This window comes from Microbacterium sp. MPKO10, from assembly GCF_026107415.2.
In the GTDB taxonomy this organism is placed as follows: domain Bacteria; phylum Actinomycetota; class Actinomycetes; order Actinomycetales; family Microbacteriaceae; genus Paramicrobacterium.
The window spans coordinates 1-57369 of record NZ_JAPCHX010000009.1 but is presented as its reverse complement, the minus strand read 5'-3'; the positions used below and the strand labels follow the sequence as shown (position 1 = coordinate 57369).

Here is a 57369-nt window from a genome sequence, read left to right as displayed (position 1 = left end):
TGTTGACCTGCACCTGCGCAGTCGCGACTCCCCCTGTGTTCAGCATGCGAATCGGGACGGTCGTTAGACCCTCCGTGGCAGGAACGAGGCCTCGTTCGATGGCAAAGGGTCCAACACCGGCGAGAATGTTCCCACAATTCTGCTGACTACTCACGCGCGCCTCATCAACGACGACTTGAAGGAAGAGATATCCGACCCCGTTGTCGTTGCCTGAGATCACCCCCACCTTGCTCGTCAGGGGATGAGCCCCGCCGATGCCGTCGATCTGCCTGATATCAGGAGATCCCATGATGCGCAGTAGAAGCTCATCACGTTCACTGGGATCTTGCGGAAGGTCATCGGCGAGAAAGTACGCTCCCTTCGACGTGCCGCCCCGCATGAGCATGCACCTGATACCCCCGTCTGTCACGACAACACCTTTCTCTCTGCTTCATTGGTGCGAGTTTGCTCGCTGCCGGTCGCGTGTGGCACGGCTCGGGGAGTCCCGCTTGCGCGTTGATCATCCCCGAGCCGTGCCCCTGATCAGCCCGTGTAGCCGAAGATGTCCATCCACAGTTCGGCATCCGACTCGAGGTTGTCCAGTGATTCGTCGAGCGACGCGCGGTGCACGAAGTCAGAATCCGCGGAGGGCAGCTCGACATCGCCGATTGTGGGATTTGGCATGTCCTTGTGCACGGGGTAATCCCCCATTGACGCCGCGAGTTCTTGGCCAGCGGAGGACAACAGCCAGTTCACGAAGACGGTGACAGCGTTTGTCTTGTCGGTTGACGCAGACATCCCCAGATAGAAGGGGTAGGCGGCTGCGCCTTCTTCAGGTGTCGCGATCGTAATCGGCGCGCCGTCAAGCGAGGCGCTGTAAGCGGTCGCAACGGGGATCGTTCCGACAGCAATCTCGCCTCGGGCCAGTGAGTCAGTGAGGGATGCTGAAGAATCGAAGATCCGCGGATCGTTCGCGGCGTACGCTTCGAGCCAGTCTTGACCGAGCGTGTCCAGCTGGAAGCGGGTCAAAGCAGCGGTGCTACCGCCGGCGCCCACCTGCACGATTCCACTCTTACCCGCAAACTCGGGATCGAGAAGGTCGCTCCAGTTCTTCGGTGCGTCCTCGTCTGAAATCACCTGGTTGTTGTAGCCGAAGCTGTAGATTCGGTCGAAGCTGCTGTAGTAGAGACCGTCGTCGTACGTCGCCTCGGGAATGAGCGCAGAGCTGATGTCATCTGTCAGCTCGACAGGTTCAAAGACTCCGGCATCGGCAAATCCGGCGACGAGATCTTCGCCCGAAGTGCGGATCACGTCAGCACCAAGCTTCTTCGCGGCTCGCTCACTGAGAACACGCTCGGAGAGCTTGTTGGGGGCGAGCCTCACGATCTCGATCTCGATTCCCGTGGCCTCGGTGAATGCCTCGGCCACGTCGCTTTCAGATTGCTCGCTTGCTCCCGTGTAAAACACGATCGAGCCCTCTTCTTGCGCCGCTTCGTAAACGTCCGCGCTGGCAATGAGCTCGCCGTCGATGACAAGGTCGCCGTTCTCATTCGTCTCGGCTGAGCCACCAGCTGCTCCTCCGCTGCATCCGGCGAGCAAAAGACTCGCCGCGGCGAGGCCCGCGAGTCCTACGGTCATACGCTTTCTCATATCAATTCCTCTCTGAATTGTTATCGGGTGTTTCGTTGGTCGGCGCCGAATCGGCGAGCAAGGTATGCGAGCACAAAGATCACGACGCAGTACAGAAGACTGGTGGCCGCGCTTCGCTGGAGAATGCCGTTCTCGAAATCGTCGAAGATCACGATGGAGATCAATCGGGTGTCTGTCGTGAATAGGAACAGAGGCACAGTGAGCTCGCGCATGGAGAGCATGAGTAACAGCAGAAACGTGGAGGTCAACGGCACCCGCAGGAGCGGTGCGGTGATTTTCCAGATAGCCCGCACGCGCCCGGCACCGTGCATGACGGCACTGTCTTCGAGATCGCCATGGATCTGCAGGATCGATGAGCTTGCGCCCTGATACCCCTGCGGAAGCTGGGCAGCGACAAACGCGATGACGAGAACGAGGAGCGTGCCGTAGACAGGAAGCGGGATCATGAGCCACGTCCAGAGCAGCCCGAGGCCCAGCACGATCGACGGAACGGCCAGCGGAAGCATGCTGATGTAGCCGAGCCCGTTGCGCCCGGGCACCTTTGTGCGATTGACCAGGTACGAGACGATGAACGAAAGAAGCGTGCCGATTAGCGCAGCGGCAATTGCGACGACAACAGAGTTCACAGTCGCCCGAAGGACAACGTCATCTTCGAGCGCGTCGATAAATACGTCAAACCCGAGCGCATCCGATGTGAATGACCCGAGCACGGTGTTCACGTAGGGGGACTTGTGGATCGTGACGAAAAACAACGCCAACATCGGCAGCACCGTGGAAAGCGCGAAATAAAGACACCCGATTACGAGCGCCGGAACGCGGAACCATCCCAGGTTGACGGGGGTCAGACGGAGCCCCTTGCCCGAGACCGTTGTGTATGTCCGCTTCGACACGATTCGACGCTGAATCGCCGTGACGATCAGCACGATCACAACCAGTGCTATTGCGACCGCTGCGGCCTCATTGCCGCGGGCTGGCGCCGCATTCATCAGACGGTAGATATATGTCGGCAGTGTATCGACGCGACCCGCGTTTCCGATGATCTGAGCCACGGGGAAGTTCTCGACGGTGAGAGTGAAAATGAGAATCGCGGCACCGAGAATCGCCGGGAGTGAAAGCGGAAAGGTAACTTTGCGGAGCACAGTCCGCGGCGATGAGCCATGGACGCGAGCAGCCTCTTCGAGGTCCGGATTCATCAGGCTCAATGATGAGTGGATGAGGAGGAACGCGTACGGCGCATAGTAGAGGCCGAGGATGAAAATCAGTCCCGAGATGTTGTAGATGTCGGCGACTGCAGGAAGGCCGAGGTCGCGGGCAAGGATATTGAGCAATCCGGCGTTCTCTCCGCCGAGAAGTGACCACGCAAGTGCACCGACATACGACGGAAGAAACATCGGCACGAGTCCGACGAAGTAGAGGAATCGCCGGGCAGGAGCGTTTGTGCGTGCCGTCACGAACGCGAGGAATGACCCGATGGCGAGCGCGAGAACTGACGACCCGACTCCGACAATCAGGGAGTTGATGGCCGCACCGCGGACTCCGGGGCCTAAGAGCGTTGAGAAGTTGGCCAGCGTGAGATTGACAAGGTCAATCTGTCCGGGTCGCGGAGTCGATGTGCTGAACGCCGACAGAACGACGAGTGCAATCGGCAGGATGATGAGCACGGCAAGGACGGCATAGAGGATCAGAGGGACCGTGAGGCGGCGGGCACCCGACCGAGCACGCCCAAGTGTCTGCTCTCTGCGCGTGAGCTCCGACTTCTCGAGTGTCATGTCCGTGTCACCCCCATCGCAGCGGTGCTCTCGGGGACGACGTCACCCGCGGCGGCTGTGTCGATGCCAGGGACATCGAGAGGAATCACTTGGATCGCAGCAGAGGGAATACCCAGCGAAACGTCATCACCGGGCCGGAGGCCCGTTGCGTGATGCTTGGTACCAAGCACATTCAGCTCGACCCCACCTTTAACCCTCACGCGGTAGGACGCAGTGGCTCCGTGGAACTCGGTTGTCACAATCTCACCAAGAACAACGTTCTCGCTCGAAGACGCTGCGTCGTCTCCGATGACGATGTCTTCAGCTCGAATACACGCACGTAAGGCGTCTGCGTACTCGAAGCCGTCAACCCGGAGACGCACGTCGCTGTCCACAAGCTGCACCATGCTCGAGTCCAGCGCCGTCACCGGAATATTGTTTGTCACACCGAGGAAGTCCGCGATCGATGCGCTGAGCGGTCGCGCATAGATCTCACTCGGGGTGCCAATCTGCACGATCCGCCCAAACTGCATCATTGCAATCCTGTCGGCGAGCGCGAGCGCTTCCTCTTGATCATGGGTCACATAGATCGACGTCAGACCGAGCCGGGTCTGCAACTCGCGCAGATCGCCACGCAGTCGCTGTCTCAATCGAGCGTCGAGATTTGACAGTGGTTCGTCCAGAAGCATGACGGAGGGCTCCATTGCGAGGCTTCGTGCCAGAGCGACCCGCTGCATCTGTCCCCCGGAGAGCATGCTCGCTCCGCGGTCCGCAAAACCATCGAGGCCAACGATTTCCAAGGTATCGCTGACCTTCCGCTTGATTTCGGCCTTGTTCATGCGCTTCATCTGAAGTGAGAACGCAACGTTCTCGAACACCGTCATGTGTGGCCAGATGGCATACGACTGGAAGACCATGCCGATGTTCCTCTTATGTGGCGGTCGGTTCACTCCGAGCCTGCTGTCGAAGAGTGTGCGATCGCCCACCGAGATCGTTCCGGTGTCCGGGGTCTCGAGTCCGGCAATGCAGCGCATTGTGCTCGTCTTGCCACACCCTGACTGCCCGAGCAGGACGAGTGCTTCTCCCTCGGCAATGTCGAGGTCGAGCGCCTTGACAGCGGTGGTGTCGCCGTAGGTCAAGGTCAGATCGCTCACGCTGATATGACTCATAAGGACTCCACAACGTTGGGGACAATCCGCTGGAATGCCTCCGCCTGCCGAATCTCCTTGTTTCCCGTGACTTTCCGCGCATGATTGCCCCGGTGCTCCGCGCGCTCGGCATAGTACTGCTGCAGGTAAGACTGCGCTTTCATCGCCGACATCGCCTGCTTCTTTTTCTCAAAGACCTTCGTGATGTCGACGAAGACTGAGGGAACAAACCCGCAGAGGTCAGGCTGATGCGGCTCGAAGACAAGGAACTCACTGGGCGGGGCGGTCCGGAACCCGGCCTCCACGACAGCTCCGGCTGTGAGGAGTCGTGCCTTCGCGACCACGGTGTATGCGACTGGATGATCCGGGTTGAACGGATCCTTGTCCGCGTGAGTCAGAACGACGTGCGGAGCATAGTCACGCATCAGCTCCGCGAGGCGGTCTACGCCAGTCTGATCGACGTTGAGCGGGTAGTCACCGAGATCAAGCGATTCGAACGTCGCTCCAACCGCGGCGGCCGCTTCGCTCGCCTCAGCATGGCGATGCTTCTTCACGTTCTCCTCGGTCTGACCCGGGATCTTCCACAGCTCGCCCGATTCGCCCCGCTCGCCGTACGACAATGAGACGACACGTGCCTCTCCGCCTGCCTCAGTGTGCTGCGCGATCGCGCCCGCCGCTCGCCAGACGAAATCTGCGCTGTGCGCTCCGACGACCAGCATTCTCCGTGTACTCATGCGTGGGAACTGTCCTTTCCATTGTTCGGGGCAGACGAGAGTCCGCGCCTCGTGTTTTGTTCTTCGTGAAGCTTCGATAGCCAGGTATGGGCAGCGTGAGTCGTCCAGTTCGGTGACCCGAGCGTGTCAAGATAAGCGGCAGCATCCTCGGTCTCGTGCGCACGACGCTCAGCGTGCTCGCGGGAGCCGGAGATCAGACGCTCGATGAGGGCCTGCGCATCACCGCTGAACTCCGCGGCAATCTGCTGTCGCAGCCAGTCCCCCTGCCCGGCGGCCTCTGCTGCGGTGACGCTTTCAAGAACAACTGAGGCAAGCCCCTTCATGAACACGCTGCGCAGAAGTTTGCGCCCCGCAGCATCCCCCGCGGCTCCGCCGATTGATTCGACTGGCGCCCCGGTAATGGACATGATTTGTGCGAATGCATCCGCACCATCTCCGCTGACCATCAGCGGTGTGAGGACGCCGGCGCGCGGCACGGGGGCAAGTACCGCCACATCTGCGAACCTCACCTGGTGGGTTGCCGCAATCGCCGCCATTGACGCCTTCAGCTCGGGGGACCCTGTGTTCAGATCGGCAAATATCGCGCCGCGCTTCATCACGGCGAGTGCTGTCGATCCGACGTCTTGTGCCGCTCGGGCTCCCACGAGACTGACGACGAGCTCCGCGTTCTCGACCGCCTCGGCCACTGACGGCATCTGCGAGACACCCTCGGCATCGAGACGGGTGAATGGGTCGTAGCCGGTCACTGTGTAACCGGCATCCCTGAGGCCTCGAGCATAGAACCCGCCAGCCTCGCCTAACCCGATGATTGCAACCGTCGTCATCAGTGCTCCTCCCTTGGCGCATCGGCGTCGAAAATGACGGTATTACATTGTCAACAATTTTGCAATCAAAAATGGACACATAATTGATTGATGAGAATGCGTCAACTGTGAGCACTTTTGTTTACAGTTGTTTCAACACTTTCGATCACCAGGGGGTTGAGGATGCCGAAAACCGAGGCGGCACAGCGACATGACGGCACATATGTCACCGACGAACTGCGTCGCGCGATAACGGCGGGAGAGCTGGCGCCGAATCAGCGACTGATCGAAGCCGATCTCACAGAGCAGTACGACGCAAGTCGTGGTGCAGTTCGGCTGGCCCTTGCCAACCTCGCGGCCGAGGGCCTCGTCGAACGCATCCAGAATCGAGGGTCGCGTGTTCGCGCAATCGATCTCGACGAGGCACTCGAGATCGTCGAGCTGCGCGCGGCACTCGAATCGATCTGCGCGGCAAAGGCGGCGGAACGCGCGGACGACACAGGGGTCGCCGCGCTCAAAGCCGTCGGCGAGCGCATGCGGAGAGCTGTCGACGACGGGGATACCGAGACATACTCAGCAGGCAACAAGGAACTGCATGAGCTCATCCTCAGGCTAAGCGGCATGAAGGTGGCACCCGGCGTCGTCAACCGCCTGCGAGCTCAGAATGTGCGCTACCGCATCCGGCTCGCACGGCACCACAATCGCCCAAACGTCTCGCTTCCCGAACATCTCGAGATCATCAACGCCATTAGCGACCACGACGCCCCTCGTGCGGCAACGGCGATGGAAACTCACCTCAAGAGCGTCCTAGAGGCCACACGCACGTACTTCTCCTGACGCTCGCGCGATCAATTCGGCCGGTCGAAAACTGACCGTTGACACTGTCGACAAAAATGTTGACAATGTAGAGAACGATATTGATCGCAAAGGAGCGCCATGTCTGCACACCCGCAGCCCAGCGAATCAGCACGAAAGCTCGTCACCGGCGCGTACGACGTCCACGTGCACGTCGCCCCCGATGTCATGAAACGCCGGACCACCGATTTGGAGCTCGCTGAGCGTTATGCCGAGCTCGGAATGGCCGGTTTCGTACTGAAATCCCATTACGTGCCCACCGCCGAACGAGCATCGCTTGTCAGAGCAGTCCATCCCGACGTGGACGCGCTCGGAGCGATCACCCTGAATGCGTCAGTCGGGGGCATGAACCCTGTCGCGGTCGAGATCGCGGGGCGCGGCGGCGCTCAGTTCGTCTGGCTTCCCACCGTCGACAGCGATAATCAGCGCAGCTGCCTCGCCGAGGAGCCCGACGGCGCGACACCGCCGATGTGGGCACAGTTGCAACAAGATCTGCGCGACGCGGGAATGGCCAGCCCTGTCGTCGACGTTCTCGACGCGAACGGCGCCGTCACAACACCGACGCTGCAGGTGCTCGACGTGATTGCCAAGCACGACATGACACTCGCGACAGGTCACTTACACGGGAACGAGTCGGCACGCGTCGTCGAGGCCGCGCGCGACCGTGGTGTGCGAAGAATCGTCATTACTCATCCCGAATTCACGTCGCAGCGCATTCCCGTTGACAACCAGCGCAGCCTCGTCCCCTTCGGCGCGTTGCTTGAGCGCTGCCTCACCACACCGCTGACCGGCAAGGTCAGTTGGGACGACTGGCTCGGAAATATTCGCGCCGCGGGCCCGGAAAATTCCGTCATCAGCTCAGATCTCGGCCAGCCGTTCAATCCGCCCGTTGAAGATGGACTTGCGATTGCCGCCGACATCCTTTTGGAGAACGGGTTCTCAACAGACGAGGTGCGTCGCATGACTGTGCACAACTCGCGATGGCTGGCTGGAGCCGCTCCCCTGGCTGATGCACCGCAAGATCATGCACAGAGGCAGGAGGCACGGCAATGACCACTGTTCTCGAGATCGAACATCTCACGAAGGAGTTCCAGCGCGACGACGTCGCCACAGTCGCCCTGCGAGACTTCAGCCTGACGATCGAGCGCGGCACATTCGTCACGGTGCTGGGTCGATCAGGATGCGGCAAATCGACGATGCTCAACCTTCTCTCCGGTTTGTCGAAACCCACGTCAGGGCGCGTGCTGCACAACGGCGACGCCCATACGGGCCCCACTCCGGAAATCGGATACCTCACCCAGAGCGACACGCTCATGCCGTGGCGGACGGTTTTGCGCAACGTGGAGATGCCGCTTGAAATCGCGGGACGTGACAAGACTGATCGGACGAGAGTCGCACGCGATCTCATTTCGCGCGTCGGCCTCGATGGCTTTGCTGATAGCTACCCCCGCGAATTGTCAGGCGGCATGAGGCGACGGGCGAGCCTCGCCCGGATGCTTGCCTACGGCGCCGAGACGATCCTTATGGACGAGCCGTTCGGCGCCCTCGACGCCCAGCTGCGGACCGAGCTTCAGGGTGAGCTTCTTCGTCTCTGGTCTCAAACGGGTCAGACCATCATCTTCGTCACGCACGACATTGATGAGGCCTTGCTGCTCGGCGATCGTGTCGTCGTGCTCGGCCCTCTCGGCACAGTGCTGCTCGATCAAGAAATCGATATTCCCCGTCCTCGTGACCCGGACCGCACGACTGTCGATTCACGATTCATCGAACTGCACCTGGAACTCGCCAACGCACTCAAAGAAGGGGCACGGCAATGACCGCCGCGCACACGATCCCTATGACTAATACAACTTCGTCTCCCGCGGCAAGCGGACCGGTGAAAGAGGCACGGAAGCGCACCTGGTGGGGCAAAAATGGACACCAGGCCACCGTATGGATGCTGCGCGTCGCGTTGTTCCTCGCTTTCCTCGTCGTCTGGTACGTCGCGAGCCTGATTGTGCCGAACCCCATGTTCATTTCTGACCCGATCGCGGTGTGGGATCAGCTCGTCGAGTGGATTGTCGATGGCACCATCGTCTTCCACACCTGGATCACCGTCCAAGAGGTCGCACTCGGGTATGTCATCGGCGTGCTGACCGGTGCGGTTGCAGGGTTCATCCTCGCTTCCATCCACCTGATCTACTCCGTCTTCGAGCCCTTCATGATGGCGCTGTACTCGATTCCGAAGGTCGCTCTGGCACCTCTCTTCATCGTGTGGTTCGGAATCGGAATCGATATGAAGATCATTCTCGCGGCTGTCAGCGTGTTCTTCCTCGTTTTTCTCAACACCGCCGCCGGCGTGCGTGAGGTGGAGCGAGGATTGATCGACGCGGTTCGCCTGATGGGTGGAACAAAACGTGATGTTGCATTCAAGGTCGTGCTTCCAGCATCCATGGCCGGCCTGCTCACCGGCCTCAAGGTGTCAATTCCCTATGCGCTCATCGGTGCTGTCATCGGCGAGCTCGTCGCGTCGAACCGCGGTCTCGGATACCTGATCAACGACTCCGCGTCGCAATTCAATACGGCAGGCGTGTTTGCTGCCGTAGCCGTGCTCACGGTGCTCGCGATGCTGCTCAACGGTGTCGTCGCACTCATCTCAGCACGTACCGGCCGGTGGAAGCCCATCGGCGATGCGTAAGGCACGTACTTTCATGACAAAAACTCAGTGAGGAGCTCACAATGAAGAATCGAACGAAGAGACTGTGGCGGTCGATCGCGGCAGCCGCAGCATTGGTCGGACTCGGCCTTTCAACCACGGCGTGCTCCGGTGGCGGAGCTGGCGGAAGCGACGACCCTGAGGTGCTCAACGTCGGGCAGATCAGCGACTCCATCGCCTTCTTCCCGCTCTACGTCGCCGAAGAGAACGGATATTTCGATGACGAAGGCGTCAACCTGGGAGAGCGACCGCGGCTAGGGACAGGGGCGAAGCTTGCCGCTGCCCTGACGTCCGGTTCGATTGACGTTGCGGCTGGCGTGATCACCGACGCCTTCAACCTGCATGAAAACAACGATAAAACCCGGCTGACCGGTTCTCTCGTGACCGAATACTACGTCGACATCATTGTCAGTTCGGATTATGACGGTCCGGGGGCTGACGCTCCGCTCGAGGAGCGCGTCGCCTCTCTCGTTGGCAAAAACATCGGGATCACCGGGCCGGGCTCGGGAACCGAGGCTCTCGTGACGTACCTGTTCGATTCCATTGACAAGGATCCGAGCAAGGACGCCACGCTCGTGAATCTTGGGGGATCGACGACGGGCGCGATTGGAGCGCTCTCTGAGGGTCAGGTGGACGCGCTCGCGTTCTTCCAGCCCGTCGGGCAGATGGCCGAGACCCAAGGTGTCGGTGAGATCTACATTTCGCCTCAACGTGGCGATATCCCGGACATGGCCGGCCAACTCCATGGGACGCTCTTCAGCACAACGACCGCGCTCGATGCGAAGTCGGAGCAAATCGAAGGCTTCAACCGCGCTATCGATTCCGCGCTCAAGTTCATCGCCGACAGCCCCGACGAAGCGGCGGATCTCCTGAAGACCTATCTCAAGGCGACCGACCAGGACACGGTGGATGCTCTCATCAAGCTGCTGCCCGAAGAGATGGCCTCCTCCACCACTATCCCGAAGGATGGATATGAGAAGGCCGTGAATTTCCACGTGAACTCGGGGCTCATCCCCGCCGGCCCTGAGTACGCCGACATGGTCTGGGACGAGGTGGCGGAGTAGACATGGTGTTAAGCGAATCTGACGTCCGCATGAGACTCGCGTCGGTCGCCGTCAGCCAGGTCGGGGATGTCATGGACCGCCTTGGTCTCGTCGACAGCGCAATCACCCCCGCTTGGAAGGGCGCACGATTTGTGGGCCGCGCGGTCACTGTATTGACAGCAGCGGGCGATAACAAGGTGATCCACGATGTGATTCCGACGCTTACTGACGGCGATGTGCTCGTAATCAATGGTCAGGGTGCGACCTCGCGAGCACTCATCGGGGAGCTCATGGCCGAGCGCGGGCAGCGCAAAGGCTGTGTCGCGTATGTCATCGACGGCGCTATCAGAGACGTGGATGAAATCGGCGAACTGCGATTCCCGGTGTATGCGCGAGCAGTCACCCCCGCGGGCCCGTACAGAAATGGTCCTGGAAAGATCGGCGTCCCTGTAGCAATCGGCGGGGTTGTCGTCGCTCCGGGCGACTGGCTTGTCGGTGACAGCGATGGGGTCGCGGTGATCCCTCAGGCGGATGTCGAATCGGTGATCGTCGATGCCGAGCGCAAACGTGAGAAGGAGTCGCAGCAGCAGCTCGACATCCGGGCCGGACTCGTCGACGTGTAATCGTCGCCGTCCGCCACATCGCTTCCTGCTCAGCCGCGGTCGATGTGCGCGTCAGCAACGCCGTCCGCCATGCAGCAGAGTTCCAGCAAGCGCGTACGGAGAGCTATATGTCGCCACGTTACGATCGCGTTGGTCCACACCCGGCACACACGATTGCATAGAGATCATGTCCACATCTCTGTCTGCCGAACCCGCGACCGCCAACGCACCGAAGCTCAAGTCCGTGCGTGCACGCGGAACATGGCAACAGCGCATGACCACCGAGATCGCCATCCGGGACTTCACGTTCCGCACGGACGAGCCTGAGCGCGTGGGCGGCACCAACTCTGCCCCAACGCCCATGGAGTTCGTCGCCGGTGCCCTGAACGGCTGCATCACGGTCGTCGTCGAGACAGTCGCTTCAGAGCTCGGGCTCACGCTTCGCGCCCTCGAGACGTCGTCACACGCACACATGGACGTCCGCGGCTTCGACGGCACAGCCGATGTCTCTCCGCATTTCCAGGACTATGCCCTGACAATCACAATCGACGTGGATGCTGATGAGCCCCAGCGTTCCGAGCTGGTACGCCAGAGCGAGAAGCGGTGCCCGGCGATCAACCTCGTGCGCGACGCGGGAGTGGACCTCACGATCGACTGGGACTTCGGGACAGCCGCATGACCGCGCCCGGACTCTGGACGATCGGGCTCGCCATCGCGTACACGATCGCACTCGTGACGGTTGGCCGTTTTCTCCAGCGTCGCGCAGCAGCATCCCCGCAAGGAAACGCAGGCTTCTTCGTCGGCGGTCGGTCCTTCAGCAAGTGGACTGTCGCCTTCTGCATCACGGGTCTTTTCTCTGGCTCAAGCTTCATCTCCATCATGGAGCTGAGCTACCGCACCGGAGTTTCAGCCGTCTGGTACGGTGTCGCCGAATCCGTCCAGGTGATCCTCATCGCTCTCCTGCTGGTCAAGCCCCTGCGGGAACGGCTCGTCGTCACGGTCACCGGCATCATCGGCGAGCGCTTCGGCCGCCTCGCGCAAGGGATCTCTGGTGTCATCACGGCATTCACGTTCCCGATGTGGTCGGTCGCAACGGCTATCGCGTTCGCCTCCGCACTGCACGCGTTCACCTCACTCTCGATCTACGCCGCCATCACCGTCACAGCAGTTCTCTTGCTCTTCTTCCTCTGGGCCGGCGGCATGCGCGCGGTCGCTTTTACCCAGACAATGAACTGCCTCGTGTTTCTCGCGATGCTGATCGTCGGCATTCTCGCATTCCTCCTCAATCCCGGCGTCGACGGGCTCGCTGAGCTGGCCCAATCGCGTCCCGAAATGGTGGATCCGACAAGCGCCGGTGTCACTCTGATCGCCGCCTGGTTCGGCACGTTCATCGTCAATGTGTTGCTTGCCCAGGCGGCATTCCAGATGAGTCTGTCGTGCCGCACACCCGCCGAGGGCCAAAAGGGTCTTTTCATCGCCGCCGGTCTCGGGCTTCCCCTCATCGTCCTCGGCGTCGTCCTGGGGACGGCTGCCGCAATCGTGGTCCCCAACGAAGCTTTGCCCCTCGTCGCGACGCCGATGTACATCGCAGAAGTGCTGCCTGCACCTCTCACGGGCGTCTTCTTCTTGGGAATCTGGGCGTGCGCCCTCGGTTGGGCTGGCCCGTGCCAGTTCTCGGGCGCCACGAGCCTCGGCCGCGACGTCGGCCGGGCGATCCGCCCCTCAGCCACCGAGGCAGACCTCGTCCGGTATACGCGCTGGTCTCTTGTGCTTCTGACGCTGCTCATGATCGGCTTCGCTTTTTTGCGTACAGAGCAGGCCGCCTGGTGGAACGTTCTCGCGTGGACGCTGCGCAACGGTGCAACGCTCGCTCCTGTTCTCGCCGCGTTCTTCTGGCCGCTTGCGGGGCGTCGCGCGGCGATCCCGGCCATGATCGCCGGGTTCGCGTCAGGGCTCCTCTGGTACAACGCCGGCGGCTGGTCCCCCACGGAGTTCTTCCTCGGCATCCACCCGGTCTGGGTCGGCATGGGAACCAATGTCGTGGTCATGATTGTGATTGCGCTCGCGAGCGGTGGATGGACGTGGACAACGGATGCCGCGTTGCGACGCCGTGGCACGGGTTTCGCGATTGCGACCGTCGTTACTGCGGCCGTCACGATTCCGTCGGCACCGTGGCTGCACGGGCTGGGGCTCTCGGGCCTGGTGTACTTCGCTGTTCTCGCGCTGGCATCGACGACGATCTTCTTCTGGACGACCCCGGCCCAGCGCGAAGATGCGGGTGCTGTGACGGAACACACGCACGCGCACGACCCGGCGTCTCAACCGTCCGTCCCGTAATCGACAGCTCACGCCGTGCCCCGCATGAGTACAGTCCACATGAGCTCAGAGCCAGCATCTGGTTGTGCGTCGCTTTGTGCGGCGCCTCATTAACCGAGACGCCGCGCGAGACTCCCGTTCGGGCACCGCTCAGGCAGTCGATGAGCTCGCCTCTGCACCGGACGACGGAGAGCCCCGAGATGGGCTCAGCCGCGGTCGATGTGCGCGTCGGCAACGCCGTCCGGGTCCCCCGCTAGCGTGATCTTCACCACGCCTGCGATACCGAACTCGTCTGCGCCGATCACCCACGCGTCTGCTGTCTCATGACCACATTCAGCAGCATCCGGGGGAATACCCACACACTCCACGCTCGCGATCGCGTCGGTCGCCGTGATCGTCGTCTCACCCAGGGCTATCGGCCGCACGTAGACCACGTATCCGTCGGCGGTCGGCACCGCGGCACTCGTCACGTCATAGCGAATCGCACCCCGGTGCGTGCCCTCGTCAAAGTCGTCACCGACGGCAATCGACACGGCATGATTCTGCACCTCGAAGGCCGACGAGACAGCAGCGCCGTCGATCGTCGACTCGGGAGCCGCGTACTCTGCTCGCAGATACGGCGGGATCACCGAGCCGTCATCTGACAGCCGGAACCCGTCGTGGACGGTGCCGCCGAATGAGAAATGCGCCTCCGCGCGCATCTCCACCTTCTCGCTCAGCACCACCTGATAGCTGCCATCCTGACCGATCGTCACCTCATTCGCTGCCTGGCGACTGCGAACCGGATCCACGGCCCCCGGCATCACGGCCGACGCAGCTGCCGAGCCAGCCAGCAGAGTCATGGCGACGATCGCGGTCGTAGCCAGCATCCTCATCATCGTCACACCTCCTTGCGGATCACTGATATGGGCTCGGCCGTCACCGTGCTTGGCATTGCGAACGCGATCGCCTCAACAGGACCGGTGGGTTCATCTCGCCAGGCGATGCGTGATTCTGAGGTGCGCGTCGCGAGCTCCTGCAGCCTCGTGCACTCGTCGTTCAGCTCAAACGTCATGTTGTCAGGCATGCACGAGATGGCGTTCCCGTCTCCGACGTCGATGCTGCGGTAACTGACCGTGCGATGGGGGCCGCGTGCGAAGCTGAGTGGCAGAACCATCAGATCGGCGCCGTCGACTCTCACGTGCACGTCATCGAGCACATAGCTGACCTGCACGGCATGACGCCCGGCAGACCACTCTCCCTCCGCCGCGGTGAAGCGGTACGCGACGCTGTCATACATCGGATCGTCGACCTTGGAATCATCCTTGTCGACGGTGAGCTCATCGCCCGGCCCGTCGTCGGTGAGCACCACGCCCGTGACGTCGGACACCGTCGGAAGAACGATCAGCTGCGTGTGGCGGTCTCGCGTCTCCCAGCCGATCCGCGACGCTCCGATATACCACGAGACCGGGTCGGTGCTGCCCTCGGGAGTGTCGAAGACGAGCTTCTCTGTGACGGCAAGCGTGCCATCGGTGTTCGCCGTCGCGGTGACCGTCACCTCTTCTGGAGTGAACGCGGCCTCGCTCACGCGTTCGACATGCGGCGACGTTCCTGCGCGCCCGACAAGCATCCCGACCACCATGACCACCACCGCGATCAGTGCGACGCAGACGAGCGCAACGAGTGTGATGGGCATCCAGCGGCGGCTCATAGCTCACAGTGTATTCGCACGGTCGCGGCGAGGCCATGGGGCCCGTTACACCTCCCCACGAGGAGGCGCGCTCGGACGTGCCACTACCGGAGGGAGGCAGCGAGAACCTCACGCACTGTCCGCGGCTCGCGGCCCAGGATCTCACGCAAGGTCGGTGCGACGCCCGTGAAGAAGCCCTCGCGCGCCGCCTGGTAGATGCCGAGGGTGAAGCGCGCTGCGCCCTCGTTGTCTCCCGAGGCAACGCGCTGCGCGACCCACTCGTCATCGTGAATGTTCTGCCACACCACGGGGGCTCCCGTGAGGTCCGATGCGATGCCGGCGACCTCCGCGAATGTCGGCGCGGCCGCGGCGGTCAGCGTGACAGGGCCGTCGGGAGCGGAACCCGAGACGATGAGCGAGGCCGCCGCTTCAGCGGCATCCTCCCTGGCCGTCCATGAGACCGCGCCGTTGCCCGGAACCTCGACGACTCCGGACGTACGCCACGAGCCGAGCAGCCACTCAAGGGAGTGAGCGTAAAAGCCGTTGCGCAGGGCCGTCCAGGCGAGCCCCGATTCCTGCAGCATCCACTCGGTCGCCGCGTGATCGCGGGCGGGCGCGAATGGGCTTGATGGATGCGCACCCTGATGGCTCGTGTAGAGAACTCGCCCCACCCCTGCGGTGACTGCCGCGTCGATCGCCGCGCGATGCAGGGCGACCGCGTCGGCCGCGGGGTCGCTCGACGAGACGAGAAGCAATTGATCTGCTCCCTCGAATGCCTGGGGGAGCGACGCAGGCTCGGCGTAGTCGGCGCGACGCACCTCGATGCCACGGTCGGCGAATCGCTGCGCCTTCTTCGGGTCACGCACCGCGACGGCAATGGTCTCGGGCGAGTGCGAGTCGCAAAGCTGGTCGACGACGGCTCCGCCAAGTGCGCCCGTTGCTCCGGTCACGACGATCATTGATACTCCTTCACCTATATCGTTGATAACGTCAGAACGTTATCACCGGAATATCATTGATAGCAACAACGCGATATCATCGGATCGTGGATGACATCGCGCACGGCTCCGACCAGGCAGACGCACGAGCGGCGATCATCGATGCGACAGCGCGTCTACTGAATGACAAGGGTGCGGATGCCGTGACGACACGGCGCGTCTCCGCTGAGGCCGGCGTGCAGCCGCCGACGCTCTACCGGCTCTTCGGAGACAAAGACGGCCTGCTTGATGCCGTTGCCGAGCATGTGATGGCCGAGTTCGTCGCCGCCAAATCAGCCGCCGTCGCAGACGCACGTGATCACGACATCGACCCCGTCGACGACCTGCGAGCGGGGTGGGAGATGCAGATCGAGTTCGGACTCAGCAACCCCGTGCTCTTCTCGCTCGTGAATGCTCCCGGGCGCGGCACGGCGTCGCCAGCCGCGCAGGCGGGGCTCGAGATTCTGCAGACGCGGGTGCACCGCGTGGCCGAGGCCGGGCGGCTGCGCGTCAGCGAGCGGCGGGCTGTCGACCTCATCCGCTCCGCGGGGTCGGGCGTCACGTTCACGCTGCTGACGACGCCGCCAGACGATCGTGATCCCGCACTGGTGGCTGCGATGATCGACTCCGTGCTGCGTGAGATTCTCATCGACGCTCCGCAGAGAGCAGACAGCAGCCATCGGGCAACCGCCGTCTCCTTTCGGGCGATTGCCCCTGAGCTCACTGCCCTGAGCGACGCCGAGCGCGGGCTGCTCGTCGACTGGCTCGACCGCGCCATCGACGACGCAGACGCGCCGTCAGACGGAACGTGAGGTTCGCGCCGCCGATCTCGTTGCACGAGCGGCCACCTGTGTTTCTGTGAAGTGACGCGCGCGTGACAAAACTCAGTCCCATTCACGAGGCGCGACGCCTCGCGTGACGACAGGTCAGAGCCTCGTCATCAGCTCAGGCCCGCCGAAGTGCGGGCAGAGACCGCAGAGACACGCAGAAAATCGAGCTTCTCAGCGGCATCCGACCCTGCTGCCACCGTGTACACGACGATGCGCAGGTCGCTCCCGGCGACGCTGAAGACGTCGCAATCGAGCTCAAACTCCTCAACGAGCGGGTGGCGAATCGTCTTACGCTCCGACTGGTGCTCCCCCACCGCACCACTCATCCACAGCTCGCGGAATCTCTCGCTCGACCTCTGCAACTCGTCGATGAGAGCAGTGAGCCCGCGGTCATCAGGGTAACGCCCGTGCACGCGCCGCAGGTCGGCAACGAGCGAATGCGAGAACGCCTCGTCACCGCGGCTCGACACGATGCGCGCGTCTTCGACAGCGCGTGAGTCAATTGAGAAGTGACGTCGCAGCAGGTTCCAGCTGCCATCATCGCTGAGGTTCGGGTCTCCAATCAGCGTCGCCATGATCGGCGTCCACGAAATCAGGGTCCAGGATGCCGTGAAGACAAGCACTGGAAGCTCACTCATGCGCGCTATCATGCGCTGCACGCCTGGCGGAATATGCGTAGGTACGTCGCGAGGTGACGGCGGGAGGAGCCCGGCGACAATGAACAGGTGGTCGCGCTCTTCATCGGTGAGTTGCAGCGCCCGTGCCAGAGAGGAAGCCACCTGCTCAGAGGGTCTGCGCGCACGACCCTGCTCTAAGCGCACAAGGTAGTCAACACTCACTCCGGCAAGTGCCGACAGCTCTTCGCGACGCAGTCCAGGTGAACGTCGCCCGTCTCCAGCTCGAAGACCGACGTCGACAGGTGAGAGCCGATCGCGCCACAGACGAAGCAGAGGTGCGAGGTCGCCATGCGAAGCATCCATTCACCAAGTGTTGCAGTGTGAGCGACAATTTGGGTGGTACTGGCAGTCCCCCTGCCAAGCGATGCCACGACAAACCCGCGCCGAACGCGAAGACTCGAAGCATGACAACGACATTGATTACCGGGGCGAACAAAGGCCTCGGCTACGAAACTGCACGCCGCCTCATCGAGGAAGGGCACACCGTGTGGATGGGCTCGCGCGACGAGCAACGAGGTCGAACTGCAGCGGCAGCGCTGGGAGGGCGCTTCGTGCAGCTCGACGTGACAGACGACACGTCGGTAGCGGATGCGGCGAGAACCATCAGCGGCGAGGGTGGTCTCGATGTTCTCATCAACAATGCAGGCATTCACGGCAGGGTCGCCGACGCGACCGAGCTCACCGCCGCAGACGCACGGGAGGTGTACGAGACGAATGTCGTCGGAGTGGTGCGCATGACGAGCGCGTTCATACCGGTTCTGCGCGATTCCAGCACTCCGACAGTCGTCAACGTGTCGAGTGGAATGGGATCGTTCGCCACGGTGCTCAACCCGGAACGCCTTGAGTCTCAGCTCGTGATGCCCCTGTACCAGTCGTCGAAGGCAGCCGTCACAATGCTCACCGTGCAGTACGCAAAGGCCCTGCCCGAGATGCGCGTGAACGCTGTTGACCCGGGCTACACGAAGACAGATTTCAACGACGGCGGTGGTGCCTTCACCGTGCAGGAAGGCGCTGACCCGATCGTCGACCTAGCGATGCGCGAGGGAAGCGGCCCGACGGGAACCGTCATCGATCGCGAGGGTGTTCTGCCGTTCTAGAGAGCCGTGTACACCGTGCGAAGTCGCCCGCACGGGCGGTCGCGCCCGAGTGTCTCCGCCACGACCCGCTCGTCATAGAGAGGTCGCGGCGCCTCACTGCTGAATCTTGGTGTGGCTCGATGTAGGTTCGAGGCATGGCGAGAACGACGTGGAAAGAACTCTCCGGTGGCAAACGCACGGCGATTGTGCTGCTCATCATCGTGCAACTGGCGTTGACGGGCGCCGCGCACGCTGACATTGCGAAGAGTCGAGAGAGTGAGCTGACAGCATCCAAGCGCACGTGGCGCCTCATCTCGCTGATCGACGTCGTTGGGCCGCTCGCGTACCTTCTCGCCGGCCGCCGCCGGTAGAGGCTTCGCTGGCTGCCGCCAATAGCGGAGCCTTTCGGCCGAGGATGCCGGGAAGAGGAAGAAGTGCCGAGACGAGGATCGGAAATCGGTTTCGGACCCTCGTCTCGGCACATTCTCCTCACGCCAGCACTGGCGTGCCCGAGATCAGCGGGCGGCGTCACCCCAGTGCGTCGACTCTCCGGCGGGCGCGTGCCGCTGCGGCACGTTCCACGGGTTGGCATCCTGAAGCGGCTCCGGCAGCAGCGCCTGCGGGGCGTTCTGATACGAGACCGGGCGCACGAAGCGCGTGATCGCGGCAGTGCCCACCGATGTGTTCGAATCGTTCGTCGTCGCGGGCCACGGGCCGCCGTGCTGCATCGCCGGTGTCACAGCGACGCCGGTGGGCCACCCGTTGAACAGCACACGGCCGGCCACCTCTGACAGCACAGACACAAGCCGGCGCAGCGCCTCTGACGCTTCGCCCTCGCCGTGGTGGACGGTGGCCGTCAGGTTGCCGGGGAACAGTTCCTCGGCAATCGCACCCAGGTCGTCGCCCGCCGAATACTGCACCAGAACGGTGAGCGGCCCGAAGCTCTCGTCAAGCAGACGATCGCGCTGCGCAGCCAACGTCGCCGTGTCGGTCACGACAACGGTCGGCGTGACCCAGCCCTGCCCGTCAGCATCGCGCTCAACAGTGCCCTCAACGATCGCGCGCACACCGTCGGTGGCGAGGATCGTGTCGCGGCGCTCGGCGAAACCGTCGGCCATACGCTCGTTCAGCATGCGATGAGGAACAGAACCGGATGCTGCATCCGCGATGCCCTGCTCAAGCGGCGCCGCATCGGGAACAAACACGAATCCGGGCTTCGTGCACAGCTGCCCCGCCGACCCACCGACGCTCGTCACAAGACCCGCGGCGATCTCACCAGCACGTTCGGACAACGCCTGCTCGGTGACGAACACCGGGTTAACGCTGCCGAGCTCACCGTAGAAGGGAATCGGCTTCGGCCTGGCTGCAGCGATGTCCGCCAGCATCCGCCCGATCTTTGTCGACCCGGTGAACGATCCCGCGGCAATCAGCGGATGCTTCAGAAGGTCAACGCCACGCTGCTGCCCAGAGATCGTCTGGAACACGTTCTTCGGCAGACCGGCCCCCTCGAGAGCATCGACGATGACCCCGGCGGTCAGCGCCGACAGCTCCGGGTGCCCCGAGTGCGTCTTCACCACGAGCGAGCAGCCAGACGCCAGCGCAGCGGCCGTGTCACCGCCGGCCACGGAGAACGCGAACGGGAAGTTGCTCGCCGCAAAGTTCAGCACCGGACCAACAGCCTGAAGGTAGCGGCGGATATCCGGCCGCGGCCCCAAAGCGAACTCCGGATCAGCAGCATCGATACGCACATCGAGATACGAACCATCGACAACCGTGTCGGCAAACACGCGCAGCTGCACAGCCGTGCGCTTCAGCTCGCCCCGCAACCGACCCTCAGCAAGCCCCGTCTCGGCCATGCCGACGGGCACCAGCTCATCAGCATGCGCCTCGAGCGCGTCAGCCGCGGCCACAATCGCACGGGCACGAACGGCAGGCTCGATGCCCTGAAGTGCCCGAAATGCAGCATCCGCGTTCTGTGCGATCTGATCGACAGTGGGTGTCGTTGCTGTGTTGTCGGTGCTCATAAATGTGCCTCCTAGAAGACGAATCCGGTGGGGAAAGGATCGGCGGGGTCAAGCATGTACTGCCCCATGCCCGTGACCCAGGCCCGACCCGTGATTGTCGGGATGACGGCGGGAACTCCCGCGACATCGGTTTCGGCGACGAGCCGCCCCGTGAAGCGGCTGCCGATAAACGACTCGTTGACGAAGTCGGTGTCAAGTGCGAGCTCGCTGCGCGCCCACAGCTCGGCCATACGCGCCGATGTGCCCGTGCCACAGGGTGAGCGGTCGAACCAGCCGGGGTGAATCGCCATCGCGTGCCGCGAGTGCGAGGCGTCAGAGCCGGGCGCGATGAACTCGACGTGGTGGCAGTGATCGAGGCCGGTGATGAATGGATGCTGCGGAGCAGCCTGCTCGTTGATCGCATCCATGATCTTCAGGCCGGCGTCGAGGATCTCCTGCTGGCGCGCACGGTCGAACGGCAGACCGACGTCGTCGAGGTTCACCATGGCGTAATAGTTACCGCCGAACGCCAGCGAATACGGAACGTCGCCGAGGCCGGGCACGCTGATGACAGCATCCAGTCGATCGACGAAGCTCGGCACGTTCTCGATCGTCACCGCGTCGGCGTGACCGTCCGTCACCGCGACACGCGCGATCACGAGGCCGGCTGGGGTGTCGAGGCGGATTGTCGTGACCGGCTCGACAACCTCGACCATGCCCGTCTCGACGAGCACGGTCGCCGTGCCGATCGTGCCGTGCCCGCACATGGGCAGGCAGCCGGAGACCTCGATGTAGACGACACCCCAGTCGCAGTCGTCACGCGTCGGCGGCTGCAGAATCGAGCCGCTCATCGCAGCGTGACCACGCGGCTCGTTCATGAGGAACTCACGGATGTCATCCATGTGCTCCATGAAGTGCAGCCGCTTGTCGTTCATGGTTGCACCGGGGATGACGCCGACGCCGCCGGTCACGACGCGCGTCGGCATCCCCTCGGTGTGCGAGTCGACTGCTGTCAGGACTCGGCGAGATCTCATATGCCGACCTTAGCGGCTCGCGATGTAGTCCAGGGCGCGCTTGGTGTCGCGCGTGACGCCCTCGACCTGCTCGGGTGTCAGCGGACCGCGCGGCGGGCGCGTCTTGCCCCCGAATGTGTTGCCCGCGACGTCCTGCGACAGCTTGATCGCCTGAACGAACTCGGTCTCTGAGTCCCACCAGAACACGGGCCGCAGTTCGCGGTACAGGTCACGAGCCTCGTCGATCTTGCCCTCGTGCGTGAGACTGACGATCTCGACTGCTTCCTTCGGGAACGCGTTCGGGTAGCCAGCGAACCAGCCGACCGCACCCGCGACGAGCGACTCGAACAGCAGGTCGTCTGCCCCGGCGACGACGTCGATGTCACAGGCATCCTGAATGTCCATGACCCGGCGAATGTCTGTCGAAAACTCCTTGACGGCAACGACGTTCTCGAGCTGCGACAGCTCGGCGATGATGTCGGGCGTGAGGTCGACCTTCGTGTCGAAGGGGTTGTTGTAAAGCATCATCGGCAAGCCCACCTCGTTGACCTTGGTGTAGTGCTCGATAACCTCGCGGCGGTTGGCGCGGTAGATCGTCGGGGGCAGGCACAGTACGCCGTCGGCACCGTCTTCCTTCGCGTACTCGGCCCACTGGACAGCCTGGTGCCAGCCCACGCCGTGCACTCCGGCGACGACGATGCCGCGATCGCCGACCGCTTCGACCGCGACCTGGATCACCTTGCGACGCTCGTCATCGGTGAGCGACGAGTACTCGCCGAGCGAGCCGTTGGGGCCGACGCCGCGGCATCCGTTTTCGATCAGAAAGTTGCAGTGCTCAGCGAACTTGTCGTAGTCCACGGCCAGACCCGCTGGCGCGTTCGCGTCATCCTTGAACGGAAGGGTTGTGGCGACGACAACTCCTCCGAGGTCAAACTTCTTACTCATTGAGATTACCTTTCAGTGTTTCTGGGGTGAAGATTTGTGCTGCGATATCGGCGACGCGGGTGTCGGCGCGGTCGAGCGTGTCGTGCTCGCGCTGCGCCGCGCTGCGTCGAGGCTGTTACTGCGGTGGCGGCTCCTCGGGCGATCTCTCATCGGGCTGGGACCCGCCCAGTGCCTGCCCCGCAAGATCGCCGATGCGCACCGGGGAGACGATGGGTCTGCGGTCGGTGGGGACTCCGTCGGCGAAGTTGTCGCCGAGCAGCTCCTCGACGCTGCGCCCGCAGATGCGGCCCTGGCAGATGCCGAGACCTGCGCGTGTCGAGAGTTTGAGAGAGCGAAGTCCGCATGACGCAGTCTGCGAACGGATGCTGTCAAGCTCGCCGCGTGTCACCTCTTCGCATCGGCACACAACGGTGTCATCGCGCAGCCAGTGCGTCCAGCCGCGGCGCGGTGCGTGCACAGCATCCAGGCGCACACCGAAGTCGACGAACCGGTCGCGGGACCGCGCCGCGCGCGAGACGGCTGCGGATCGCGGCCCTCGTGCGGCAAAGTGCCCCGCGATTTCCCCCTCGGCGAGAGCGGCGTCGGCACCGGCGATTCCGGTGAGCTCGCCGACCGCGTACACGCCGCGGGTGCTGGTCCGCTGCCGTGCGTCCACCTCGACGAACCGGTCGGGTCCGATGGAGCAGCCCGCGGCGATCGCCAGCTCGAGGCGCGGTGTGAAGCCGTGGCTGACGCAGACAGCATCCGCCTCGATCTTCGTCTCGGATCCCGCGATCGGTGCCCAGTTCTCATCCACGCGTGCAATCGTGACGGCCTCAACGCGATCGGTGCCGTGCGCTTCGACGACGGCGCGACCGGTGAGATACGGGATGCTGTGACGCACGTGGCTCGCGACGTAGCCGGCGAGCTCAGGCATCTTGCCCACGGCGGCGCCGAGCTTCCACGGTTTTGCACCCCAGCCGCGCGCGAGCGCCGGCAGGGTCGTCGCCTCGTAAACCCCGCGCACGCGGGCACCGGTGAGCGCAAGCGACTGTGCGACGGGCAGCAGGAACGGGCCGGCTCCCGCCACGACGACGCGAGATCCGAGAGCGATGCGCTCTGACTTCGCGATGGCCTGGGCCGCACCCGCCGTGTACACGCCGGGCAGCGTCCAACCGGAAAACGGCAGCGTCCGGTCGTGAGCTCCGGTCGCAAGAATGAGGGCATCCGGCTCGAGCGTCAGCGATTCTCGGCCGCCGGAGTCGACCGGGCCGACGTGAGCGTGCACGCGAGGCGTGCCCTGGTCGCGCTGCTCGAGGAGCCAGACCTGGGCGCTCGTGACGATCGTGCACCGCGGATGCTGCGTGATCTCGCTCGCGAGAGCCTCGAACGTGCTCCACTTGTGGTGCAGCACGTGCTGCTTCGCGGCCCGCGATGTCTCGGGGAGGTGTCGCCAGAACTGCCCGCCGAGCTGGTCGGAGGAGTCCAAAAGCGTCACGTCGGCTCCCGCGCGCAGTGCCGAGCGGGCCGCCGCGAGTCCGGCCGGGCCGGCTCCGATGACGACGATGCTCATGATGCGCCCTCCCCCGCAGCATCCGGTCTTGTCTCTTCCTGCAGCGACACGACGTCACCGTCGCAGGCTCGGCGCTGGCACGCGCGCACGTCGCGTTCGGCGCCCACCGTGAGGATGCAGTCGTAGCAGACGCCGATGCCACAGAACACGCCGCGGGGGCGGGAGTCGCGGCTCGTCGTGCGCCATGAATCGCGGCCGTTCTCGAGGAGAATGCCGGCAATCGTGCTCCCGGCAGGTCCCGTGAGCTCGGCGCCGTCCACAGTGATGCGCACGCGCTCGGGGTCGGTACGTTCGGCGGGGTCGTGCTGAGCGGGCAGGCGGCGGGCGGTCATGCTGCGGCCTCCTCGGTCTCGAGTGCGGCGGCAAGAGACGGGCGGGCGACGCTGAACGCCTCGGCATCGAGACCGGGCGTGCGTCCCGCGTAGATGTCACTCACGAGATCCGCCGTCGACACGGAGAGACCGATTCCGGCACCCTCGTGGCCGGTCGCGTGCCAGAGCCCCTCGAGGCGATGGTCGGGGCCGATGACCGGCAAGTGGTCGGGCATGAACGGGCGGAATCCGCCGTATGCGCGCATGACGCTCGCGTCGCGCAGGAAGGGGAAGACGCGTGTGCTCTTCGCCGCAATCTCGCGGATGACCTCGGCACGGAGGCGCGTGTCAAAACCGATCTGCTCGCGGCTCGAGCCGATCAGCACGGTTCCTGACGCCGTCGATTCGATCACGCTCGAGGTCTGCAGCGCTGCGTCATTCGACTGCGTCGCGCCAAAGTAGTCGCCGTCGTACACCTTGCGGAAGATGCGGTGCGGCATGCGCGTCGTCACGAGCACGACCCCGCGGCGCGGACGCACGGGCAGCGGAGCGCCGAGCCGCTGCGCGACTTCGCCAGCCCAGGGTCCGGCGGCGTTGATCACGGTGGATGCTGTCACAGCACCCGCCGTGGTCTGAACACCGGTGAGCCGACGATGTTCCCCGCGGTCGGCCGTGCCGGGCGAGCTGGGTGTCGCTGCGCTGCCGGGCGCCGATCCGGCGAAGATGCCGCCCAGCACCTCGATCCCGCAGCGCACGTCGGCTCCCGCGCGACGCGCAGAAGCCAGCAGCGCTTCGGTCGCGATGACCGGCTGCACCTGGGAGTCCTGCGGGTACGCGACCGCCGCGGTGATGGCGGGGTTGACGTCGGGCTCGAGTCGGAGCGCCTCGGAAACGTCGATGATCTGCGCGTCGACACCGGCTTCGGCCTGCGAGCGGGCGAAGTCTTCGAGCGGGCGCGCACCAGCATCCGTTGTGGCGACGACGAGGCCGCCCTTGCGCTCAAATTCGATGTTCGGGAAGTCGGGGCCGAGTTCGTCGGCCAGCTCCTCGGAGAGATCCACCCAGCGGCGGTTTGCGTGCAGGGCAAGATCGAGCTCGTGGCCCGGAGCCTTGTCTGAGACCAGCAGGTTGCCTTCGCCCTGTCCACTTGTTCCAGATGCTGCTGCCGAACGCTCGAGGACGACGACGCGTGCGCCGTCGCGGCTGAGCGCGCGAGCGATCGCTGCGCCGACGATGCCAGCGCCGATGACGGCGACGTCGTATCCTGTGGCGCCGTCGTTTCGAGCCCTGTGACCACGGGCAACGGGGCGATCGGCATCGTAGCCAGATGCGGCGCTGCTCATATCGCCCTCCTCCTTGTGAGCCCTGTCATATGTAATATGTCACACATCGCTAGAAATGTGAAGTGTCGTCGTACCGTTTTCCGGGAAAATCTCATTCCGCCCTCGACCGCGGCGGCCTCGCCCTCACCCGCGCCGAGGCGCTCACGTGCCGACCGTCTTCCGCGCCGTACTTACCGCTGCCTCGGTTTCCGTGCCGCTTTCTGCTTTTCGCTCCTCAAAATACTGGCGAGCAATGCAGTGTGTGGCGCGGACAGTGGTGTTGGGTGGCGCCGCGCAGAAGGTCGTGGTGGGTGCCGCGGTCGTAGTGGGCGGCGCAGCGCGAGAGAGTCCGTGAGGCGGTGCCCCACGGCACACCTGCCCTGAACCACGTCATCCAGCAGCATCCTCGGGGTTGCCCGACCACCAGCCGAGCGTGTGGTGGATGTGTCGCGCCATGAGGTCGCGGGCCCCCTCACGGTCGCCCGCCGCCAGAAGATCGAGCAGCTCGACGTGTTCGGCCGCGGAGTCCTGCAGCTTCTGCGTCTTGACCATCGACGCGAGCCCCACGAGCCTTGTGCGCGAGCGCAGATCTGCAACCACATCCACGAGCGGCTCGTTGCCCAGCAACCGTGTCAGCGCCATGTGGAACGCATGATCCGACTGCAGGTACGTGGCGAGGTCTCCCCCGGCGGCTCCGGCGACAATCTCGTCGGCGAGTGCACGCAGTTCGTCAGCGCTCTCGGCGGGGAACCGTCCCGCGAGCTCCTGCATGGCGGGCGGCTCGAGCCACAGGCGCACCTGCACGATGTGCGCGAGCTCCTCTTCGCTCACGCTCGTCACCCGAAACCCCTTGTTGCGCACAGGCTCGACGAATCCGCGTCGCGCCAGACCCAGCATCGCCTCGCGCACCGGCGTCGCCGAGACGCCGAACTTACCGGCGAGAGTCGGCACGGTCAGCAGTTCGCCCGGCGCAAGCTCCCCCGAGATGATCCCCGTTGACAGCATCTGCTGCACGTAGTCGCGCAGGCTCGCCTGCTGGGGTATGGGCTGAATCGCACTCGTGGTCATCTCATTCCATTCCTTCAGGAGTCCGCAGCCGCGAGGTGCTCGGCCGTCCATGATTCGATCCCGTCGGCGCTGATCGGGAGCGACTCAGAGAGCACCTCGGACGCACGTTCCGTGACCAAGATATCGTCTTCGAGCCGTACTCCGATGCCCCGCAGCTCGGGGGGTACGGTTTCGTCGAACGCGTGGAAGTACAGTCCTGGCTCGACGGTCAGCACCATTCCGTCGGCAAGCGGCGCCCCTTGGTACGCCGAGTAGTCGGCACGCGCGCAGTCGTGCACGTCGAGCCCGAGGTGGTGCCCCACCCCGCAGACGATGTACCGGCGGTGGTGCTGACCCCGCTCGCTGAGCGCCTCGTCGACCGACACCGGCAGCAGATCCCAGTCGTGCAGCCCCTGCGCGATCACCTCCATCATCACCGTGTGGAAGTCGCTGAACTGCGCACCGGGTCGCACCGCGGCGAGACCCGCACGGTGTGCCTTCTCGACGAGGTCGTGCACCTGCCGCTGGGCGGGCGAGAACGTTCCCGACACCGGGAGGGTACGGGTCACGTCCGCCGTGTACAGCGTCCGCGCCTCAACCCCCATGTCCAGCAGAAGCGCATCGTCCGGGTTCACGTCCCCATCGCAGCGCACCCAGTGCAGAATCGGCGCGTGATCGCCGCTGCCGACAATCGTCGAGTAGCCGGGCCCGTTGCCGTGCGTGCGCGAGTGCCGCTCGAAGGTGCCCTGCAGCCAGCGCTCTCCCCCACCGGCGACGGCCCGCGGGATCTCCCGTGCGACGGCAGCGAAACCGTTCATCGTGTCGTCGACGGCGCGACGCAGCTGCGTGATCTCCCACGCGTCCTTGATCATGCGCAGCTCTGAGAGCTGACGTTCCAACGAGGCGGATGCTGTCTGGCCAGCCAGCCTGCCGGGCAGCGTCGCCGTGTCGAGCCGCCCCGCGATGTGCAGGTCGCTGAGCCTCTGAAGGTCGCCGTCGAGCTGGCGGCGCCCGCGCACCTCGACCTGCAGCACGGTCGCCCATTCGGCGGGCGACGGAGCGGGGCCGACCCACAGCTCGCCGTGCAGAGCGTTGCCGAAGAAATCGGTGTCGCCCGGGTAGGCGGGCTCCGGAACGTACAGCACAGCGTCGTGTCCGCCGGCGCGCGCGAACAGCACGACGACAGCATCCTCGGCCGTGCACCCGGTGAGCCAGAAGAAGCCGCTGTCCGGGCGGAAGTCGAAGGCGCAGTCGTTGACGCGGATCGGAGCGGTGCCCGAGAACACGACGACGTTCTGGCCCGAGAATTGGGCGCTCAGTCGCTCCCGGTGCTCACCCGATGCGGCGGCGATGCCCGGCTCCACCTGTGGTGTGCGGTCGGGTGACGCCCATCCCTCACCCATGTACCGGGTGAACGCGTCGATCTGCGCCAGTCGCGGCATCCGGGCGTCTTTCCCTGTCGGCATCGATCGTGCGGTCATCGTGCGTCCTCTCTTTCCCCTCTCGGCCCGCCGAACTCGGCGACCATCTCACGCAGCCGCGGCACGACGCGTGCCGAACCGATGCCGTCGTGCTCGAACTCATTCGTCACCCAGGCGCGCGCATTGCCGACGCGGCTCGCGGTGTCCAGCTGCAGGTGCGCGTCGACGTACATGTCGTCGTAGTACACGGCGGCGGCGACGGGCACCTCGTTGTCACGGAGCCGGTCGAGATCGTAGAGCGGGCTCCAGTTCTCACGGCGGGCGAGCAGCTCGACAGCATCCGTGAATGGTCTCAGCAGGCGCGTCTCGGCGAACATCCACGGGTAGATCATCTCGCCGGTGAACAGCAGCGGTCGGGCGTCCTCAGAGAACTCCGGATGCTGCTCGCGCTCACGCTGCGCAGCCCACGCCGTCGCGCCGGTACCGGTGCTGCCGTAGATGCTCTCCTGCATCACCGCGAACAGCGGATTGTCGGCGAACGACGTGCGCGCAAGAACCTGCGCGAGGAACGTGTCGCTCAGTTCGTCCGCGCCCACGTCGCTTGCCGTGGCCGGGGCGAACGCCTCGTCAAGCAGCCAGTGGAGCCGTTCGAATCCGGGTTTCATGCCGAAGTCGATGCCGAGGCTCTGGAAGCGCCGCACGGTGAGCACGTCGCCGTCGGGCAGCAACACATCGCCGACGGTCAGGCGATCGGCGATGCGAGCGACGACGTCGACATCGCCGGGGTACCGCTCCTGAAACTGGCGGTTCTTCGCCGCCGTGCGCGGGTAGGTGCGCCGGTAGACCTCGGCGGCCGATGGGTCGATGCTCGCGAGCCCGCCGGTGACGTGGCATGCGGCGAGGCCCTCGGGCGCCTGTGACAGGTAGGTGAGCGTCAAGAATCCGCCGTAGCTCTGCCCCAGGGTTTCCCAGCGCTTTCCGCCGAACTCCGTGACGCGCAGGTGCTCAAGGTCGCGCACGATGGAGTCGGCGCGGAAGCACGCGAGGTAGTCCGCCTGGTTCTGCGCACCGTCGATCTGTTGGATTCCGCGTGCGTCAACGCGGCTGCTGCGCCCGGTGCCGCGCTGATCGGGAAGGATCACCCGGTGGGTCTTCAGCAGCTCCGCGATCCAGCCTGAACGGTCGGCGGGCCGCGGTGATTTGCCACCCGGCCCGCCCTGCAGATAGACGATGAGCGGCAGGTCGTCGTTCTTCGTGTCTGCGGCCACGAGCTCGCGGGCGAACACCGTGATGCGGCGCTCATTTCCCTCATCGAACCAGTTGAGCGGCACGTCGACCTCGTGGTCGACGACGTGGATGCCGGGCATCGTGTACTGCGCAATGATCACGGGTTCTCCTTCTGCGCGGTCTGCGCGCGCGTCAGGCGCGCGGCCTCCCACTCAGGGTTGATCTGCGGAACGGCGCTCAGCAGCTCACGCGTGTACTCGTGCTGCGGAGCGTCGAAGATGCTGTCTCGGTCGCCGTGCTCCACAATCTTCCCCTTGTTGACGACGGCGACCGTGTCAGCGATGTGGCGCACCACGGCGAGGTCGTGAGCGATGAAGATGTAGCTCAGGTCTCGTTCGCGCTGCAGGTCCTTCAGCAGGTTGATCACGACGGCCTGCACCGACACGTCCAGCGCTGACACGGCTTCGTCGCAGACGACGAGGCTGGGTCCCACGGCGAGCGCGCGGGCGATTCCGACGCGCTGCGCCTGCCCACCCGAGAACTGCCCGGGGTAGCGCTGGCTGTGGTCGGGGTTCAGCCCCACGCGGTCCATGAGGTCGCGCACGAAATCGCGCCGCTTCTTCGGCGGCTTCACACCCTGGTAGTCGAGCGGCGCCATGATGATGCGCTCGACGGTGTGCTTGGGGTTCAGCGATGAGAACGGGTCCTGGAAGACCACCTGCACCTTCGAGCGGAAGTGTGCCAGATCCTTGGCCTTCGCGTGCGTCATGTCGGTGCCGTTGAGCAGCACGTTTCCCGCCGTCGGCTCGAGCAGCTTTGCCGCGATGCGCGCCATCGTGGACTTGCCAGAACCCGACTCGCCCACGATCGCGAGTGTCTCGTGCGGCTGCACCGCGAAGCTCACGTCATCGACAGCGGTGAACGAGCGCTTGCCCGCGAACACCGCTCCGCTGCCCTGGGTGACGAACGTCTTCGTGAGATTCTGCACCTCGAGCAGGGGGGTCTTCGTGTCACTCATGGCTCACTCCCTTGATGTCTCCCACGACGTCCGTGATGCGCGGAACCGCGTCAAGCAGCGCCGTCGTGTATGACGACTGCGGGTTCGAGAAGATCTCTTCGGCGGTGCCGTGCTCCATCGTCTCGCCGCCTTTCATGACGAGCACTTCGTCGGCGACTTCACTCACGACAGCGAGATCGTGCGTGATGAACAGCATCCCCGTGCCCGTCTCCTCCTGGAGCTCCTTCATCAGGTCGAGGATCTGCGCCTGGACGGTGACATCGAGCGCCGTCGTCGGTTCGTCGGCGATCACGAGGTCGGGCTCGAGGCACAGCGCCATCGCGATCATGATGCGCTGGCGCATCCCGCCCGAGAACTGGTGCGGATAGTGATCGACGCGTTGCTCCGGATCGGCGATCTTGACCCGTCGCATGGCATCGACCGCGACCTTCTTCGCGGCTGCCTTCGAGCCGCCGCGGTGGGCGCGATACGCCTCGGCGATCTGCACTCCGACCGTGTAGTACGGGTTGAGCGACGACAGCGGATCCTGGAAGATCATGGCGATCTTGTCACCGCGCACGCGTCGCATCTCGCGATCGCTGCGGTCGAGCAGGTCGTGACCGAAGAAACGGATGCGGCCGGAGGCCTCCCCTCCCTCGGGCAGCAGCCCCATGATCGCGAGCGAGGTCATCGACTTGCCCGACCCGGACTCGCCCACGATGCCGAGCGTCTTGCCCGGATCGATGCGGAACGACGAGTCCTTGACGACATCGACCGGCCCACGAACGGTGGGGAACGTGACTGTGAGGTTCTCGACATCGAGCAGCGTCGAGCCCTTGATCGGAATGGAGACCGTCTTGAGCGATCCGGTCCGTGGCGCGTTCTTCGAACGTTTCTGACGGCTCATTGTGCTTTCACCCTCACTCGCGGGTCGAGGACCGAGTACAGCAGATCGACGACGATGTTCGCCACCACCACGAGGGCGGCTGCCAGCAGCGTGACGGCCATGATGACTGGCTGGTCGTTCTGCGTGATCGAGTCGGCGGTCAGCTTTCCGACACCGTTCAGACCGAACACCGTCTCGGTGATCAGCGCGCCGCCGAGCAGTGCCGCGAAGTCCATGCCGAACAGGGTCAGCGCCGGCGTCAGCGCGGGTCTGAGCGCGTGCTTGCCCATCACGATGTTGGGGTCGAGGCCCTTGGCCCGCGCCGTGCGGATAAAGCCCTGCCCGAGTGTGTCGATCACGTTGGCACGCACGAGGCGCGTGTACATCGCCGCGTACATGAACGCGAGCACAAACCACGGCATGATGTACGCCTGGAACCACTGGAGTGGGTCATCGGCGAACGGCACGGCCGTGGGGAATGGGAGCCACTTCAGCTTGACCACCAAGATGTACTGCAGCGCGAGCGCGACGAAGTAGTTCGGCAGGCTGATGCCGGAGAGCGCGACGACCATGATCCCGCGGTCCCACCAGGTGCCCTTCTTGACGGCACCGATCAGGCCGCCACCGATTCCCGCGAGGAGCCAGAGAACTGCTGCGCCGACGGCGAGTGTGGCACTGACCGGCAGGCGCTGGACGATCATCTCGAACACCGATTGGCTGGTCTGGAAGCTGTAGCCGAGGCACGGGGCCGTGCAGTGCACGGCGTTGACGCCCTCTCCGTACTCACGACCGACGAAGAGACCGGAAATGAAGATCCAGATCTGCTCCCAGAAGGGTTTGTCGAGACCGAGCTTCTCGTGGATGTCTGCGATGCGGTCCGGCGTGCATGTCTTTCCGCAGATCATATAGGCCGGGTCGGGCGAGAGTACGAAGAAGACGGTGTAGGTGAAGACCGTGATGAGAAAGAGAACGATCGCACCAGCGGCGACGCGCTTGAGAATGTAGAACAGCATCAGGCAGCATCCCCCTCATCAAGCTGGCGTTGCAGGTGGTCGCCCACCACGGTGAACGAGAGCACCGTGAAGAAGAGGAACAGACCGGGGATCACGAAGTACATCGGGTCCACGGCGTACCAGGCGACGGAGGACGCGATCATCTGGCCCCAGGAGGGCGTCGGCGGGATGACACCGACACCGAGGAAGGACAGCGCCGCCTCTGTGCCGATGTACTGCGGAACCGAGAGCGTCGAGAGCACGATGATGGTGCCGCGCAGGTTCGGCAGGATTTCTTTGAAGGCGATGCGGGCCGGGCTCGCGCCAGAGGCTCGGGCCGACTCGACGAACTCGCCGTTGCGCAGTGACATCGTCTGGCCGCGGACGACGCGCGCCGTGTACGGCCAGGCGAAGATGCTCAGCACGATCACCAGGAGGAGCGGCCGGTTGCCCGCCGGCAGAGCCGACAGCAGCGCGATCATGAAGATGAGCGCGGGGAAGGCCATGAGGAAGTCCATGAGCCGGGAGACGAGCTGATCGAGCACGCCGCCGAAGAAGCCGGCGAGCATGCCGAAGACCACGCCGAGTGTGGTCGTGACGATTGTCGCCGCGACGGCGATCGTGAGCGACACCTGCGCACCGTAGGCGATGCGCATGAAGATGTCGCGGCCGCTTCCAGGCTCAACGCCGAACCAGTGCTCAGCGCTGACGCCGCCCCACTGGCCGAGGGGAAGCCCGCCGAGCGCGGGGTCGATCGCGTTCTCGTGGTAGGCGTACGGGCTGATGCCGGTGATCTGCTCTAGCAGCGGAGCAGCGAGAGCCAGCACGACGATGAAGATGATCCATCCGAAGCTCACGACGACGGATGGCGTACTTCTCAGCGCGGCGACAACACGTTTGACGGGGTTGGGGGCGCTGCCGCTGTCCAACGTCGACAGCGCCCCTTTCCGTGTGCCGCCCGCGAGTTCACTCGCAGGTGCGGACATCCGACTACTCGTCCACGCTCTTCAGGCCGACAACGGTGTAGTCAATGCCACCGGAGTAACCTTCGTGAAGGTGTGCGTTGGCAATGTTGCTTCCCGTCACGGTCACGGCCTTCTCCCACGTCAGCGGCACGGCCGGAGCCGACTCGAGGATCTGCTTGTCGAGCTCACCCCAGGCCTTGTTTGCCTCGTCGACGTCGGTCATCTTGCGGATCTCCGCCATGCGCTCGTTGACTTCTTCGTTGTCGAACTGCGCGATGTTCGAGTTGCCCTGATCGAAGATCTGGCTTCCCTCGAACAGCGGGGGCAGGAAGGTGGCGCCGGTCGGCCAGTCGGGGCACCAGCCCGCGATGGCAGCATCCGTCTGCTGGCTCGGGGTGCCGATGATCTGCCAGTACTTGGCTGTGTCGACAACGTTCAGCTTGACGTCGATGTTGGCCTTGGCGAGCGACTCCTGAATGGACTCGGCCTGAGCCTGGGTGACGGGTACGGCACGCATGTCAAGGCTGAGCTCGAAGCCATCCTCGTATCCCGCTTCCTTGAGGAGCTCCTTGGCCTTTTCCGGATCGCCCTCGCTGTTCTCGCTCGGGTAGAGATCGAAGTCCTGGTGGCCCTTGACGGTCGGCGGGAGCATGGTGTTGGCGATGTCCGTGAGCGCCGGTCCGCCTGTGGCTGTCTGAACCGACTTCTTGTCGATCGCGTACGAGATCGCCTGGCGAACCTTGAGGTCGTTCAGCGGCTCCTTCGTCGTGTTGAGTGCGAGGTACGTCGTGCAGCCCTTCAGTCCTTCAAGGGTGCGCTCCTGAATCGACGGCTCCTGAATGCGCGAGAGCGACGACGCCAGGATGATGCCCGAAATGGCGTTCTTGTCGTCGCCCTGGTCGGCGATCATGCGCTCGTCGATCGTCGAGTTGTCGAGCCCGAGGGTCCAGACGAACGAGTCGGGATACGCCTTGCGCACCTCGTCACTGTCTGGCTCCCAGTACTCGTTGCGCTCGAGCACGATCGTGCTGCCCGGCTTGTACTCACTCACCACGTAGGGTCCCGATGAGATCGGCTGCTTGTCGATGCTCGTCGTCGTGACGTCACCGTCGACGGGGAACGGCGTGTAGACGGGCTGAGCGACAGCGCTGCCGAAGTCGGCGTACGGCTGGTTCAAGTGGAAGACGATCGTCTTGTCGTCTGGCGTCTCGATCGAGTCGAGGTGTCCGTCTTTATAGACGCCCTCGTAGTCGTCGGCACCCTCAAGGAGGATCTTCGCGTACGGCGATCCCACGGCGATGTCTGGGTCGAGCGACCGCTCGACGCCGAAGCGCACGTCTTCACTCGTGATCTCGGTGCCGTCCTGGAAGAAGATGTCGTCCTTCAGCGTGAAGGTCCATTCAGTGTTGTCTTCGTTGGGCGTTCCGAGATCGGTGGCGAGGTCGGGGACGATTTCGGTGGGGTCGTCCGTGTCGCCGCCGGCGAATGTGGTGAGCTGCCGGTAGATCAGACGGTAGAAGTTGTTGACTCCGCCGTCCCAGCCCTGAGCCGGGTCGAGGTGCGAGAAGTCGGTCGTGGCGAGAACGTGAAGGGTTCCGCCCTTCACTGCTTCACCTGAGCTGCCTCCGCCATCGGCCGAGCCGCCTCCGGAACTACAGCCCGTGAGGGCCAGCGCTGCTGCCAGGCCGAGACCCAGCACGACATTGCGTTTCTTCATCATTCACTCTCCTTGGGGTGCAAGCGTCTCTGCCCGCACTGTGGTGTTTCAGGGGGTTAGACCGTGCGCAGCCAAACACGCATGGCCTGGGCCTCACGGTTCCCCCACTGAAAATAGGGAACGAGTGTGAGGGGGGTTCGGGCCGCATCGGGAGCGACCGAGCCGGGTTGGGCTGACTCACCGGTCAGCTCGGGGTAGAGCTCCGGTTCGTCGATCGGTGCCGTCGGGGCGTCGCCGTGCAGCACGACGCTCGGGCCGGAGCCGACGACGTCACGCTGCTCGGCCGAAAGCGCGCGCACGTCGGCGGGGCTGACCACGATCGTGTCGAGGTCCACCGGGTTGTCCTGCTGCTCGGCGCAGTAGATGAGAGGGCCGCGAGCAACAGCAAGGCTGCCGCGCACAGCATCCACTCGGGGGTCTGCCCCGTGGGCGCGAACACGCATCGGCAGGCTGACGCGGATGCTGCTGCCCGCCGTCACGCCGGCAAGACGCACCCAGTTGCCGGCCTGCGCCGAGCTTGTTTCGCCGTCGAACGCGACGGTGGCACCGTGTGCCCACGCGGGGATGCGCACCGCAAGTGCGCGACCCGCTTCGGGAGCGGCCGTCACGTCGATCTGTACGTCGCCGTCCCAGGGGAATCCTGAGGCGATCGTGAGCTCCAGGCCATCGCGGCGGATCTCGGCGGCGGTCAGATTGGCCAGGTAGAGCGTCTCATCGTCGGTGAACGCCACGTGATCCTGCAGCTCGGCCATCCAGCGCACGATGTTGGGCGGGCAGCACGGGCAGCCGAACCACGCGCGGCGCAGAAGAGGGCCGTCAGCTTCGGCGCCGGAGCGCTGCAGGTGGTCGGGGCGCCGCTGCAGCGGGTTGTCGTAGAAGAACGCGCACCCGTCGTCTGAGAGTCCGACGGCGAACGCGTTGTACTGCACGATCTCGAAGATGTCGGCGAAGCGTGCGTCACCGCTTGTCAGCAGCATCCGCCATGCCCACTGCATGAGGGCGATCGCGGCGCAGGTCTCGTTATAGGCACGTTCGCTGGGCAGTTCGAAGCGGTCGCCGATGGCTTCGTCCGAGTGCCGGCTGCCGAGCCCTCCCGTGATGTAGAGCTTGCTGGCGACCATGTCGTCCCACAGGCGCAGGACGGCCGCGGTGAGGTCGGCGGCTCCGGTCTCGGTCGCCACGTCTGTCGCTCCCGACGCGAGGTACATCATGCGCACCGCGTGACCGGTGACCGAGTCGAGGTTGACAAAGGGGACGAGGTTCTGAAAATACTCGGGCGTGAAGATCGCCGAGTCGACGCGCTGAGTGCCGCGTCGGCGCACCATGAGGTCGGCGAGCTCGAGGTAGTGTTGCGTGCCGGTCTCACGGTAGAGCTCGACGAGCGCCATCTCCACCTCGGGGTGTCCGCCGAAGGCGAGCGGTGCGGTGGTGTCTGGGCCGAACTTCTGCCAGACGAGGTCGCTGAAGCGCACGGCGACATCGAGCAGCCGCGCATCGTCGAGCTGGCGGTGCGCCGCAACGGCCGCCTGGATCAGGTGGCCGAGCGAGTAGAGTTCGTGGCCCCACGAGAGGTTGCTCCAGGGCTCTTTGCCGATCGATTCGGCCTGGTAGTACGTGTTGAGGTAGCCATCGGGGCGCTGCGCCCGCTGAATGAGGTCGATCGCTTCTTCGTAGAACTCCCGCACCGAACTGTCGAGCTGCACCGTGCCCGCGTCGGCGCGTGCGAGCTCGTAGGCGATGCCCTCAAGAGTCTTGTAGACGTCGGTGTCGAGAAAGGGATAGCGTCCCCGATACGGTTCGTCGCTGTCGCCGATGACGGCACGGAAGTTGTCGAGGTTTCCGGCGAGACGCAGCTGCTCGATGCTGTGAACGAGCGTCTGGTCGCGGTTGCGACGCTGCCACTGCCCGAGCAGGCCATCGGTGAGCCCCACCTCGGCAGCTCCAAGTGAACGAAATCGGGATGCTGTCGACGCGACAGCGGGCCGAGCGCTGACGCCGTTCGCCGCTGAAGCGGCTGTTGTCTGATTCGGCACGGTACCTCACTGCGTTGTGGTCTGTAGTGGGTGATATGTTACACGGCACAACGGCGGTCCTGTCAATGCGTCGTGACCAGAATGTGACCGTTCACACACGCTTTCCCGTCATTCCGTGCGGATCCACAACAAAACTGCGCGGAAGGCTACACAAGAGCACATTCTCTGTGTAGAGTCTCGGTCAACCGACGGCGAGCACCCGGGGCTACCCGGCACACGTCTCATCTCGGCCAGAGTTCACTCGACCACCGATGCAGAGGCGCGCGACCGCAGGCGTGTGATCACTGCCGGCTCGACACACGTCGAGTCATACGCCCGACGGGTCACAGACCACCATCGGGCCCCCAACATTCCTGCGCGTACCAGTGATGTGTCACATGTCACGGCGGTGGCGGGCTGTCTCGCGCACGTTATCCGCACAGGAGTTCAGAGGAGAACCCACATGCCACACCTACGAGCGAGGGCGGGAGGTGCGCTGGCAGCAGCTGCGTTGTTGATGCCCGCGCTGCTTCTCGGCACGACCCCGGCGGCAGCCGCCGACGGCGACACCATCACGGTGGCCGCCGACGGCACCGTCGCCACCGATCCCGCATTCGACGGCCCGCAGATCACCGAGATCCGGGTGATCAACGAGCAGAAGTTCCTTGAGATCTACTGGGACCGCTACGTCGATGAGAACGCGGCAGTGAGCGCGGACAACCTCGTGCTCACGAACGGCGACCGCACAATCGACCTGACGCCGAAGCCTGAGTCAGGTCGCACCGACACGGTGTTCTTCGACCAGAAGAACAAGCAGATGGCCGCGACTGAGGCGAACAGCATGGAGCGCCTACCCGATGACCTGCACCTTGCGAGCATCGCCTACACGGGAACCATCGACATGAGCGAGCCGCTCACGCTCTCGGTGACCGGCACCACCATCGTCGACGACGCGGGCAGGCAGGCGAAGACCGCCGTGTACACCGGCATCCCGAAACTCGATTACTACACGCAGTCGGTGACGACAGACACGGGCATCGTGGTCAAGGCCAACCCCCGCGTCGACGCGGACACCCTGACGCTCGCCGCCGAGCAGGTTGACGTCGAGCTGGCGAAGACCGACACCGGCATCGCGTCGCAAATGGCCGATTTCGGGTGCTCGCTCGCCGTCTACGCGTCGCGCGAGAACGCGTATCTCATCCCCGAGCATCGCGGTGGCTACGATCCCGAGATGTATGACGTCGAGGGGTACGGCGGCAGCACGTACAACAACTGCGTGTCGTCGATCTCAGAGCGCAATGTGCTGCGCACGCGTGACAATGCCGATCCGTTTCTTAACACCAGCTACCCGAACGAGAACATCTTGATTCACGAGTTCGGCCACGCAGTGCGCCTCGTCGGCATCGAGACGATGGAAGACACGACGCTGTCTGACGAGTTCTATGCCGCCTACGAGCACGCGTATCTCACCGGCCTTTGGCCGAACACGTACGCCATCTCGAACAGCGACGAGTTCTTCGCCACGCTGTCGGCGATCTGGTTCGACGTGATGGCCGAAAAGCCCGACTGGAGTGATGGCGTCCGCAGCCCGATCAACACCCGCGCCGAGCTCAAGGAGTACGACCCGACGTCGTACGCGTTCTTCGAGAAGATCTACCCATCCGACATGACGCTCCCTGCGCCCTGGGACGAACCGGCACCCGATGAGTACCACGGCGACTACACCGAGCTGCCCGAGCAGACGCCGCGGGTCGCCGCGACCGATGTCTCGTTCGGCTCGGATCAGTTCCGCATCTCAACGCAGACCGTCAGCGGAGACTTCCAGATCGACAGGTTCGCGGGCGACGACGAGCACCCGGATCGCGACGTGTGCGTCTGGTTCACCTGGGGCGACGGCGTCTGGTCGATCGATTACGACGACGGGTCCTACACGATCAGCGCGTCTGACGGCAGCGGTGTGCTCTCGGCGATCTCAGACACCGAGGTGCGTTACGCGGGTGTCGAAGCGGACGAGAACGACGACGCTCAGAAGTGGCGCTTCTCACCCGACACGTCGACGCCGGATGCCCCGTATGACGGGCAGCTCATCAACGCGGCGAACGGGCGCGCACTGGCACTCGACGACCGGGCAGCAACGGGAGTGTCGCTGACGCTCTCTGCCGCGGCAGACGGCACGCGCTGGATGCTGGAAGACACGACACGCACCGAGGCGCAGGGCACAGCAGCGTACATCGCGCCGGTCACTGTGACGCTCACATCGACAGCCGCGGGCGCTGAGGGCGACGCCGCAGCGACAGCATCCACAACCCTTAAGGCAGCCGACACCGATCAGGATGCCGTCACGATCGACGTCGCCCAGCAGGGCTTCACACTGCCGGAGATCGCCGACGTGTTCGGGGCTGACTGGTCGCGCGACGCCTTCGCGTTCGCCGGCTGGAGCCTCGCCGGCGACGACAGCATCCTGCCCGCCGATTGGACCATTCCAGTCGGCACGACAAGCCTGCAGCTCGAGGCGGTATGGGAGTCTGACGCGGTGACGCCTCCGGGCGAGGAGCCCGAAGACTCCGAGGACCCGCCGGCTCCGGGGAGCGACGAAGGATCGGGCGGGACGTCGACCGATCAGGCATCGGATGCCGCGCTGCCCCGCACCGGCGCTGATAGTGCGGGCGTGCTCGCAGCAGCGCTCGTGATCGTGCTGCTGGGAGCCGGGCTACTCGGTGCACATCGGCTGAGTGAGCGCCGCCGCTCGCGACTGTAGATAACGCGAACGGCGCGGGTGCCTCGCGTTACCCGCGCCGTTCGCGACAGCGGTGAATTCTCGATCTGTTCTTTCCCTGCACCTCAGTGATATGTAATATGTCACATGTTTTAAAAACCCACATTGCCCCGTTCACTGACGAATGCGGCGTTCGCACGCCGGCAGTAAGGAAGACATGGACGTCCTCTCAGAAATCAATGACCTCATCTGGAACCCAATGGCCTACCTGGCTCTCGGCCTCGGCCTCTTCTTCACGGTTCTGACGCGGGGCATTCAGTTTCGGCGCATCCCCGATATGATCCGCGAGCTCGGCGCGAAGAAAGACACTCCAGAGGGCAACTCGCCCCTGCAGGCCGTGCTTCTCACACTCGCGAGCCGCGTCGGCGTCGGCAACATCGCCGGAGTCGCCACGGCCATCTACGCCGGCGGCCCCGGAGCGATGTTCTGGATGGTGCTGTGCGCGCTGCTCGGCTCGGCGAGCGCTTACGCCGAGTCGACGCTGGCCCAGGTGTTCAAGACGAAGATCGACGGCGAGCACCGCGGTGGCGTTCCCTACTACGTCGAGAAGGGGCTCAAGGCAAAGTGGCTCGCGGTCATTCTCGCCGCGATGATCCTCGTGGGCTACGGCTTCGTCTTCCCCGGCGTGCAGTCAAACAACATCGCGCAGAGCATGAACGAAGCATTCAGCATCCCGCTCTGGGCTGTCGCGCTCGTCGTCACGGTGCTTCTCGCCGTGGTCATCATCGGCGGAACGAAGCGCATCGTCGCTGTCGCTCAGGTGTTCGTGCCCTTCATGGCTGCGGGCTACATCATCGCCACGATCGTGATGCTCGCGATGAACGCCGAGCAGATCTGGCCGACACTTCAGCTTGTCTTCTCGAGCGCGTTCGGCGTGAACCAGGTGTTCGGCGGAATTCTCGGCGCTGCCGTCGCGTGGGGTGTGCGCCGCGCAGTGTTCTCGAACGTGGCCGGTGTCGGCGAGGGAACATTCGGTGCGGCATCCGCCGCCGTGCGCCACCCCGCCAAGCAAGGCCTCGTGCAGGCGTTCTCGATCTTCATCGACACGGTCGTGGTCTGCAATGCGACCGGAGTCATGATCCTCATCTCCGGCCTCTACGATGTCGCAGACGAGAACGGCGCCCTGATCTTCAGCGGCGCGAACGGCATCGAAGCGGGCCCCGGCTACACGCAGGCGGCGATCGACACGATTGCTCCGGGCATCGGGCCGGGCTTCGTCGCCGTCGCACTGTTCTTCTTCGCGTTCACGACGCTTATCGCGTTCTACTACATCGCGAAGACCAACCTCGTCTACCTGTTCCACGGGCGGGCCGCAAACGTCGCCGACTGGGTGCTCAAGATCGGCATGATCGCGATCACGTTCTACGGAAGCGTCGAGTCGCCCACGCTCATCTGGGCGATCGGAGACATCGGCTACGGCTCGATCGGCTGGGTGAACATGATCTGCATTCTGCTGCTCAGCCCCGTCGTGTGGAAGGTCACGCGCGACTACGACAGGCAGCGCCGCGCGGGCAAGGAGCTCGCCTTCAATCCCGAAGCACTCGGCATCAAGCGCGCTCACTTCTGGATGCAAGACCACACGGGCACGATCGCGCGGGCGAAGGCAGAGGGTCTTCTCGACGACGCGGACGACGCCCGCTGAACGCACGCAACCACCACGACACAGGAGACACAATGTCTACATCGCGCACCCGCCTGAGCGGCATCCGAAAAGTCATGGCGGCATCGGCCATCGGCCACTTCGTCGAATGGTTCGACTTCGCTGTCTACGCCTATGCCGCGCCGGTGATCGCCGCGCAGTTCTTTCCAGACTTCGACGCGACGGCGGCCCTTCTCTCGACGTTCGCCGTCTACGCCGTCGGCTTCATCGCACGGCCGGTCGGCGCCTTTCTGCTCGGCGCACTCGGTGACCGGTATGGGCGCAAGCGCGTGCTCGCGGCGATCATTCTGCTCATGGGCGTCTCAACGACTCTCATCGGGCTGCTGCCGACATACGCGGTGATCGGTGTTGCGGCACCGCTGCTTCTCGTCGCGTTCCGCATTCTGCAGGGTCTCTCGGCGGCGGGCGAGACGATCGGTTCGAACTCGTTCGTCGCCGAGCACTCCCCGACCGCGAATCGTGGCCGCAACGTGGGCATCGTCTACACGGCATCCAACCTGCCTCCCGTCATCGCCGCGTTGCTGGTTCTCGGGCTCACGACGACGCTCGCTCCCGAGGCGTACGAGGCATGGGGGTGGCGCGTGCCGTTCCTGCTCGGTGCACCGCTGGCGATCGTGGGGCTCTACATTCGCACGCGCGTCGACGAATCGCCCGCGTTCATCGAGATGCGCGAGACGAAGAAGGTCGAGAAGGCGCCGATTCGCACGGTGTTCGCGGAGCACTGGCGCTCGATGCTCTTCGTGTTCTCGATGGCGGCTGTTGCGAGCCTCGGGTACTACTCGCTCACGGGCTACTTCTACTCGTACATGACTGTGACAATCGGCCTTCCCTCAGAGGCAGCGCTGATCTCGAACAGCATTGCGCTGTTGATCACCTTCGTGATGGTGCCGGTGGCGGCGGCGATCTCGGATCGCATCGGCAGGCGCAGGATGCTGCTGATCGCGATCGCCTTCAGCGCCATCGTGGCGCTGCCCGCGTACATGCTCGTCGGGCTCGGCACGCTCGGTGCCGCCATTGCGGCGCAAGGGCTTCTCGGTCTCGCGCTCGGGCTCGTGTTCGGCCCCGCCGGGCCCGCCTACGTGGAGATGTTCCCCGCGCGGGTGCGCTACACCGGAGCGTCGATCAGTTACAACCTGGCGTTCACGATCTTCGGAGGGACGGCCCCGTTGCTCGCGACAGCGCTGATCGGCTGGACGGGAGCGAACATCGCGCCGGCGTGGTACATCGTCGCGGTCACGGTGCTCGCGTTCATCGTGCTCGTGCGGATGCCCGAGACGAACAGACTGTCGATGAGTGCGGATGCTGGTGAGAAGACCCGTGTTTAGGCGGTCGTCGCGGCGCCGCGCGCCCGTATGCGCGGTGCCGCGACGTGCCGGAGCAACCTCGTACGGGGCAGAGCCGCGCACCGCCGCTGCACCCGAGACCGGCGCCACAACCAACGCCGCCCCGCAGAAGACCGCCCCGTGCACCGCCAGCTTCTCTGGATCTGCGACGCGCGCGAGCCTCGACGATTCGCGACGTGTGCCGGCACGAGGAGAATGTGCCGCCACGAGGAGAATCTGGCGAGATCGTCCTCGCGCCAGCACATTCTCCTCGTCTCGGCACGGCCGCACGGTGGCGCACACTCGGCACGGCGCGTCGCCCGGCACACCTGAGAGACTCGAGACATGACTCCAGTCAGCACCGTCGACTACCACACAGCGGGGGAGCCGTTTCGCATCGTCGCCGACGCGGATGCGGCGCTGCGTGGCGACGAAGCGACAGATGCAGCACCTTCAGACGGTGCCGACGCGAATTCTGCGCTGGCTGGCGACGCTGCTGTGGATGCGGCTGCGAATGCGGTGCTCGCACGCGATGCCGCGACAGATGCAGCGCTCGCTGGCGACACCTCCGCACAACGCGGTGCCCGCGCAGGGCAGCCTCTCTCGCGCGCCGTATCGATCGTCACCGACTCGCATCTCACCGTTGCCGAGCGTCGCATCCGCGCGATGGCACCGGCGTCGCCGCTTGACGATCTGCGCCGCATTCTCTGCTTCGAACCGCGCGGCCACGCCGACATGTACGGCGGCTTCATCGTGCCGCCAGACGATGACGGAGCTCACTTCGGCGTGCTGTTCTGGCACAAAGAGCTGCTGCGACAGCATCCATCGCGCCGAAGGCCGCCGCCTCGGGCCAGAATGCCGTCACGATGAGCGTTGCTCAGCAGGGCTTCTCGCTGCCGGGCATCACCGATGTGTTCGGAGCCGATTGGTCGCGCGACGGGTACGACTTCGTCGGGTGGCGCGTCGCGAGCGACGACAGCATCCTTTCTGCCGACTGAGTCATTCCGGACGGCACGACGGAGCTCGCTCTCGAAGCGGTCTGGGAGCCTGCCGAGGTCACGCCGCCGACCGAACCCACCGATCCAGACGATCCCGCTGGGACGGGCGACGGGTCGACTCCCGATGATTCGACGGGCGGAACAACGGATGCCTCGGGCGAGCTGCCGCGCACGGGTGCAGACGTCGCGGGCCCCGTTGCCGCCGCGCTTCTGGCGCTGCTGCCCGGCACCGCGCTGATCGTCGCGCGTCGAGGCCGTTCTCGCTCGTCGCGGTAGCGCTTCACGGCCTTACCAGAATCGTGTGTGGTGCGGATGCCGTGACGGCATCCGCACCACACACGACGCTGTGCCTCAGCACCCGAGTGAACCATCGATGCGCGCGACCACCGGTATTCGGTAGAGTTCCCGCACGAGAATCCAGCGAGAGGACGACCATGGCGGATGAAGCAATCGTGCCGTTGATGCACGCACTCGTCGACGGAATCGACGCATCGGCGATGAAACGCGGCGACCCGGTCCCGGATGATTGGAAGTCGTTCTCGCTCGCTGTCGCCCTGAAGCGCGATGGCCGGTGTCTCAGTGCCTCGGGGTACGCATACGGGCACGACGATGCGTGGATCAAGGCAATCTCTCTGCACCCCGACGCGATTAAAGAGACCCTGGCTGCGTTCTTGGCCGAGCGTTATACCGACGGGGCGACTCTTCCCGTGAAGATGCTGTTTCAATTGGAACTGGCAACGGGCAGCTACAACGTCGAGTACGAAGACACCGACGACGCGCGCTGGGATCCGACGCCGAGGAACTATCGGGAACTTCAGGCAGAGCTTAAGCCAGTGTTCGACGACTAGGACGCGTCAGCCTCACCGGTGAGCGATGCGCGCGCAGACCGGTTATCCTCGTCATCACCATGTCTCACCGCTACATCTACACGACTCAGGTCGGCACGCGTGCCGACACCAACGACCCCGGCCGGCCGTGGGGCCTGTACTTCGCCGACGACGAGTTGACCGAAGATGCGGCTCGAGCACGCTACGCGCTCGAACCGCAGGATCGCCAGAACGGCTTCATCGGCATCGTGCGTGTAGAAGACGGTGAAGAGCGGCCGTCTGCCTATCTGCAGATGGGGCCTCGCGCCAACGGGGCCAGGCTCCACAATCTCGGGCCTCACGGAGTGATCCAGGTGTCGTACACGTGGGACGCGTATCACGAGCCGCCTCGGGCGTCCGACCCCTATGAGGGCGATGCATCGCAGGTCTTCCTCGGCTCCATCGTCTGGTTCACGTATCCCGATGAGAACCAGTTCTGGCGCCAGAGCAAGAACGTCGGCAGCGTCATGTACGACTTCCGTGAGAACGGTTATGCCCGCGCAGACGAGTCGGTGCGCGGGGGTTTCGGCAACCCCGATGAGGTCACCACGCGCGAATTCGAGAACGTCGACGTTTCGGCGAATTGGTTTGATATTCCTGAGTTCGGCGACTGGGAAGCGTTCTTTCACCCCGAAGGCGACGAGGAGGAATAGCCGACCCGACCTGAGAGACTCAAGAACATGGATGCTGTCAGCACAGTCGATTTTCATACGGCGGGTGAGCCGTTTCGCATCGTCGAGACGTTGCCCGACGACGCGACCGCGCCCGGCCCCACCGTTGCCGAGCGACGCGTGCGCGCCATGCGCCGAGGCTCAGACCTCGACGACCTGCGCCGCGTGCTGTGCTTAGAGCCGCGCGGCCACGCCGACATGTACGGCGGCTTCATCGTGCCGCCCGATGACGCAGGCGCACACTTCGGCGTGCTGTTCTGGCACAAGGACGGGTTCTCGACGGCCTGCGGGCACGGCACGATCGCGCTCGGCGTCTGGGCCGTCGAGACCGGTTTGGTCACGGCGCCCGACACCGGCGTGACCGACGTCGTGATCGATGTGCCGTCCGGTCGCGTCACCGCTCGGGTGCACACCGAGGCGGGCGACGTCACAGCCGTGGACTTCGTCAACGTTCCGAGCTTCGTCGTCGCGACCGACGTTGCCGTGCAGACCTCCCGCGGCGAGGTGCGGGTCGACGTGTCGTACGGCGGCGCGATCTACGCGCAGCTCGACGCAGCATCCGTTGGGCTGGCCGTCGAGCCGCAGAACGTCGACGCCCTCATCGCGCTGGGCCGCGAGGTGAAGTGGGCGCTTAACGACGCTGCCGTGGCGCAGCATCCGGACGACCCTCGCCTCAGCGGCATCTACGGAACGATCCTCTTCGAGCAGACCCCGACCGGCAGCACCGCCCCGCAATCGCGCGTCATCGCGCAGCGCAACGTCACCGTCTTCGCCGACGGACAGGTCGACCGCTCGCCCTGCGGATCCGGCACTGCCGCGCGTATCGCCACGCTCGCCGCCGCCGGCACGATGCGCGACGGCGATGTGCTGCGGCACGGGTCGATCGTCGGCTCCACGTTCACCGGCAGCATCCTGAATCGAACCCGCGTGCACGGCATCGACGCCGTGATTCCGCAGGTGTCGGGCATGGCCTACCGCACGGGCGAGAGCACATTCACCGTTGACCCCAGAGATCCCCTCACACCAGGTTTCGTTCTGAGATAGCGACGTAAGAGAAAGCGAGTGCCGACAATGATGACCTACGTTGACGCCGACACCGTTCGTGCGACCCTGACACCGGATGCTGCCGTCGAGGCGATCCGCGACACCCTGCTGAAGGGCTTTGACCCGGCCGACGACATCCCCCGCCAGCTGCTGCCGATCCCGGGCGGCGAGCTGCTCGTGATGCCCTCGGCCACCGAGCAGGCGACGGGCATCAAGGTGCTGACCGTTGGACCAGACGACCCCAGCCGCACGGTGCCGCGCATTCAGGGGCAGTATCTGCTGTTCGACCCAGACACGCTGTCGCCGAGCATGATGCTCGACGGCATCGCCCTGACATCGTTGCGCACACCCGCGGTGTCGTTCGCGCCCGTCGCCCCGCTGCTGGCGGCGCACACAGAGCCGCTTCACGTCGTCATCGTCGGAACCGGGGCGCAGGGCGTCGCCCACGAGGCGACGCTGCGGGCCGTGCTCGGCGACCGCCGCGAGGCCGAGATCACGTATGTGAGCCGCACGCGCCCCGACTGGTGCGAGCGGTGGGCCGAGACCGGCTCTGATGATGCGCGCGTGGCCATCGCGGCATCCGATCTGGTGGTCTGCGCGAGCACCGCCAAGGCTCCGGTGCTCAAAGATGACTGGGTGAAACAGGATGCTGTCGTGATCGCGCTCGGTTCGCACGACCCTGCCGAGCGCGAGCTGCCGAGCGCGCTGATGGCGCGGGCGCAGATCGTGGTGGAAGAGGTCGACACGGCGTTCCGCAGCGGCGGCGACATCGTGATGGCGGCGGGCGACGGTTCGATCACGCGCGCCGATCTGATTCCGATGCGGGCGGTGATTCGCGGCGAGCACGAGCTGCACCGCGACGCCCCGATTGTGGTGAAGACAACGGGTATGTCGTGGGAAGACCTGGCCCTGGCGACGGCGATCTCGAACCTGCTCGGCGGCGGGAACGCCGAGTCAGACGCCACGTAACCAAACCACAGCGCTGAGGGAAGAACGCACTTCTCAGAGTCGTTCTTCCCTCAGCGTCTCCCCCCTGACGGTGCCGGAGATGCGCCACGATCAGCTGGTGCTGTGCTCCTCTTTTTTCGCGAGGAAAGCATCACGTTTTGCACCGGGCACCCACCCGGCGTCGACCACCTTCTTCTGGAAGATCGACGCCGCGACAACCAACACCACGCTGAGCGCGACGCAGAGCACGATTCCGAGACCTGTCGGGCCGATCACGCTCAGCCCGACCAGTGAACCGAACCAGCCGAAGTCGGCATCGCCGAACGTGCTGTTCGCGAACCCGAACTCGCCCAACACCAGCAGCAGAATCGCAGGCAGAATCGTGATGATCACGCCGTTGATGAAGCCGCCGAGCGCTGCGCCGATTCGACCGCCAGATGAGTTTCCAAAGACTCCGGCGCCGCCGCCGGTGAAGAAGTGCGGCACCATGCCGGGCAGAATCAGCGCGAGGCCGAACATCGGGTTCAGCCACACCGCCAAGAGCAGCAGAGAGACGAGCCCGCCGATGAACGAGCTGATGAAGCCGATCAGTACAGCGTTCGCCGCGAATGGGAACACGATCGGAACGTCGAGCGCGGGCTTTGCACCGGGGACGATCTTCTCTGCCACACCTTGGAATGCTGGAACGAGCTCCCCCAGCACCGTTCGCACGCCGTAGAGAATCACAGCAACGCCAACGCCGAACTGCAGCGCCAACGCGAAGCCGGCCATGACCGTTGCTCCCGGATCGTCTCCGCCCAGCAGCTCAGACGTTGCAGCGGGGTCCACAATCAGACCCCAGATGGCGAAGACGAGGTAGATGAGCACCATCGAGAGCGCCGTCGCCACCATCGAGTCACGAAGAAAGCTCAGACCCTTCGGGAATTTGATCTCTTCTGTCGAACGGCTGCGCCCGCCGGTCGCCTGCCCGATCGCACCCGCCGCAATATAGCCAGCCGATCCGAAGTGCCCCATTGCGATCGTGTCATCGCCGGTGATCTTCTTCATCCAGGGATGAGCGAAGGCCGGCATCACCACCATGATCACGCCGAGCAGCACTGCGCCGACGATGACCACGAGCCAGCTGAACTCCTCGCCGAACCCGACAGTGAGCACAACACTCAGCAGAAGCGACATGAAGACCATATGGTGCCCCGTGAGGAAGATGTACTTCAGAGGAGTGAATCGCGCGAGCAGAAGCATCACGATGAACCCGAGAACGAGAACATAGGCGCTTGTCGCACCGTACTTCTCTGCCGCGAGAGCGGTAATCACCTCATTCGTCGGGATCACGCCCTGCGCGCCCGTGACTTCGAGAATCAGCTTGCCGAGCGGATCGAGCGATCCGGTCACGACGTTGGCGCCGGCACCGAGAATCAAGAACCCCAGGGCTGCTTTCAGGCCGCCGCCGATCACCTGCCCGGCGTTTCGGCGCAATGCAATCAGCCCAATGGCCGTAATGATCCCGATGAGGTATGCGGGAACGTTGAGAATCTGCTGCCCAATAAAATTCAGGACGATTACTAGCCACTCCATCGGGGCTCCTTTCTTCGCGCGCTACGACGCCGTCTAGCGCTCTATGCTCTGATCGAGCTTCTCTGTGATCTCGTTCACGTCAGTGAAGTTATTGATGACGATGACCTTCGCTGACACCTCTCCGACTTCCTCCGCGAGCTCCGCAGACGTCAAGACGATGTCGGCCGTGCGCGCCGCTCCACGAGCGGTTCCAATGTCTGCCGCCTCAACATCGCCGTCGACGTCCATGGCGCGCAGCGCCTTCTCGGCATTCATCTTGAGCAGCACGGATGTTCCAATTCCCATGCCACATACAGCGACAATCTTCATTTCTTACTCCTCACATTCCGCTGTCTTCTGGGGTTGATGCTGCATCGCCGTGAGCGACGCGATTCAGAATCGACCGCACGTCCGCGGCCGAGTCTGCGCTCATGAGCTCGGCGAGTACGGCGTCATCGGCGAGCACACCAGCGAGCTCCGCCATCACCTCGAGGTGCGACTGATGATCAGGTGCCGCCAGGCCGATGACGAGACTGACCGGGTCGTTCGCCTCGCTGCCGAACTCAACAGGCTCAGCGAGCGAAACCCAGCTGAGCCCTGCCCGCAGCACGGCCTCTGACGGCCGCGAGTGAGCGAGCGCGAACCCTGGAGCGATGACGATGTACGGTCCGTGGTCATCAAGCGCCTGCAGCATCTCGTCCGTGTAGCGCTCGGTCGTCGCCCCTTGGTCGACAAGCCCTCGGCCCGCGAGCTGCACGGCCTCACGCCAATCGCGCACTGTCGCGCGAGTGGCGACAGCCGCGTCGGGAAGCTGTTCTGCCAGAGTCATGTGCGCTCCTCCTATGGCATGTGCACGGAATCCAGCTCTGTGGCATCCCACTTTTGCACACTTTTATTCCAAAGCGCTAGAGCACAGCGAGAAATTGCTTCCCGCGTGCTGTCACGTCATGCGGGAACGCGTCAGAGCGCTGATGCGGTCTGGCTCGAAAAGCGCGTCAAGCGCCAAAGCGGACGCTCCGCGCACGCCGGCTTTCGCGGAAAGACGGGCTTGTTCGACGACGAGGCTCTGGCGCGAGTAGACGTGCGCAGCACCAAAGAGAGACCGCCGAACCGCGGAAATATAACGTTCACCCGCCTCTGCGAGATTGCCGCCCACGACGACGGCAGACGGATTCAGCAGCCCGACGACATCGGCAAGCGCATAGCCGATCACCTCGCCGACCTCCTCGAGAAGCGCCAGAACTTCTGGATTGCCGTTCTCAGCAAGTTGAAGGATGTCGGCGCTCGTGCGCACGTACTCCCCCGAGCGAACAAGGCGGTCACGGATCGTCCCTCCACTAGCGACAGTCTCAAGGCGACGGAGCGGCTCGCTCAGTCTGTCGCGCAAGGGAGCGCTGAGCTGCCCCGCACCCCCGCGGCTGCCGCGCACGACATTGCCATCCATGACGAACGCGCAGCCAACGCCGATCCCCGATTTCACGACGACGAGATCGCGAAACTCAGGCCATCCGAAGCGCGCCTCGCCGATCGCGAGCACATTGACGTCGCGATCGACGGCGATCACGATATCGTCTGGCCACTGACCCAGATAGTCGCTGACCACGACGTTGTCCCATCGAGGGTCGAGCTGTGGGCTCCCCAGCGTTCCCGTGATCGAGTTGACGGGGCCAGGCACGCCGATGCCGATGCCGCGCACGTCGCTGCGACTCCAGCCCCCTCGTGTGAGCAGGAAGTCAAATACCTGCTCAGCCCACCTAAAGATCTCTTCGGGCCCGTCGAAAAGGCCGATATCGGCTTCGTCTTCGACGAGCACTGTTCCGACCACATCGGTGATGCCGACACGTGTGTGAGAGCTGCCGATATCGACAGCGAGCACTACGCCGAGCGCCGCGTTGACCTCGAACTCCTCACTGGGGCGCCCTCCACCGCTTGCGGCGTGACCGGCGTGGACGACAAACTCACTGTCGAGCAGCTCGTCAAGCCGGCGGCTCAGCGTCACGCGCGACCACCCGAGCGCTTCGAGCAGATTTGACCGCGTTCTCGCCTTTCCCGATCGAATGAGATCGAGAACAATCCCAGATCCTGTCATGATCCTGCCTGGCATCGTCCGATTACCCCCTCTTGGCTTAAGTCTATTCATAGACTAAAGTCCTCGATATGTCACCCACCGACGCCGCTGATGAAGAGAATACGTTCGTCCGTCATGCGCGAGACGAGAGCGAGCGCCGCGCCGTTGCCGCCGCGATCGCTATTCCTCCAGTCGTCGTGCAGGCAAAGGGCCACGGCCACGCCGGAACTGCCATGGCAATGGCCCCGCTCGCTCACACGCTCTTCCATCGCGTCCTTCGTCACAATCCCGCGAACCCGAATTGGGAGGGACGCGACCGCTTCATCCTCTCGGCCGGCCATGCGAGCCTCTTGCTGTACACGCAGCTCCACTTGTCGGGCTACGACCTCACGCTCGACGACATTGCTCATGCGCGAACGCTCGATGCCCGAACGCCCGGGCATCCTGAGCTGGGCGTGACTGCCGGCGTCGAGATGTCAACGGGTCCGCTGGGTCAGGGGATCGCGAGCGCTGTCGGGCTTGCCCTCTCGATTCGGCGCGACGCCGCGCTCCATGGCGCGGGGAGCGACGTCTGGAACAGCACTGTCTTCGCACTGGCCGGTGATGGCTGCCTCGAGGAGGGCGTGTCAGCTGAAGCGGCGAGCCTTGCCGGCACTCTCGGCCTCGGCAATCTCGTGGCGGTGTGGGATGACAACCGCATCACCATTGACGGCGCCGCAGATATCGCGTTTACCGAGGATGTTCGGGCGCGATTCCGCGCATATGGGTGGCGCGTTCTCGAGATTTCCGACTTCCGCGATATTGACGAAATCGAGACAGTTTTGACCTCTGCTCGAAGAGACACGGGTGCTCCAACACTCGTTGCAGTACGCAGCGTGATCGGCTCCCCTTCGGCGAAGATCGGAGGAACCAGCGCTGCCCACGCTGGCGCGCTGGGAGCAGAGGAAACAGCTGCGGTACTCACTGCGCTCGGATTCGCACCGGAGACAGCACTCGATGATCTCGTCGACGACACGGTGGGAACAGTGACTCGACTGACGAGAGAACGTGGCGCCCGCCTCGAACGCGAATGGCTCGAACAGTTCGAGACGTGGCGGTCACGGCATCCTGAACTCGCTGAACGCCGCGAAGCTCTGCAACGAGCATTTCCGCATCGAGGCAGCCCCGTCGATGCATCGGCAGCACTCGAGGCGCTTGAATCGCTCGACCTGCCCGCAGTCGGAGCGCAGAGTGCAACTCGCGCAACCAACGGCGAAGCGATCAGAGCGTTGTGCAGGGCGGGCATCACATTCGGCGGATCTGCCGACCTGTCGGGGTCAACGTCAGTCGCGATACCGGGCGAGGCGGTGTCGACCGAGAATCCGGGCGGCGACTTCGTGCATTTCGGCATCCGGGAACATGCAATGGCAGCCGTCATGACGGGCATCGCACTGCATGGGCTCTGGCGGCCGTATGGCTCCACCTACCTGACGTTCAGTGACTATCAACGCCCGAGCATCAGGCTCGCCGCGCTCATGGAGCTGCCGGTCACCTACATCTACACTCACGATTCGGTAGCCGTCGGTGAAGACGGGCCAACGCACCAGCCCGTCGAGCAGATCGCCTCATTGCGCACGGTACCGGGGCTCTGCGTCATTCGGCCAGCGGATGCCGCCGAAGTGATCTCGGCGTGGAAGGCAGTGGTGACCTCTTCTCCCGCGCCGACTGCGTTCATCTTGTCGCGCCAGGGGGTTGCTGTTCTCGAGCAGCGCGACAATCTCGATGACAAGGTAGCGAACGGCGCCTACGTCGTGTGGCAGTCCGGTGACGGTATGGATGCCGCTATCATCGCCACCGGGAGTGAAGTCGCTGTCGCGATCAACGCCGCACGCGAGCTGGCTGGGCTTGGTACTGCTGTGCGCGTCATCTCGATGCCGTGCGTTGAGTGGTTCGAACGCTCGTCTGCAGCCTGGCAGGAGTCGGTGCTCCCCGCACGGCTTCGTGCGCGTGTTGCTGTCGAAGCCGGTCGCGGCGATGCCTGGTTCCGATGGGTAGGCCTCGATGGTCGTGTGGTCAGCGTCGACGAATTCGGCGAATCCGGTGCCGGCGACGAGGTGCTCGCTCGCAAGGGAATTACCGCGGCCGCGGTCGTGGAAGCGACCCGTGACGTGGTCTCGGCACTCTACGAACAGTAGCGGCGCTCGACCCCAATGACGGACACGAGCTTGCGTGCCGGCGGTTCAGCGCCGGTCGGCGAGCGTACTGCCCTCGACAATCGAACAGGGCAACAGCACCCTCGTCTCGATCGACTCGTCGACCTCGCCCGACATAATGCGCGCGAGAAGGCGGACGGCTTCAGCACCGAGCGCGGTACGTGGCGCGACGAGTCGGGTGACATCGCGGGCGGCTTCGTCTCGGCGCGCATGCTCCCCCAACGCCACAACTGACAGGTCTCGGGGAACGGCACGTCCTTCGGACTCGATATGTGCCACGAGTCGATCCGCCTCTACGGGATCTTCGACGAAGACAACGGTTGATCCATGCACGTCGACATCTCGCGCGAGCTTCTCGGCCTCGCCCGACGAGCGCGTCACGACGCGAGAGCTCACACCGTGCTTGCGCGTCGCAGCCACGAAGCCAGCCAAGCGATCACGCGTTGATTCCGCGTCGAATGGCAACGCCGCATACGTCAATTTCGTGTGCCCGCGCGCGACAGCGAGGTCGACAAGCTCACCAACCGCCGATGCGTAGTCCGCGCCGACATATGGAACCCGTGCATCGCCATCGCGGCGCCCAACCGCGACAAAAGGGTACTCCAGCTCAACGAGACGAGCGAGCTCACCAGCATCCATGTGACGACCAAGCAGCACACAGCCGTCTGCCAATCGAAGTCGACTTCCCTCACGCAGCAGCCGCCGGGGGCCGTCGTGTGTGCGCGAGCTGGTGAACATGAGCAGATCTGCTCCCAGCTCTTCGGCGGCGGACTCGACCCCCGTCAGCAACGGCGCGTAAAAGTCTGATGCTTCCGCAGGGAACGCCGACTCGTAGGTAAACACTCCGACGATGTTGTTCGATTTGCCCGCGAGACTGCGGGCAGCCGGATCTGCTTCATAGTTCGTCTCATGCAGCACGTCGAGAACGCGCTGCCGGGTGGCGTCGGAAAGCCGCGTCGTGGTGTCGGTGCGGCCGCTCAGCACGAGTGACACAGCGGCCTGACTCACGCCGGCGAGCTCAGCGATGCGGCGCTGGGTCATCCGACGCGGACGCTGTGACGTCAAGCGGCTCCCTTCTGACGCTGCGATTCGCGCGGTTGATTCGCACGGTACACCCGCGAGCGCATCGTCCGTCACGAAATGATGCTGATTATCCTAGCGACTTCTCATGTGATTATGCGTATCATCAGCAGCGCTACCTCATCAACGTGGCGCCAGTGCCGGTGCCAGAAAGAGCATTCATGAGCATTCGACAACGCCTGGCCGCAATCGCGGCGGCCACCGCACTCATCGTCACGGGCTTCGCGACGACGACAGTTCCGTCGGCTGTGGCCGCCGTGCCCGAAGACGAGAATCCGCTTCCGGTCTTCACACTTGACGGGCCGATCATTGACAAAGACAACGTCGACACGTGGAACCCGGGACACGAGTTCATCTTCCCGTCGGTTTTTCACGCGAGCGAGTACCTCGATGAGCCCCTCGCGGAGTGGTACGTCTACTACGCACCGCACGATGCGCCGGGCGGTATCAACCTCATGTACTCCGATTCGCTCGATGGGCCGTGGACGCAGTACGAGAGCAATCCGCTCATCCGTAAGACCTGGGGCGACAACTACGACGTGTCGCATGTCTCTGCTCCGGATGCTGTCTGGAACGACGAGACCGGTGAACTCTTCCTTTACTTTCATGGAGAGAACACGACAGACCGGTATGCAACGTCGACCGATGGCGTGACGTTCGATTACGGCGGTGTCGTGATGACGACGGAACAATTTGGCCAGGATGCCACGGAGACGTCGTACAACCGCATCTTCGAGAACCCGTTCCCCGCGAATGGGTGGGAATACGCCATGTTCTTCATGGTGAACGACACGACGAACGTTCGCCGCATCGGTTTGGCATATTCACACGACATGGTCAACTGGGAAGCACAGCCCGGGTGGGTAGTTGAGCCCGGCGTCGCTGAAGGAACCAACGTCGCCGGGCCAGAGATCTGGCAGTGGGACGGCAAGACGTACGTTCTCTACGGCTCAAGCACGGGAACGATCTTCGCGAAACAGCTCGACAGCTCGCTCCATTCATTCGGCGAGTCGCTTCCGCTGTATGTTCCGGGTGCAACTCCGCCTCAAGACGGTCGTGCAAGTTCCCCGCAGATCATCACCGTCGGAGACAAGACCCACATGATCTTCGAGATCGGCGGCCGCAGCGGAACAACGATCGCGCACGCAACACTGGATCCTGACGGCATCCGTGACCCGCTCAATACCCGACCGGAAGACCCGATGTATGAGAAGTGCACGGGTGAGGGGTCTGACGAGTTTGACGGCACAGCGCTCGGTGACGCGTGGAGTGTTGTACGCGACGACGAAAGTCGTTACTCGGTCGCCGATGGTTCGCTGACGATGTCGTCGTCGCCCACGTCGATCGATGGCGCGACGCTTCCGCAGCTGCCGGTCTCTGCCGACGCATGGGAAGTCACGACGAAGCTGACGTACGCTCCGGAAGAGAAGTATCAGCAGGCCGGCCTCATGCTCTATCGCGATGATCTCAACAACGCGAAGCTCACCTGGGGATTCGCGAAAGACGGCCAGCGGATCGACTTCACCTGGAAGAACAAGGGGAAAGACCGCTTCGATGGGTGGGCATGGGAAGATTCGCTGTTCCCTCCCGCCGACATGGGCGACACCATCTGGCTGCGCATGACCAGCGATGGTGAGTGGATCACGGCTGCTGCGTCAACGAACGGTGAGACTTTCACGACGGTCGGCCGGCCGATTGCGGCAGACGAACTAGCTGCTACCGCTATTGGCCCCGCCGCCTACCGTGGCGACACCGGGGCGCCGGATACGCCAGCGTCGTTTGATTGGCTGCGGTTTACGCCAACGGATGCCGAGCTGGCGGCGTGCGCCGAGTCGGGAACTGATCCCGGCGAGGACCCCGGCACGGATCCCGGCGATGACGATCAGGGCGACGATGATCAGGGCAATGACGACGATCAGGGCGAAAACGATGACGCAGGCGATGGCGATTCCGCTGCGACATTGAGCATGTCTGTGGCTCACCAGACTCTGGAGCGCGGGGAAACGCAGACCGTCGTCGCATCCGGTTTCGAACCGGGTGAGTCAGTGACGGGAACGATGCACTCGACTCCGCTAGACCTTGGAAGCCAGACGGCGGATGCTGACGGGGATGTCACCTTCAGCTGGACAATTCCTGCCGATACCAGCGTGGGAGTCCACAGCGCCGTGCTGACGGGTGAGGTCTCCGGCGAGGTCTCAGCCGACTTCCGCGTGTCGGCAGATCAGCTCGCCGCAACGGGTGCCAATGCGGCTCCGTGGCTTTGGGCAGGTGCATTGATGCTTCTCGTGGGAGCTGCAGCGCTCACTGTCGGGCGACTGCGCGGGCGTTCGGCACCTAACAACAGATCGTAAGTCTGCTCGGGCTCGTCGCCCAGCAGGCTTCCCACCGTATGGTGCGCCGTGTTCTCTCAGAGGGCACGGCGCACCATACTGACATCTCTGTACTAAGTGGCGTTCTCGGTGTGCTGACCAGGGACATTGGTTGACGCCGCTGACAGCGCTGCCGCACGGGCGAGATCGATCGGCCTGAAGTCGCGACCAGCGTTTGAGGTTTTTTCGACTGTTTCATCGGGCAGAGGGACAACGACTTTTCATCGGTTCTCCACAGTTACAATCAATGAGCATGACTACCGGCTCGCGACCGATCGGTCGAGTTCAGCACACCCCAGACTTTGACCTGTCTTTGGAGGACCTGCGCGCGGTGACGGCATTCAACCTGGCATGTGCGATGCAGGTAATTGACATTTTTGAGGCTGTGAACCCGCATGACGAGCGACCGCGTGATGCGTTGGTCGCGGCAGAGAACTTCGTGCGGGGTGGCCCGCGGTCCCGCGCGCAGCGCATCAGTGCACCTGCCGCCCATCGAGCCTCTAAAGAGGTCATCGGCGCTGCCTCGCATGCGGCGATGGCAGCCGGTGATGCTGCGGCTTCTGCCTATATTCACCCGCTGACCGACGCCGCCCAGGCCGGCCACATCCT

Annotated in this window: 53 protein-coding genes (1 of these 53 only partly in view); 23 read left to right on the top strand and 30 right to left on the bottom strand. The window is 64.1% G+C overall.

The features are described 5' to 3' along the window. The 6 genes from OK352_RS17330 to OK352_RS17305 form a co-directional block, all read right to left on the bottom strand. Window positions 1-409, bottom strand: the beginning of a protein-coding gene (locus OK352_RS17330; protein ID WP_265142784.1) for a 4-oxalomesaconate tautomerase. It extends 644 nt beyond the left edge of the window; 409 of the gene's 1053 nt are visible here — the first part of the coding sequence; its start codon is at window positions 407-409; its stop codon lies off the left edge, out of view. Window positions 410-522: 113 nt separating this feature from the next. Next, window positions 523-1617, bottom strand: a complete 1095-nt coding sequence (locus OK352_RS17325) for an ABC transporter substrate-binding protein (protein ID WP_265142783.1) — start codon at window positions 1615-1617, stop codon at window positions 523-525. Window positions 1618-1649: 32 nt separating this feature from the next. Continuing rightward, window positions 1650-3398, bottom strand: coding sequence for an ABC transporter permease (locus OK352_RS17320; protein WP_265142782.1), 1749 nt, complete (start codon window positions 3396-3398; stop codon window positions 1650-1652). After that, window positions 3395-4546, bottom strand: a complete 1152-nt coding sequence (locus OK352_RS17315) for an ABC transporter ATP-binding protein (RefSeq protein WP_265142781.1) — start codon at window positions 4544-4546, stop codon at window positions 3395-3397. The genes OK352_RS17320 and OK352_RS17315 overlap by 4 nt, the downstream gene beginning before the upstream one ends. Then, window positions 4543-5259: a PIG-L deacetylase family protein gene (locus OK352_RS17310; protein ID WP_265142780.1), complete on the bottom strand. Its 717-nt coding sequence runs from the start codon at window positions 5257-5259 to the stop codon at window positions 4543-4545. The genes OK352_RS17315 and OK352_RS17310 overlap by 4 nt, the downstream gene beginning before the upstream one ends. Then, window positions 5256-6083: an NAD(P)-dependent oxidoreductase gene (locus OK352_RS17305; protein ID WP_265142779.1), complete on the bottom strand. Its 828-nt coding sequence runs from the start codon at window positions 6081-6083 to the stop codon at window positions 5256-5258. The genes OK352_RS17310 and OK352_RS17305 overlap by 4 nt, the downstream gene beginning before the upstream one ends. A gap of 162 nt (window positions 6084-6245) precedes the next feature. Here OK352_RS17305 and OK352_RS17300 point away from each other — a divergent pair, with 162 nt between their 5' ends. The 8 genes from OK352_RS17300 (at window position 6246) to OK352_RS17265 (ending at window position 13594) form a co-directional block, all read left to right on the top strand. After that, window positions 6246-6899 (top strand): GntR family transcriptional regulator, encoded by a 654-nt coding sequence (locus OK352_RS17300; RefSeq protein WP_265142778.1) that lies wholly within the window; start codon window positions 6246-6248, stop codon window positions 6897-6899. Window positions 6900-6998: 99 nt separating this feature from the next. Further along, window positions 6999-7970, top strand: coding sequence for a DUF6282 family protein (locus OK352_RS17295; RefSeq protein ID WP_265142777.1), 972 nt, complete (start codon window positions 6999-7001; stop codon window positions 7968-7970). After that, a complete protein-coding gene (locus OK352_RS17290) occupies window positions 7967-8734 on the top strand; it encodes an ABC transporter ATP-binding protein (RefSeq protein WP_265142776.1) in 768 nt (255 codons plus the stop codon). Before OK352_RS17295 ends, OK352_RS17290 begins: the two co-directional genes overlap by 4 nt. 20 nt (window positions 8735-8754) lie before the next feature. Beyond that, window positions 8755-9594: an ABC transporter permease gene (locus tag OK352_RS17285; RefSeq protein ID WP_265142775.1), complete on the top strand. Its 840-nt coding sequence runs from the start codon at window positions 8755-8757 to the stop codon at window positions 9592-9594. A 41-nt stretch (window positions 9595-9635) separates the two neighbouring features. Next, window positions 9636-10676 carry an ABC transporter substrate-binding protein gene (locus tag OK352_RS17280; RefSeq protein WP_265142774.1) on the top strand — a complete coding sequence of 347 codons (1041 nt, stop codon included), beginning with the start codon at window positions 9636-9638 and terminating at the stop codon, window positions 10674-10676. 2 nt (window positions 10677-10678) lie between these two features. Further along, the gene (locus tag OK352_RS17275) at window positions 10679-11278 is read left to right on the top strand and encodes an RraA family protein (protein WP_265142773.1); all 600 of its coding nucleotides are present in this window, start codon (window positions 10679-10681) and stop codon (window positions 11276-11278) included. 166 nt (window positions 11279-11444) lie between these two features. Further along, on the top strand, window positions 11445-11936 hold the full coding sequence (locus OK352_RS17270; protein WP_265142772.1) for an OsmC family protein: 492 nt from the start codon (window positions 11445-11447) through the stop codon (window positions 11934-11936). After that, window positions 11933-13594 carry a sodium:solute symporter family protein gene (locus OK352_RS17265; RefSeq protein ID WP_265142771.1) on the top strand — a complete coding sequence of 554 codons (1662 nt, stop codon included), beginning with the start codon at window positions 11933-11935 and terminating at the stop codon, window positions 13592-13594. Before OK352_RS17270 ends, OK352_RS17265 begins: the two co-directional genes overlap by 4 nt. 185 nt (window positions 13595-13779) lie before the next feature. Here the strand turns inward: OK352_RS17265 and OK352_RS17260 are convergent, their stop codons facing one another. The 3 genes from OK352_RS17260 to OK352_RS17250 form a co-directional block, all read right to left on the bottom strand. After that, window positions 13780-14457, bottom strand: coding sequence for a hypothetical protein (locus tag OK352_RS17260; protein ID WP_265142770.1), 678 nt, complete (start codon window positions 14455-14457; stop codon window positions 13780-13782). Further along, window positions 14454-15263, bottom strand: coding sequence for a DUF2207 domain-containing protein (locus OK352_RS17255; RefSeq protein ID WP_265142769.1), 810 nt, complete (start codon window positions 15261-15263; stop codon window positions 14454-14456). The genes OK352_RS17260 and OK352_RS17255 overlap by 4 nt, the downstream gene beginning before the upstream one ends. Before the next feature lie 83 nt (window positions 15264-15346). Continuing rightward, window positions 15347-16201 (bottom strand): NAD(P)H-binding protein, encoded by an 855-nt coding sequence (locus tag OK352_RS17250; protein ID WP_265142768.1) that lies wholly within the window; start codon window positions 16199-16201, stop codon window positions 15347-15349. An 86-nt stretch (window positions 16202-16287) separates the two neighbouring features. Here OK352_RS17250 and OK352_RS17245 point away from each other — a divergent pair, with 86 nt between their 5' ends. Continuing rightward, the gene (locus OK352_RS17245) at window positions 16288-17031 is read left to right on the top strand and encodes a TetR/AcrR family transcriptional regulator (RefSeq protein ID WP_265142767.1); all 744 of its coding nucleotides are present in this window, start codon (window positions 16288-16290) and stop codon (window positions 17029-17031) included. 128 nt (window positions 17032-17159) lie between these two features. Here the strand turns inward: OK352_RS17245 and OK352_RS17240 are convergent, their stop codons facing one another. Then, entirely contained in the window at window positions 17160-18029 is an 870-nt protein-coding gene (locus OK352_RS17240) for a helix-turn-helix transcriptional regulator (RefSeq protein ID WP_265142766.1), read from the bottom strand. A gap of 101 nt (window positions 18030-18130) precedes the next feature. Between OK352_RS17240 and OK352_RS17235 the strand changes: the two genes are divergently transcribed. Next, a complete protein-coding gene (locus OK352_RS17235; protein WP_265142765.1) occupies window positions 18131-18823 on the top strand; it encodes an SDR family NAD(P)-dependent oxidoreductase in 693 nt (230 codons plus the stop codon). Between the two features lie 134 nt (window positions 18824-18957). Beyond that, window positions 18958-19173 carry a hypothetical protein gene (locus OK352_RS17230; RefSeq protein WP_265142764.1) on the top strand — a complete coding sequence of 72 codons (216 nt, stop codon included), beginning with the start codon at window positions 18958-18960 and terminating at the stop codon, window positions 19171-19173. A gap of 144 nt (window positions 19174-19317) precedes the next feature. On the opposite strand, the gene OK352_RS17225 is transcribed toward OK352_RS17230, so the two are convergent. The 15 genes from OK352_RS17225 to OK352_RS17155 form a co-directional block, all read right to left on the bottom strand. Further along, window positions 19318-20826 carry an aldehyde dehydrogenase (NADP(+)) gene (locus OK352_RS17225; RefSeq protein ID WP_265142763.1) on the bottom strand — a complete coding sequence of 503 codons (1509 nt, stop codon included), beginning with the start codon at window positions 20824-20826 and terminating at the stop codon, window positions 19318-19320. A gap of 11 nt (window positions 20827-20837) precedes the next feature. Further along, a complete protein-coding gene (locus OK352_RS17220) occupies window positions 20838-21839 on the bottom strand; it encodes a proline racemase family protein (RefSeq protein WP_265142762.1) in 1002 nt (333 codons plus the stop codon). 9 nt (window positions 21840-21848) lie between these two features. After that, window positions 21849-22763, bottom strand: coding sequence for a dihydrodipicolinate synthase family protein (locus OK352_RS17215; RefSeq protein ID WP_265142761.1), 915 nt, complete (start codon window positions 22761-22763; stop codon window positions 21849-21851). A gap of 115 nt (window positions 22764-22878) precedes the next feature. Continuing rightward, the gene (locus tag OK352_RS17210; RefSeq protein WP_265142760.1) at window positions 22879-24315 is read right to left on the bottom strand and encodes an FAD/NAD(P)-dependent oxidoreductase; all 1437 of its coding nucleotides are present in this window, start codon (window positions 24313-24315) and stop codon (window positions 22879-22881) included. Beyond that, complete coding sequence (locus tag OK352_RS17205) at window positions 24312-24647, bottom strand: (2Fe-2S)-binding protein (protein ID WP_265142759.1); 336 nt, start codon at window positions 24645-24647, stop codon at window positions 24312-24314. Before OK352_RS17205 ends, OK352_RS17210 begins: the two co-directional genes overlap by 4 nt. Then, the gene (locus tag OK352_RS17200) at window positions 24644-25969 is read right to left on the bottom strand and encodes an NAD(P)/FAD-dependent oxidoreductase (protein ID WP_265142758.1); all 1326 of its coding nucleotides are present in this window, start codon (window positions 25967-25969) and stop codon (window positions 24644-24646) included. Before OK352_RS17200 ends, OK352_RS17205 begins: the two co-directional genes overlap by 4 nt. 369 nt (window positions 25970-26338) lie before the next feature. Then, window positions 26339-27016: a GntR family transcriptional regulator gene (locus OK352_RS17195; protein ID WP_265142757.1), complete on the bottom strand. Its 678-nt coding sequence runs from the start codon at window positions 27014-27016 to the stop codon at window positions 26339-26341. Between the two features lie 14 nt (window positions 27017-27030). Continuing rightward, complete coding sequence (locus OK352_RS17190) at window positions 27031-28476, bottom strand: aminopeptidase P family protein (RefSeq protein ID WP_265142756.1); 1446 nt, start codon at window positions 28474-28476, stop codon at window positions 27031-27033. Next, entirely contained in the window at window positions 28473-29804 is a 1332-nt protein-coding gene (locus OK352_RS17185; RefSeq protein WP_265142755.1) for an alpha/beta fold hydrolase, read from the bottom strand. The genes OK352_RS17190 and OK352_RS17185 overlap by 4 nt, the downstream gene beginning before the upstream one ends. After that, a complete protein-coding gene (locus tag OK352_RS17180; protein WP_265142754.1) occupies window positions 29801-30661 on the bottom strand; it encodes an ATP-binding cassette domain-containing protein in 861 nt (286 codons plus the stop codon). The genes OK352_RS17185 and OK352_RS17180 overlap by 4 nt, the downstream gene beginning before the upstream one ends. Then, window positions 30654-31547 (bottom strand): ABC transporter ATP-binding protein, encoded by an 894-nt coding sequence (locus OK352_RS17175; protein WP_265142753.1) that lies wholly within the window; start codon window positions 31545-31547, stop codon window positions 30654-30656. The genes OK352_RS17180 and OK352_RS17175 overlap by 8 nt, the downstream gene beginning before the upstream one ends. Further along, window positions 31544-32539 carry an ABC transporter permease gene (locus OK352_RS17170; protein WP_265142752.1) on the bottom strand — a complete coding sequence of 332 codons (996 nt, stop codon included), beginning with the start codon at window positions 32537-32539 and terminating at the stop codon, window positions 31544-31546. Before OK352_RS17170 ends, OK352_RS17175 begins: the two co-directional genes overlap by 4 nt. Then, entirely contained in the window at window positions 32539-33504 is a 966-nt protein-coding gene (locus OK352_RS17165; RefSeq protein WP_265142751.1) for an ABC transporter permease, read from the bottom strand. The genes OK352_RS17170 and OK352_RS17165 overlap by 1 nt, the downstream gene beginning before the upstream one ends. Window positions 33505-33508: 4 nt before the next feature. After that, a complete protein-coding gene (locus tag OK352_RS17160) occupies window positions 33509-35203 on the bottom strand; it encodes an ABC transporter substrate-binding protein (RefSeq protein WP_265142750.1) in 1695 nt (564 codons plus the stop codon). A 53-nt stretch (window positions 35204-35256) separates the two neighbouring features. Then, entirely contained in the window at window positions 35257-37233 is a 1977-nt protein-coding gene (locus OK352_RS17155) for a glycoside hydrolase family 127 protein (protein ID WP_265142749.1), read from the bottom strand. Window positions 37234-37675: 442 nt separating this feature from the next. Here OK352_RS17155 and OK352_RS17150 point away from each other — a divergent pair, with 442 nt between their 5' ends. The 9 genes from OK352_RS17150 to OK352_RS17110 all read left to right on the top strand — a co-directional run bounded on the left by OK352_RS17150 (window position 37676) and on the right by OK352_RS17110 (window position 47518). After that, a complete protein-coding gene (locus OK352_RS17150; RefSeq protein ID WP_265142748.1) occupies window positions 37676-39970 on the top strand; it encodes a hypothetical protein in 2295 nt (764 codons plus the stop codon). A 175-nt stretch (window positions 39971-40145) separates the two neighbouring features. Continuing rightward, a complete protein-coding gene (locus OK352_RS17145) occupies window positions 40146-41630 on the top strand; it encodes an alanine/glycine:cation symporter family protein (protein WP_265142747.1) in 1485 nt (494 codons plus the stop codon). A gap of 32 nt (window positions 41631-41662) precedes the next feature. Continuing rightward, entirely contained in the window at window positions 41663-42973 is a 1311-nt protein-coding gene (locus OK352_RS17140) for an MFS transporter (RefSeq protein WP_265142746.1), read from the top strand. A gap of 342 nt (window positions 42974-43315) precedes the next feature. Continuing rightward, the gene (locus OK352_RS17135; protein WP_265142745.1) at window positions 43316-43840 is read left to right on the top strand and encodes a proline racemase family protein; all 525 of its coding nucleotides are present in this window, start codon (window positions 43316-43318) and stop codon (window positions 43838-43840) included. Continuing rightward, on the top strand, window positions 43837-43968 hold the full coding sequence (locus OK352_RS17130; RefSeq protein WP_265142744.1) for a hypothetical protein: 132 nt from the start codon (window positions 43837-43839) through the stop codon (window positions 43966-43968). The genes OK352_RS17135 and OK352_RS17130 overlap by 4 nt, the downstream gene beginning before the upstream one ends. Window positions 43969-44402: 434 nt before the next feature. Then, window positions 44403-44816, top strand: a complete 414-nt coding sequence (locus tag OK352_RS17125; protein ID WP_265142743.1) for a hypothetical protein — start codon at window positions 44403-44405, stop codon at window positions 44814-44816. Between the two features lie 59 nt (window positions 44817-44875). Next, on the top strand, window positions 44876-45487 hold the full coding sequence (locus tag OK352_RS17120; RefSeq protein WP_265142742.1) for a hypothetical protein: 612 nt from the start codon (window positions 44876-44878) through the stop codon (window positions 45485-45487). 27 nt (window positions 45488-45514) lie between these two features. Beyond that, on the top strand, window positions 45515-46549 hold the full coding sequence (locus OK352_RS17115) for a proline racemase family protein (protein WP_265142741.1): 1035 nt from the start codon (window positions 45515-45517) through the stop codon (window positions 46547-46549). A 27-nt stretch (window positions 46550-46576) separates the two neighbouring features. Next, window positions 46577-47518 (top strand): ornithine cyclodeaminase family protein, encoded by a 942-nt coding sequence (locus tag OK352_RS17110; protein WP_265142740.1) that lies wholly within the window; start codon window positions 46577-46579, stop codon window positions 47516-47518. Between the two features lie 90 nt (window positions 47519-47608). Here the strand turns inward: OK352_RS17110 and OK352_RS17105 are convergent, their stop codons facing one another. The 4 genes from OK352_RS17105 to OK352_RS17090 all read right to left on the bottom strand — a co-directional run bounded on the left by OK352_RS17105 (window position 47609) and on the right by OK352_RS17090 (window position 51140). Then, entirely contained in the window at window positions 47609-49072 is a 1464-nt protein-coding gene (locus OK352_RS17105) for a PTS ascorbate transporter subunit IIC (RefSeq protein WP_265142739.1), read from the bottom strand. A 33-nt stretch (window positions 49073-49105) separates the two neighbouring features. Then, on the bottom strand, window positions 49106-49381 hold the full coding sequence (locus OK352_RS17100) for a PTS sugar transporter subunit IIB (RefSeq protein ID WP_265142738.1): 276 nt from the start codon (window positions 49379-49381) through the stop codon (window positions 49106-49108). Window positions 49382-49391: 10 nt separating this feature from the next. Then, window positions 49392-49880, bottom strand: a complete 489-nt coding sequence (locus OK352_RS17095) for a PTS sugar transporter subunit IIA (RefSeq protein ID WP_265142737.1) — start codon at window positions 49878-49880, stop codon at window positions 49392-49394. A 111-nt stretch (window positions 49881-49991) separates the two neighbouring features. Next, window positions 49992-51140, bottom strand: coding sequence for an ROK family transcriptional regulator (locus OK352_RS17090; protein WP_265142736.1), 1149 nt, complete (start codon window positions 51138-51140; stop codon window positions 49992-49994). Between the two features lie 68 nt (window positions 51141-51208). Here OK352_RS17090 and OK352_RS17085 point away from each other — a divergent pair, with 68 nt between their 5' ends. Beyond that, window positions 51209-53293 carry a transketolase family protein gene (locus OK352_RS17085; RefSeq protein WP_265142735.1) on the top strand — a complete coding sequence of 695 codons (2085 nt, stop codon included), beginning with the start codon at window positions 51209-51211 and terminating at the stop codon, window positions 53291-53293. Window positions 53294-53338: 45 nt separating this feature from the next. On the opposite strand, the gene OK352_RS17080 is transcribed toward OK352_RS17085, so the two are convergent. Further along, a complete protein-coding gene (locus OK352_RS17080; RefSeq protein ID WP_265142734.1) occupies window positions 53339-54376 on the bottom strand; it encodes a LacI family DNA-binding transcriptional regulator in 1038 nt (345 codons plus the stop codon). 176 nt (window positions 54377-54552) lie between these two features. Between OK352_RS17080 and OK352_RS17075 the strand changes: the two genes are divergently transcribed. Both OK352_RS17075 and OK352_RS17070 read left to right on the top strand, forming a co-directional pair. Continuing rightward, a complete protein-coding gene (locus tag OK352_RS17075) occupies window positions 54553-56742 on the top strand; it encodes a beta-xylosidase family glycoside hydrolase (protein WP_265142733.1) in 2190 nt (729 codons plus the stop codon). A gap of 271 nt (window positions 56743-57013) precedes the next feature. Then, on the top strand, window positions 57014-57369 hold a 356-nt coding region (locus OK352_RS17070), incomplete at its 3' end, for a putative immunity protein (protein ID WP_372338124.1).

Coding starts and splice junctions, on each gene's coding strand:
- OK352_RS17325 (WP_265142783.1), bottom strand. CDS start 1,617: ATGACCGTAGGACTCGCGGGCCTCGCCGCGGCGAGTCTTTTGCTCGCC.
- OK352_RS17320 (WP_265142782.1), bottom strand. CDS start 3,398: ATGACACTCGAGAAGTCGGAGCTCACGCGCAGAGAGCAGACACTTGGG.
- OK352_RS17315 (WP_265142781.1), bottom strand. CDS start 4,546: ATGAGTCATATCAGCGTGAGCGATCTGACCTTGACCTACGGCGACACC.
- OK352_RS17310 (WP_265142780.1), bottom strand. CDS start 5,259: ATGAGTACACGGAGAATGCTGGTCGTCGGAGCGCACAGCGCAGATTTC.
- OK352_RS17305 (WP_265142779.1), bottom strand. CDS start 6,083: ATGACGACGGTTGCAATCATCGGGTTAGGCGAGGCTGGCGGGTTCTAT.
- OK352_RS17300 (WP_265142778.1), top strand. CDS start 6,246: ATGCCGAAAACCGAGGCGGCACAGCGACATGACGGCACATATGTCACC.
- OK352_RS17295 (WP_265142777.1), top strand. CDS start 6,999: ATGTCTGCACACCCGCAGCCCAGCGAATCAGCACGAAAGCTCGTCACC.
- OK352_RS17290 (WP_265142776.1), top strand. CDS start 7,967: ATGACCACTGTTCTCGAGATCGAACATCTCACGAAGGAGTTCCAGCGC.
- OK352_RS17285 (WP_265142775.1), top strand. CDS start 8,755: ATGACTAATACAACTTCGTCTCCCGCGGCAAGCGGACCGGTGAAAGAG.
- OK352_RS17280 (WP_265142774.1), top strand. CDS start 9,636: ATGAAGAATCGAACGAAGAGACTGTGGCGGTCGATCGCGGCAGCCGCA.
- OK352_RS17275 (WP_265142773.1), top strand. CDS start 10,679: ATGGTGTTAAGCGAATCTGACGTCCGCATGAGACTCGCGTCGGTCGCC.
- OK352_RS17270 (WP_265142772.1), top strand. CDS start 11,445: ATGTCCACATCTCTGTCTGCCGAACCCGCGACCGCCAACGCACCGAAG.
- OK352_RS17265 (WP_265142771.1), top strand. CDS start 11,933: ATGACCGCGCCCGGACTCTGGACGATCGGGCTCGCCATCGCGTACACG.
- OK352_RS17255 (WP_265142769.1), bottom strand. CDS start 15,263: ATGAGCCGCCGCTGGATGCCCATCACACTCGTTGCGCTCGTCTGCGTC.
- OK352_RS17250 (WP_265142768.1), bottom strand. CDS start 16,201: ATGATCGTCGTGACCGGAGCAACGGGCGCACTTGGCGGAGCCGTCGTC.
- OK352_RS17240 (WP_265142766.1), bottom strand. CDS start 18,029: ATGGATGCTTCGCATGGCGACCTCGCACCTCTGCTTCGTCTGTGGCGC.
- OK352_RS17235 (WP_265142765.1), top strand. CDS start 18,131: ATGACAACGACATTGATTACCGGGGCGAACAAAGGCCTCGGCTACGAA.
- OK352_RS17230 (WP_265142764.1), top strand. CDS start 18,958: ATGGCGAGAACGACGTGGAAAGAACTCTCCGGTGGCAAACGCACGGCG.
- OK352_RS17225 (WP_265142763.1), bottom strand. CDS start 20,826: ATGAGCACCGACAACACAGCAACGACACCCACTGTCGATCAGATCGCA.
- OK352_RS17220 (WP_265142762.1), bottom strand. CDS start 21,839: ATGAGATCTCGCCGAGTCCTGACAGCAGTCGACTCGCACACCGAGGGG.
- OK352_RS17215 (WP_265142761.1), bottom strand. CDS start 22,763: ATGAGTAAGAAGTTTGACCTCGGAGGAGTTGTCGTCGCCACAACCCTT.
- OK352_RS17210 (WP_265142760.1), bottom strand. CDS start 24,315: ATGAGCATCGTCGTCATCGGAGCCGGCCCGGCCGGACTCGCGGCGGCC.
- OK352_RS17205 (WP_265142759.1), bottom strand. CDS start 24,647: ATGACCGCCCGCCGCCTGCCCGCTCAGCACGACCCCGCCGAACGTACC.
- OK352_RS17200 (WP_265142758.1), bottom strand. CDS start 25,969: ATGAGCAGCGCCGCATCTGGCTACGATGCCGATCGCCCCGTTGCCCGT.
- OK352_RS17195 (WP_265142757.1), bottom strand. CDS start 27,016: ATGACCACGAGTGCGATTCAGCCCATACCCCAGCAGGCGAGCCTGCGC.
- OK352_RS17190 (WP_265142756.1), bottom strand. CDS start 28,476: ATGACCGCACGATCGATGCCGACAGGGAAAGACGCCCGGATGCCGCGA.
- OK352_RS17180 (WP_265142754.1), bottom strand. CDS start 30,661: ATGAGTGACACGAAGACCCCCCTGCTCGAGGTGCAGAATCTCACGAAG.
- OK352_RS17175 (WP_265142753.1), bottom strand. CDS start 31,547: ATGAGCCGTCAGAAACGTTCGAAGAACGCGCCACGGACCGGATCGCTC.
- OK352_RS17170 (WP_265142752.1), bottom strand. CDS start 32,539: ATGCTGTTCTACATTCTCAAGCGCGTCGCCGCTGGTGCGATCGTTCTC.
- OK352_RS17165 (WP_265142751.1), bottom strand. CDS start 33,504: ATGTCCGCACCTGCGAGTGAACTCGCGGGCGGCACACGGAAAGGGGCG.
- OK352_RS17160 (WP_265142750.1), bottom strand. CDS start 35,203: ATGATGAAGAAACGCAATGTCGTGCTGGGTCTCGGCCTGGCAGCAGCG.
- OK352_RS17150 (WP_265142748.1), top strand. CDS start 37,676: ATGCCACACCTACGAGCGAGGGCGGGAGGTGCGCTGGCAGCAGCTGCG.
- OK352_RS17145 (WP_265142747.1), top strand. CDS start 40,146: ATGGACGTCCTCTCAGAAATCAATGACCTCATCTGGAACCCAATGGCC.
- OK352_RS17140 (WP_265142746.1), top strand. CDS start 41,663: ATGTCTACATCGCGCACCCGCCTGAGCGGCATCCGAAAAGTCATGGCG.
- OK352_RS17135 (WP_265142745.1), top strand. CDS start 43,316: ATGACTCCAGTCAGCACCGTCGACTACCACACAGCGGGGGAGCCGTTT.
- OK352_RS17130 (WP_265142744.1), top strand. CDS start 43,837: ATGAGCGTTGCTCAGCAGGGCTTCTCGCTGCCGGGCATCACCGATGTG.
- OK352_RS17125 (WP_265142743.1), top strand. CDS start 44,403: ATGGCGGATGAAGCAATCGTGCCGTTGATGCACGCACTCGTCGACGGA.
- OK352_RS17120 (WP_265142742.1), top strand. CDS start 44,876: ATGTCTCACCGCTACATCTACACGACTCAGGTCGGCACGCGTGCCGAC.
- OK352_RS17115 (WP_265142741.1), top strand. CDS start 45,515: ATGGATGCTGTCAGCACAGTCGATTTTCATACGGCGGGTGAGCCGTTT.
- OK352_RS17110 (WP_265142740.1), top strand. CDS start 46,577: ATGATGACCTACGTTGACGCCGACACCGTTCGTGCGACCCTGACACCG.
- OK352_RS17105 (WP_265142739.1), bottom strand. CDS start 49,072: ATGGAGTGGCTAGTAATCGTCCTGAATTTTATTGGGCAGCAGATTCTC.
- OK352_RS17100 (WP_265142738.1), bottom strand. CDS start 49,381: ATGAAGATTGTCGCTGTATGTGGCATGGGAATTGGAACATCCGTGCTG.
- OK352_RS17095 (WP_265142737.1), bottom strand. CDS start 49,880: ATGACTCTGGCAGAACAGCTTCCCGACGCGGCTGTCGCCACTCGCGCG.
- OK352_RS17090 (WP_265142736.1), bottom strand. CDS start 51,140: ATGACAGGATCTGGGATTGTTCTCGATCTCATTCGATCGGGAAAGGCG.
- OK352_RS17085 (WP_265142735.1), top strand. CDS start 51,209: ATGTCACCCACCGACGCCGCTGATGAAGAGAATACGTTCGTCCGTCAT.
- OK352_RS17075 (WP_265142733.1), top strand. CDS start 54,553: ATGAGCATTCGACAACGCCTGGCCGCAATCGCGGCGGCCACCGCACTC.